Below are 49,185 nucleotides of genomic sequence, written 5' to 3'. Positions count from 1 at the left end.
ACCTAGAACCTAGAACCTAGAACCTAGAACCTTGAACCTAGCTCCATAAAGCTCGCTAACTTTACTCTCGTCCCTCGCTAACTCTTCATTTCTTCAATATCTTATCTTTAAAGTCGAGTACTTTACCAATACCTGAGCCTAGCTTCATTAAGCTTTGTAGCTGTTCAGGGCTTAAGCGCTGTAGTTCTGAAGACCATTTGGTGACGGTTTCGAGTAGGTCATGAATTTCATGCATTTGTTGCTGGGCAAACTTTTCATCGTCGTTGGTTGCAGGCTCTAACAAATTATCTCTGAGTAAACTGAGAGTAGGGTCAATCTCACGCTTTTTACGCTCTTCAAATACGCGGTTTGCCATATCCCAAATACTGCCAGCGGGTGCGTAGTATTCTTTTCTGTCACCTGGAATATGCTGCACTTTAATTAAGCGCCAAGATTGTAATTCTTTGATACCCATACTGACATTACCGCGAGATATACTCAGGGCGTCGGCGATTTCGTTCGCTGTCATTGGCTCTTTGGTTATGATCAATAAACCACACATTTGGCCGATTGTGCGATTAAAACCCCAACGACTGCCCATTTCGCCACAGTGCATTACAAAGGCAAAGTTCTTATCTGATAACGTCATTGCTTCTCAAGTTTCAATAAATAATGAAATTAATGCTAGCACGCTGAATATGTTTAGCAAGATTTACTGAGCAATACGCTTAATTTTCCTTGGCTGAATCAAGCCTATGGGATTATGTGCTGGTACTAATGTCGTTCAGAACAAGTTATATCACTAAAGTTTGATTTAGATTAATTTTTACTCATCTAGAGTCGCGTAAGGTGTACACTAAATTACGACAACTAATTTCTTAACAACAACTACTCAATAACAACTTCGCAACAACAAGGAACGAGCAATGAAAGCAGCCGTTAATAGTACTTACAAAGGCAAATTAGAAATTTCAGACTTACCCATTCCAACCGTTGGAGTCAATGATGTTTTAGTTAAAATAGCCGCATGTGGTGTGTGTCATACTGATTTACATGCCTGTCATGGTGATTGGCCAGTAAAGCCTAAAATGCCGTTAGTTCCAGGACATGAAGGTGTTGGAGTGATCGAACAGCTGGGTAGCAATATTACTCATTTAGAAATTGGTGATCGTGTTGGCATTCCTTGGCTATACAGTGCATGTGGTCATTGTGAATTTTGTTTAGAAGGTAAAGAGACCTTATGTCTTTCACAGCATAATACGGGTTACTCAGTTGATGGTAGTTACGCAGAATATTGCTTAGCCGATGGGAACTATGTTGTAAAGATCCCTGAAGGCTTAGGTTTTTCAGAAGCTGCGCCATTATTTTGTGCCGGTGTTACAACCTATAAAGCGCTAAAAGTGTCAGGTGCTAAGCCAGGACAATGGGTCGCTATTGTTGGTGTAGGTGGGCTTGGGCATCTTGCGGTACAATATGCAAAGGCAATGGGCTTTAATGTAATTGCAGTGGATACTGGTGTTGATAAACTGGCTTTAGCAAAAGAGTTAGGTGCAGATATCACACTGGACTTTAAAGAATGTGTGCCTAGTGAGGCTATATTTGAGCAGGTAGGGGGCGCACATGCTGTGGTATGTACCGCTGTATCCAAGCCGGGGTTTGAGCAAGCTTATAAGAGTGTTCGCCGTGGTGGAAAATGCGTGTTAGTTGGTCTGCCTCCAGAGGATATGCCGTTGCCTATTTTTGATACTGTACTCAATGGCGTTTCTGTTGTTGGCTCAATTGTTGGCACACGTAGAGATTTACAAGAATGTTTAGAGTTTGCTGCACAGGGCAAAGTTAAAGCAATTATTGAAGAAAAACGTCTTGAAGATATCAATGACATATTTGACGATATGCTCAAAGGTGAAATTAATGGCCGTATAGTAGTCACTATGTAAAGGTAAAAAAGCGCACAAGCATTTTGTGCGCTTTTACAGCTTATAACTTAAAGCTTATAGCTCAAAGTTAGCTTCGCATTGCGTTCTTCGCCTGGCATACCACCTAAAAACATTGCTTTTGAGTAATAAACTTTATTAAACAAATTATTTAAATTTAGCTGTAAGCCCCATTTATCAGTGTTATAACTTAACGCAGCATCATAAATAGTATAGCTTGGTACATAACCATCAGGAATGCCGAATGATGACGAATTAGTACTGCGATCATCAACATACTTTACGCCCGCACTTAATTTTAGTGGCTGGGCTAGTTCAAACCACTGAGCACTGTATGTTAACCATGTGCTTGCTGTTACATAAGGCACACCTTTTTGACGCGCAGCAAATGTGCTCACATTAGGGTTTTTCTGTTCACGCGCATCTTGATAAACACCATTGATATTGACCTTCCATTGATCATTTAAATAGGCATTTAGATCAAGCTCGACACCACGGGTTTTTTCTTCACCATTAAAGTAATTTTTTGGGACCGATGGATCTGGCTTTGTATCATCATAGGCAGGGTTTGCATATTCTAAGTTAGTACGTGCAGTGTCAAATACCACGAATGAGGCGAGTACCTGATCATCAAAGGCTTTTACTCTTATACCTAAATCAGTACTAAGAGACTGCGCATCATCACGGTCAGCTTCATTGCCTAAAACAGAGCCTAAAACGCTATACGCAGTGCGACCCTTCGAATGGTTTATAAATATAGACAGGTCATCAGTCGGTTTGTATGTCGCGCCTAAATTATAGGTTAAACCATTATCCGAGGTACTTGCTTCTGGCGTTGCAGCAGCGGCACTGGCGCGGTAACGTGCATCAACACCTAAATGTTCATATTTTTGAGTAATTTCGTTGTATGCAACACCAATACGGGTTGTGAAGCTGTCATTGATATAAGCAACATGTTGCAGTCCTAAGCCCCATGCTTGCACTTTTTTACTATAGTTACTGGTTTTAAGCGGATCATAGTCGCTAAATTGCCCGTCTGACCAAACCGGTGTACGAATATCTAGAATATAGGGTAAAGAGCCTTGATAGGTTATATCGCCATTTTTATCTTTGAGAATATAGTCTTTATCCCAAATAGAATACTGAGTGAAGCGTATATCGCGGTCTTCATAATTAGCATTGACCAAAAATTCGTTTTCTATATCACCGAAACTAAAGTCATAGCGTAAATCTGCAAAGTATTGCCATGACTTTTCATCAGCCTCTACTTGGCGATATTCTTGACGGCGTGCAGCAAATGGATAAAGTACATCATCAACTACCAATGGCGCACGAGGATCAGCATTGATCACGCCATTTCTTTGCCAATAGACATAATTATAGGCGCCTGTTTGACGTGCAAAACTTGACTCATAATTACGGTATTGTAACTGTTGATTTAAAAATAAATTGTCAGTTATGTAGTAATTATGAGTGAGTTTAAAACGCAGTTCTTCACCTTTATTATCTTTTGCCATGGGTGAGATAATACCGCGATGACCAAATTTATACGGTGTTAAACCATCAGACGCTGCAAGTGAATTCGCTAATTGTTGGCGCTGTGCATCAGATAATTGCAGCCCAGCAGTGGTTGGATCATTGACTAAATCATCCGCAGTCACTTGGCCGGCGGTTTTGCCATTTACCGACTGCGCATTATAAATACGGATAGGGTGGCCAATTGAATCAACTGCAATGGCATCTTTAATATAAGCGGCTGAGATCATAATATTTTGGCGGTCATTGAACACATATTTTAATGCGCCGTAGATTTCATCGCGGTCATCTTTTAAATCACGGTAGCCATCACTGCGTGCTGTTTTTGCATTAACTCTGTATGCTAGATTTTCGGTAACTGCGTTGGTGCTATCAATTGATAATGAATAGGTATTCCATTGACCAATTTCCGCTTGTATGTTGTGCTGCTCTGTAAACTGTGGCTTTTTTTCAATCAAGTTAATAACACCACCTGCGCTGCCCATGCCATATAAACCAGTGGCGGGACCTTTTAATACTTCTACGGCCTCCACATTGGTTAGTGATCGAGTTGGATTGAATGTGTTTCCTAGGCCCGCACCGCCATACATACCATCATAAGTATAATTTGCACCAAGGCCACGGATCACTAAATTGTCGCCAATTCCGTAGTTATTACCTGCTTGGGTTACACCACTGATATTACGCGCTAAGTCTTGTAAGTTATCAACGCCTTGCGAGTTTATAAGTTCCTGATCGACGATAACTATAGGCGCAGGTGTTTCCATTAACGACATATCAGATTTTGTTGCTAAACCCGAGTTTAATACAACATGATTTTGCTTTTGATAAACTGTGATGTGCTCAAGATCGGATTGTTCGGCCGCAGTTGCATTATATGCTGATAAACAGGCTAGGGTAATTAGAGAGAATTTATGCGTTGTCATAGTCATTACCATTAAAAAATTTCCGTAATGATAATGTGTGGCATTTGTATTTCAAGTTTTAATTACCTAAAAAAGGCAATTATTTAAACCTACCCCAAGCTGCTTACCTTTTGCTTTCAAAATATTAATATATTAACAACGTATTTAGTTAGCTGTTAGTTTAACCCTTGCTTAATGATGGAGTTAGCTTAACGCTAACTCCACACATTTATTTATAAGCAACACCTGCTTTCATCACAAATGCTACATTTTCTAGCAAGGTTATGTCTTGCAGTGGATTGCCTTTGACTGCGATGATATCTGCGGCAAAGCCCGTTTTGAGTTGCCCTAACTGAGTGTCAACTTTCAACAATTTAGCACTGTTGATTGTTGCAGCTTGTATTGCTTGCAGAGGGGTCATACCAAACTCAACCATTCGCGAGAATTGTTTTGCATTATCACCATGTGGGTAAATTGCGGCATCGGTACCAAATACCATGTTGACACCCGCTTTTACGGCACGGCTAAAGCTGTCGCGTTGCTTTTTAGATACTTGACGTTCTTTTGCTAAGTTTTCTTCTGCTACACCATTTTGCTCACCAAACGTGAGGGTATATTCAGTGTTATAAATATCCATTGAAAACCAAGTGCCGTGTTTTTTAGCCAGTTTAATTGCTTCATCGTCAACAAAACTGACATGTTCAACACTGTCTACACCGGCTTTAATGGCTGCGGTAATACCACTGGTACCATGTGCATGTGCAGCAACCGTTAAACCGCGCATATGTGCTTCATCAACAATGGCAGTCATTTCTTCTAATGAATACTGTTGAATACCTACTTTTGTGCCCTTGGAAAATACTCCGCCAGTGGCGCAAAACTTAATAACATTGGCACCGTACTTGATGTTTTCGCGTACTTTTGCACGAACAGCCCATGGGCCATCAGCCACACCTTCGGCAGTGTATTTCATTTCAGGAGGTAGACGGTTGTTGTCACAGTGACCACCCGTTACACCCAAAGAGGGACCAGCAGCCCAGATGCGTGGGCCAATAATATCGCCTGCATTAATGCCGTCACGTACTGCAATGACACTGTAACCTTCGGCGCCCACGTTACGTAAGGTTGTAAAACCCGCTTTTAAGGTTTTTTCTGCAAAATAGGCCGCTTTAATCGCTTTACGTGGCACTGACTGACCGATACGTTCACTACGAGGGACTGTTGGATCGCTGGTTAAGTGTACGTGCATATCCATCAGGCCAGGCAGAATGGTTAACTCGGGCAACTTAATATGGTCATCACCTTGTTGTAGGGTTGGCATGGTGCCACTACTGATTTTAGTAATAATACCGTCATCGATTTGAATAAGCGGCGCATTAATAAGCTTGCCATTATTTACGTCTAGCATTGCTTTAGCACTAACGTATGTTGTTGCTTGCGCGCTAAAAGCGCTGACACACAGTAAGCCCAAAGGGACAGAAAGTGATAATTTATTCATTTATTTTCTAATTTTTGATTATTTAATATAGCAATGTAGCAAGCAGTTTTTAGGCTGTAAACAAAACGCGATAAGTATCGTATTTTCTTTATTTAGCGATTTGAAAGCTGCATACTTGCGCTAACTACTTATACTCAGGGATCATTATGAAAAAATTTAAGTTAACCTTGCTTGTCGCTGGTGTACTCAGCGCTTTGTCTGCGTGTTCAAATACGGCTAATAATAATTTAAATAAGCCACAAGCAGCATTAACAAGTGAAACTGCCAGCGCAACAACACAACAATTAAATAGCTTGGTTGAGCAGTACTTTGTGGATTCGTTGCAATTTAGCCCTCTTGGCGCCACTTATATTGGTTATAATCAATACAATAACCAATTTACAGCACCGAGTACTGCGCAAAACCGAGCTCAGCAGCTTGCTTTTTATAAAGATTATCAGCAACGTTTAGCGGCGATTGACCAGCAGCAGTTAACCGGTCAAGCCTTGTTAAGTTATGAAATACTGGCACGGGATTTAGCATTAACAATCGAAGGTTTTCAATTCCCGAGTTACTTATTACCAATTAACCAAATGTCTGGCGCTCACAATACGTTTGCAGGCTTTGGATCGGCGCAAAGTGCGCAGCCATTTGCAAATTACCAAGATTATGAAAATTTCGTCGCGCGTGCTGAAGGTTTTGTAACTTGGTTAAGCAGTGTGCAAGATGCTATGCAGCAAGGGGTAAATGAAGGCATTGTTTTACCAAAGCCATTAGCTGAAAAGTTATTACCGCAATTTCAAGCTCATATAGTTACCAGTGCAGAACAATCTTTATTTTATAGTCCGATAAAGCAGCTTCCAGAGCAATTCACAGCAGCGCAAAAGCAACAACTCACTGACCAATATAGTGCACTTATTATGGATAAGTTGGTCCCAGCTTATACAAAAATGAGCGAGTTTTTAGCAACCACTTATATACCAAATAGCCGTGCAACAGTAGGTTATAGCGATTTACCAAATGGTAAAGCATGGTATGAATACCAAATAAAGAAAAACACCACCTTGAGTTTATCTGCAGATGAAATTCATGAAATTGGTTTAAAAGAAGTATCGCGTATCCTTAATGAAATGAAAAAAGTAAAGGAAACCGTTGGTTTTAAAGGCAGTTTAAGTGAGTTTTTTACTCATTTACGAGATTCTGATGAGTTTTATTTTGATACACCTGAGCAATTAATTGCGGCCTATGAAGCCGTAAAGTTAAAAATTGATGCGCGTGTACCTAAATTATTTAACATTGTCCCCAAAGCTGATTACGTTGTAAAAGCGGTTGAAGATTTTCGTGCTGAGTCTGCGGCAGGAGCATCTTATCAATCACCAGCACCGGATGGCTCTCGTCCGGGAATTTTTTATATTAATACCTTTAATTTAAAAGCGCAGCCTAAGTTTCTACTCGAAACATTGTCAATCCATGAAGCAGCCCCAGGACACCATTTTCAAATCGCCTTACAGCAAGAAGTTCAGTCATTACCTGAGTTTCGAAAATTTGGTGGTTACACAGTGTTCGCCGAAGGTTGGGCATTATATGCTGAAAGTCTAGGTAAAGAATTGGGTTTATTTACCGACCCATATATGTGGTATGGCCGTTTATCTGATGAGCAATTACGCGCTATGCGATTAGTGCTCGATACAGGTTTTCATGCTAAAGGCTGGACTCGTCAACAAGGTATTGATTACATGCTGGCTAATTCCTCAATGGCTTTAAGTGATGTAACCGCAGAAGTTGAGCGCTATATAGCTTGGCCAGGACAAGCATTGTCGTATAAATTAGGGCAATTTAAAATTCAAGAACTGCGAGATTATTGTAAACAAGCATTAGGTGATAAATTTGATATTAAAGAGTTTCATACGCAAATTTTAATTGATGGTGCTTTGCCGATGCCAATACTAGAAGCGAAAATTAAACGTTGGGTTGATACGCAGCGCTAACTTTTAAACTTGAAATAGCGCAAAGCTGAATGTAGCTTTGCGCGCGGTGCTCAATTAAGCTAAAATGCGCGCTATTAGGGGCACCGAGTTATACCATGTTTGAAAACCAATTTTGGCTTGAGAAATCACTTGAGCAAATGTCACAAAATGAGTGGGAAGCCATTTGCGATGGCTGTGGAAAATGCTGTTTAAATACCTTTATAGACAGCGAAGATGAAGATGAGTTTACCGCCACAGATCAACTTCGCGATGGTGAAGAACTCATTTTTACTAATATTGTTTGCCAATACTTAGATAATAATACGTGTGGTTGTAGTGAGTATGAAAATCGACAAACATTAGTCCCGTCATGTGTAAAATTAACTAAAGAAAACCTCGACAGCATTTTCTTCATGCCGCAAAGTTGTAGTTACCGCCGTTTACACGAAGGCCGTGGTTTAGCGTCTTGGCATCCACTAAATAACGGTGGCAGCAAAGAACTAATGCATACATTGGGTATTTCTGTAAAAGACAAAACAGTAAAAGATAGTGATGTAGCTCTAGATGACTTTGATCTGTATGAAGCTGATTGGCCAACGAGGGATTGCGATTAATGACTGCGAAGATTGGTTTGATCAATCCTAAAAGCCCCTCTAACGTTGGCGCAGTGTTAAGAGCTGCGGGTTGCTATGGGGCTGAACAAGTATTTTTTACAGGCACGCGTTATTTAAATGCTAAAAAGTTTCATACCGACACAAAAAATGTTGTTGAACGCATCCCACTGACTTGCGTTGACGATTTAGCAACAGCAAAGCCCGCAGGTGCGACTGTTGTGGTGATTGAACTAATAGAAGGTGCAACACCTTTGCCTGAGTTTGTTCATCCTGAAAACGCATTTTATATTTTTGGCCCTGAAGATGGCTCTATTAGCAAAGATGTACTGAACTGGTGCGATGAAGTGGTGTATATCCCCACAATCGGTTGTATGAATTTAGCAGCTACCTGTAATGTGGTTCTTTACGATCGACAAGCGAAACTCGGTGGAGTAGAAAGTTCTGATCAAACGATTATTCAAAGCCGCGACACCAATAATAAAATGATATGGCAGAAATAGTAGAAACTGAATTGAACAATTGAAAAAGGGGCAATTAATGCCCCTTTTTTCGTTTAATTCCAAAAAAGTTATTACTTTTTAGTAATTTTGATCTCTGAATTAATAACAATCCCTTCATCTTTTATATCTGTTGCAAAATACACAGACATTGTTTGATTTTTTAATTGTTCAAGTTCTTCCGGGATCACTTGTCCTGTCATTTTAAATACTTCGATGACAGGAGTCATTAATGAGCTGAGGTCAACTGCGGAAGTTAAAAATCCATTTTTTTCAAGCTCTTGTTCTGATAATGTATTTGCAATAGCCGCTGATTTTTCACCAGTGAATAAAACAATATGCTTTCCTTTTTTAGCTAATCTAATATCAAGGCCAGCAGGTAAAGGATAAGGAATTGCAGCATTGACACTAATTGCATCGCCGTTTTCTGGTATTTCAAGCTCCGCTAATGCAGGTAAAAATCCTTTAGCAGTAAAAAGTAAATTATCAGGATCTGTCGCAGAAAGTGTGATTAGCGCGTCTAAAGCTTTTAGTTGTGGCAGTTGATTTGCATCAGCTTCTAAAGCAAGATCTTGAATACTTACACTGACACCTTGAATACCATTAGCCATAGCGGTCATCATTGATAGTGCAGCTAAATTTGAGTCTTGAGTTTGTTGCTGTAAAGCAACAAGAGGTGCACACTCAAATTCAGCTTTTTTAAATGTACTTGAGAGTATATTTAAAAGCGGTGGAATTTTTGAAATATCCGCACCATAAGCAAAGCTTAGCATTTGCCCGTCAAGTTTAGTTGTATGCTCAGGAACAAAACCTCGCACAGATTTTAATGTTTTAATAATATCTGTAGCAGTGCTTTGGAAAATAGCATCAGCTTTAAAATGAGCATCAGAGTTTGTTACTTGTATGTACGTGCTACCGGTTACTGATGCAGGCCAATAACTAACAAGATTGGTAATGTCATTTTGGCACTGTGGTGTTCTAGCTACCTCTAAAGCATTTGGATCACCCAATTCTTTTAATAGTTCATCAAGCATTTCACCTAGGCGTGATGGTGTTCTAGCGGTAATAGCATTAGCAATCTCAACATGGTCTATATACGCAATAGAGTGGCCATCAAATGAATAATTAGCAATATAGTTTTCAAGTTTAGCGGTTTGCGTTAATGATTTTGTTGGTTTATCAATTGCTAAAGCAAGACGTAAATCTTTAATTGTATTAAGTTTTGTATCAAACGTGATGGTAGCCCAGTTATCTTTAACAGACACAATTAAGTTTAATGTAATGTCATTTTCAAGTACTAAAGGGTACGTGTTGTAGTCAACACTTTCGATGGTTTGTGTTGTGAAGTTAATTCCCGCTTTATCAGCTGAGCTATTAATTGTATTAAATAAAGCCGTTTCATCTTCAAGTTGATAGCGTAATACTGGCATTAGACCAATCGTATAGGCTAGAGCTTTATAATCATCGGCGAATCCCCAGGCTGCTTTTAGTGTTTCATAAGATGCCAATGATGTTTGATATTGATCTAATAGAGACGCTAAAAACTGTGCATTGTTATCGTTACTTGCCGCTAAATTTTCGATCAATGGCGTAAAATCGTCTGCACCTTTCATTTGATCTGGAATCAAATTGAAATATTTACTATAGGGAAATGGTTTTAGCTGACCATAAAATAAAGCAGTATCAGCAGGGACGTAATCAAGTTGAGCAAGTTCTAATGAGGCTGTTGAACTGTCAGTTTGTGTATAGATTATTGCACCGGCCGCTACAGCAACTGCGCAACCAGCAAGTAGTTTGGTGTTCATTTGGAAATTCCTTTTTGTATCAGTACCAAGCGGTACGTTCTGTAGTATTTATGTTTTGTAAAACGATATCATAAAAGTGCGTAGTCTAGCGAGGAAAAGCACTATTAGTGTTGGTTGTAATGAGGGCACGGTATTATATAAAATTATTAATTTTTACTGCGATAAATCGGCAATAGTTGGTTAAGATGCAGATGCGCTAGCAATGGCAGCGAAATAGCAACACTTCGCATAAATATATGTTGGCATTTTGCCCTTGGTAATCATCTACAATAGCAAAGCCACTGTTAATCTCACCTAAATAGGCCATTGCATAGTTAAATATAAAATGTGTACAAGAGGCTAAGTAGCGAGTCTATTTATCAAAAAATCAAAAATGGCGCCATCGTCTTTATGGAAGTGCTAAAAGCCTTCCTGATCTTGTTTGTCAACACAATTTAGGTGATAAAAATTTAAACTGGTTTTGATATGTCCTTGAAAAAAAATCACTGCTTTGGAAATTAGCCAGCATCTATGTCCATTTCTAGTTAATTAAATTCGTTAAATAGCGATACCATTGAATAAAAAGTATGGAACGGTCCAAATATTAGTTTGTGATCTTTTTATTGGAGTGTGTAGAATCAAACACAACTTGTTAATGGAGTGAAAATCACGTGAGTGAAATAAATACAAATAAAACGTTTGTCACTGAGCAGTCGCAGCAAAATAATAATTACCTGTTACCTTTGACTGCAATGACAACTCTATTTTTTTTATGGGGTTTTATCACAGTACTAAATGATGTACTGATCCCGCGTTTAAAAGGGGTGTTTGATCTTAGTTATACTGAAGCGATGTTAGTGCAGTTCTGCTTCTTTGGCGCTTACTTTATTGTTTCTTTACCTGCGGGAATATTGGTTAAGAAATTTGGTTATAAAAATGGTGTGCTTAGCGGTCTTATCGTGGCTTCTATCGGCTGTATGTTATTTTACCCTGCTGTAGTCGTACATGAGTATTGGCTATTTTTAACCGCATTATTTGTTCTAGCTGGTGGTATTACCGTATTGCAAGTATCAGCTAACCCTTACGTTGTGGCGCTTGGGCCTGAAAAAACAGCTTCGTCTCGGTTAAATTTAGCGCAAGCGCTTAATTCATTGGGAACTACTATTGGGCCCTATGTTGGTGGTATATTGTTCTTTGGTGCCGCAGGCACATTGACGGCATCTGCGGCGACTGCTGAATCGGTAAAAGTCCCTTATTTAATGCTTGCTGCAGCACTGCTTACTATTGCGGTCGTATTTGCATTTTTAAAACTGCCTGAAATCAAATCACATAAAGAAGAACTTGATTGCAAAGCAAAAGATCATTCTTTAACGCAAGCCCCGCATTTAGTTATGGGGGTGTTAGGTATCTTTTGTTATGTTGGTGGAGAAGTGGCAATAGGCAGCTTTTTAGTTAACTTTTTTGGTGAAGCTCACATTGCAGGACTTGAAGAGCATGCCGCCGCGTCATTAATTGCCTATTATTGGGGCGGGGCGATGGTAGGACGCTTTATTGGCTCTGCTGCATTACAAAAAATTGCACCATCAAAAGCAATTGCTTTTAATGCATTTGCGGTAATTGCGTTACTTCTAATTACAATCTTCACCGAAGGTGACGTTGCTTTGTATGCTGTACTGTCGATTGGTTTATTTAATTCAATTTTGTTTCCAACAATTTTCTCAGTCGCCATTCAAGGGCTAGGTTCATTAACTAGTAAAGGATCAGGTTGGCTTTGTTTAGCGATTGTTGGTGGTGCATTAATACCCTTAATTCAAGGTATTGTTGCTGATGCAATGAATATTCAAGTTAGTTTTATCATCCCAGCACTTTGCTATTGTTTTATCGCTTGGTACGGATTAAATGTTGTAAAACTTGCGAGCAAGTGGCAACAAAAAATAAACTAAGCTAATCGTAAACCTCTTCAGATAAATGCATTTGCAGCACTGTTAATGCATTTATCTACTTATTATTCTCAATTAATTAGCCGCACTCTAAAGTGAAAACTTCTCAGTTATGTTCATTACAAAATAACGACTTATATGCACTGAATACGTATTCAATCGCTATTGCTTATAATATTAATTGGAAGCTTCCAATTTTGAGTTTGTTATTTTTCTGTGTAATTACGAAATTGGCTAACTTTAACTGACAATGAATTACGTTATTAATTTGTTGTATTAATAAGTGCTACACTTAATTTTTTACCATGCTTTATTATTGTTTTTGACTGGGATATAGCAAGTTTTGCCGATAAGATAAGACAAATAGCGTTATTTTTGTTAAAAAGTAGTTAGCTAACAACGATAAAAGATAAATAGGTGTGTCATGCAAAGCTCGCTAAAATTTACCACCAAGGTAACTATCGCAGCATCTGTAGTATTAGTGTTGGTGCTGGGGTTATTTACCATCAATAACTTTATTTCAATGCGCTCACAAACGCAGCAGCAACTGTCTCTAATATTACAAGAAAGCTCTCAATCGGTTTCACAAAATATTGCTAACTGGCTCAATAATAAATTAGCTATTGTTCAGTCTGTTGCGAAAACGCATCAGCAAAATGACACTAAGGAATTAACTCTTAGTCAACTCAATAGCGCAGAAATGGCAGGTAAGTTTAAAAACACCTATATAGGCAAACCTGATGGTACTTTTGTACTCAATGATCAAACAGTTGTATTACCTGCTGATTATGATGCCACAATCCGTCCTTGGTATAAGCTGGTAGAAAATAAAACCACCACAGCGTTTACGACTCCTTATATCGACGTAACCACCAATGAGCTAACTATTTCAGCGGTTGCGCCCATTTTAAATAATGGCCGTTTTAGTGGTGTCGCAGGTGCCGATATTGATATGCAAACCATTACTCAAATAGTCAACGAAATTGATTTTTTAGGTTTTGGTTATGGTTTTCTATTAGACAGTGACGGTCGCATTCTGAGCCATCCAGATATCAAACTAAACGATCAGAGTATGGCGAAGCTGTTTGGTAAAAAGCTTGCTTTAAAAGCTGAATTTGTCGAGCAGGAAATTGCTGGTATTGATCATCTTGTATCATTTACACATATCAAAGGTATTGAAAATGTAGATTGGTATTTAGGTGTGGTGATTAACAAAGATATTGCTTATTCATCTGTTGCTTCATTTAGAAATATGGCTGCAATATATATGTGTTTGGGTGTTATCGCGACGATATTAATGATGCAATTTTCACTGCGTTATTTGATGCGGCCTATGCAGCGTTTAAACGATGCAATTAAAGATATTGCCCAAGGTGAGGGGGATTTAACTCGTCGTTTAGAGATTGAAAACGATGACGAATTTGGTGAACTTTCAGGTTACTTTAATGCCTTTATAGATAAAATTCATACCTCAATTGAGCAAGTAAAAACGACCACGGTTGAACTTGAACGTTCAGTGGAAAGCTTAGTTGAGCAAACAGAGTCGACGCTAACGATGTACAGTGACCAAACTAAACGTACAGACAGCGTTGCAACAGCGATTAATCAGCTGTCATCAAGTGCGATTGAAATATCAGGTAGTGCAAGCCATGCATCAACCCTTGCTACCGATGCGAATTCACAGTCAGTGCAAAGTCAAAGCACGTTAAATGATAATATCAATGCCATTGGTGTGTTATCGCAAAATATGGAACAAGCACAACAAATTATAAGTAGTGTTGCTGAACACTCTGCAAGCATTGGTCAAGTACTCGAAGTTATTAAAGGAGTCAGCGAGCAAACTAATCTACTTGCGCTTAATGCTGCAATTGAAGCCGCTCGTGCCGGTGAGGCTGGTCGTGGATTTGCAGTTGTTGCAGATGAGGTGCGCCAGTTAGCTCACCGTACTCAGCAATCAACTCAAGAAATAGAAAATACTGTTAGCCAATTACAGCAAGGCTCGGACACTGCTGTTTCAGTTATGAAGGCTAGTTTAGTTGAAAGCGAAAATACTGTAAAACAAGCGCAAGCAGCCGGTGAGCAAATGGCAGGAGTAACCAAAGCTATAAAAGCAATTGATGATGTAAATCATAGTGTTGCAAATGCAACTACTGAACAAAATCAGGTAATACAATCTTTAGATAATGATATTCATACAATTAGTGAGTTATCTCAACAAGGCCAGCTAAACTTAAATAACACCTTAGCTGAGTGTACTCGTTTAAAACTGCAATTTGATGAACTTGAAAAAATGGTGCTACGTTTTAAAGTCTAAATGCAATCAGCGATAACTAAAAAGATATAATAAATGACGCCTGAATCACCTGAAAGCCAACCTAGTTGGCTTAACTTAGTTAATATAGACAGTGTTTACAGCGCTGAAAAACAGCGTCGTGCGTTTACATTTTTTACTATGATATTCATTGCGGTTGTATTGATCACAACTTTAGTCACAGTTAACTACTCGGTTTATGCAAAACTTCTGACTATTATGTTAGTGCTATCCGACTTAACCTTTTTTATATGCGCAGTGTATTTTTTGCGTACTGGGCGTTTAACTGGGGTCGCAATACTCGTACTGAGTGTTATTTGTGTATTATGTTTAGCATTGGTGTACACCGGGGGCAAGGAAAATACAGCGCTTTATTGGCTGATGTTTTATCCAGTTGTCTCGTTTTCTACACTCGGCCTAAGAGTTGGATTTTTAGCCGTGTCATCGCTATTAGCACTTACCTGTTTGTTTCTTTATGGTCCTGACATAGGGCAAGTGATGTATGGTAGTGCTGAAAAAGTTCGTTTTACCGCCTCATTTATTTTGGTGTTTTTATTCGCTTTTATAGGCGAGTATTTCCGTAATAAAAGCCACTTAGAAATTGCACGCATTACTTTGTTACAAAAGCAAGACGCCTATACTGATCAGTTAACAGGCCTTGCCAATCGGCGCTTTATTAGCAGCCATTTTTTGCCGTTTGCAAAATTGAACTCTGAGCAGTATTTACCTTTTACAGTGTTGTTAATCGATCTGGATTTGTTTAAAAATATTAATGATAATTTTGGGCATGATTTTGGCGATCAAGCATTAATCGAATTTAGTAGGATGCTTGAAACACAGTTACGCTCATCAGATATTAAAGTTCGCTACGGTGGTGAAGAGTTTATGGTGATATTACCAAAAACAGTAATTACTGACGCCTATGCCGTAGCCGATAAATTTAGAGAATACGTAGCTGCACAAGTAATAGTGTTTAATGAGCATCAATCTACCTCTGTCACTTGTAGCATAGGGGCTGCACAAGTTAGTCATATCGAAACGTTTAACCAAACAGTTAAACTAGCTGATGAATACTTGTACCAAGCAAAACGCCTAGGGCGAAATAACGTTGTTTCCAGTGAACAGCAACAGGCCAATAATGAACAATAGTCAGCTTATATATGTGTACGACCCAATGTGCAGTTGGTGTTGGGGTTTTCAAAAGTGCTGGCAAAAAATCCAAGACGCCTTAGCGAATGAAGTTGATATTATTTATAAAGTAGGTGGCCTTGCTGCTGATTCCGATCAGCCAATGACAGTAAGTATGCAACAGTTTTTACAACAAACTTGGCAGCGTATTGGCCAGCAAACCGGTGCTAAATTTAACTTTGATTTTTGGCAAAACTGTCAACCACGCCGCAGCACTTATCCTGCGTGTCGGGCGGTTATTGCAGCACGTTATTTCAATAAAGAGCGGGTTATGCTTGGCGCTATCCAGCAGGGGTATTATTTATCGGCACACAATCCTTCGGATCTTAATACACTCGTTAGCTGTGCACAGCAAATAGGTATTGCTGCTGATGAGTTTTTAGCTATATTGCAAAGTGAACAACTTGAACAGGCGTTTCAACAAGAGTTAGCGTATGTTCAGCAGTTACCCGTGCAGGGTTTTCCATCGTTAGTTCTTTGTCATAAACAGCAGTACTTTGCTATCGCCGTAAACTATACCAACGCAAATGCTATGATCAGCACCATTCATTGCATACTTGCTGATTAATTTATTTAATCTCATTTCACTCATCATTCAAGCGTACACGCTTGTTAAATATTAAAAACTATTGCTTTATCTAAGGTAAAAAGCTGTATTTATGGCAGTTGTCATAAAAAGGACTTTTTAGCGCAACACCTCTGTCATTTTTCACCTATAGAATCTCGTTCATTGATATTAAGCAACTAGCAAATCCGCTAATTTAACGAGTAAAGGTGTATGCGATGAAAGGCGTTAAACCATTGATATTAGCTAGTATTGTAGCCATGAGTGCAACAGTGCAAGCAAGTGATTTAAATAAAGTTATCGATAAAAGCAGTGAAATTAACCAGTCAGCTGCGCAATCACAAACAAAAATAGACAAGATTGCAGACTCTATGCAGGGTCGTTTACAACAGTTTAAAACCCTTAATAAAGAAATTGATGGTTTGACAGTTTATAACGCACAACTAAGCAAACAGCTTAGTAACCAAGTGAGTGAAATGGAAGCCATTAACTTATCTATGGATCAAGTGTCTATTATTGAACGTCAAATTACTCCATTAATGCTACGCATGATCACAGGGCTTGAGCAATTTGTTGCTCTTGATGTGCCGTTTCTAACCGATGAACGTGAAAAGCGTTTAGCGTCATTAAAAGACATGATGAACCGTGCTGACATTAATTCAAGTGAAAAATTCCGCCGTGTTTTAGAAGCGTACCAAGTTGAAGTTGATTACGGCCGTACCATCGAAGCCTATACCGCGTTATTAGATGTTGATGGTCAAGAGCGTGAAGTCGATTTCTTACGCATTGGTCGTTTAGAACTTATTTACCTTACTCGCGATGGTAAAAAAGCAGGCTCATGGGATACAACAAGCAAACAGTTTGTTGCCCTGGATGACTCAACAATCAGCCAAATTAGTAAAGGTTTACGTATTGCACGTAAGCAACTTGCCCCAGATATGTTAACACTGCCAGTACACGCTGCGGATTAAGAGGTTAAAATGAAACTTTTTACAAAAATGACCAAAATTGCTTTATTTGGTGCCACCCTTGGTTTTGCGGGCAACAGCGTTGCTGCTGAAGCTATGGATTTAGACTCGTTATTAAAAACACTTGAGCAAGGTAAAACACAGCAATCAGCACAAAATAAACAACGCGAGCAAGAATTTGCTGCACGTCAAAATGAACAAGTGCAAATGCTTAAAAACACTCAAGCAAAACGTAATCAAATGCTGGTTGAGTCTGAGCGTCTTGAAACACAGTTCGAAGAAAATGAAGTAAAACTTGCTAACCTAACCGATACATTATCTAAGCGTATGGGTTCATTGAAAGAACTTTTTGGTGTGCTGCAACAAGTGGCTGGCGATTCAAGTAATAAATTTGCAACGTCAGTAGTGTCTGCACAGCTACCTGGTCGTGGTGCTTTTATGGATGAATTGGCTCAAAAAATGGGCTCGACTTCTAAACTTGCATCAATCGAAGACATTGAAAAAGTATGGTTTGAACTGCAACGCGAAATGACTGAGCAAGGCAAAGTGTCACGTTTTACAACAGATGTAATTGTAGAAGGCGGCAACAAAGCTAAACAAGAAGTTATGCGAGTGGGGGCTTTTAACTTAATTTCAGAAGGTAAGTACCTTGATTATAACACCAGCACTAATGCGTTAAGCGAGCTTACCCGTCAGCCTGTTGGCCGTTACACCTCAACGGCGAATGATTTACAACAAGCTAAATCAGGCACTGTACAATTTGCGCTTGACCCAACCGGTGGCTCTATCCTTGGTTTATTGGTACAAGCACCTGATACTTCAGAGCAAGTACATCAAGGTGGTGCAGTAGGTTACGTTATTTTAGGCGTTGGCTTACTTGCTTTAATTATCGCTATTGAACGATTTGTTTCATTGATGCTAATGGGCAGCAAAATCCGTCGTCAACTTAAAGACTCAGTGCCACGTGATGACAATCCACTTGGTCGTGTAATGAAAGTCAAAGATCAATACCCAGATGTAGCATACGACACCTTAGAGCTTAAATTAAGTGAAGCGATTTTACGTGAAATGCCAAAAATCACCCGCAACTTAACGCTCATTAAGATTATCTCGGTCGTTGCTCCATTGTTAGGTCTTCTTGGTACGGTGACCGGTATGATCAATACCTTCCAAGCAATCACCTTGTTTGGTACAGGTGACCCTAAATTAATGGCTGGTGGTATTTCACAAGCGCTTGTTACTACGGTACTTGGCTTAGTTGTGGCAATCCCAACAGTATTTTTATACACCTTATTGAATACCCGCTCTAAAAACTTGCTGCTTATTTTGCAAGAACAAAGCGCAGGTATTATCGCTGAGCGTAGCGAAAAGGGAGCATAACCCATGGTGCTATTGATTGACTCAATCAATGCTATCCGTGATTTTCTCGACACTGGTGGCCAAGTTCTGTTGGTCATCGGAGTGTTAATCTTCGCGATGTGGTTATTGATACTCGAGCGATTTATTTATTTTTTTAATGGTTTTCGTAGTTACAAACATGCCATTAAAAGTAGTTGGACAGGGCGCGATGAGCGTAATAGCTGGAACGCTGAGCAAATACGCCAAGCAACTATTTCACGCGCTGGGATGAAGTTAAACAACAACTTAGCGCTGATCAATGTGATGGTTGCCTTGTGTCCGCTGCTGGGGTTACTCGGTACGGTAACAGGTATGATAGAAGTGTTTGATGTGATGGCGATTACCGGAACGGGCAGTGCGCGTTCAATGGCATCAGGTGTATCGAAAGCGACTATCCCGACAATGGCAGGCATGGTTGGTGCGTTATCTGGTGTATTTGCTTCTACGTACTTACAACGCAAAGCAAAGCGCGAAGTAGCCCTACTTGAAGACAGCATGGTTTTAGACCATTAAACAACAATTTTTAGTATGTGGCGAAAGCCACATACAATCAGGAGAATAAAATGAGAGCCCCATTAGGAAGCCTTTTTCAAGAAGATGAAGCTGAAGAAATAAACATGACCCCGATGCTTGATGTTGTGTTCATCATGCTTATTTTCTTCATTGTAACCGCCTCTTTTGTTAAAGAGTCAGGTATCGATGTAAATCGCCCAGAAGCGGCAACAGCCGTTAAGAAAGAGCGTGCAAATATTCTAGTTGCGATTTCAGATCAAGGTGAAATTTGGATCAATAAACGTCAAATCGATGTGCGTGCTGTGCAAGCAAACATTGAGCGTTTAAAAGCAGAAAATCCACAAGGTAGTGTGGTTATTCAGGCTGACAAAAAAGCCACTACAGATACCCTTATTAAAGTGATGGATGCCGCACGCGCCGCAGGTGTATTTGATGTGTCTATCGCGGCACAAGAAGCCTAAGGAAGCCATAATGCGTTATTTAGTAGCATTATTAGTTGCCGGTGTTGTGACCTTTATGTTGTTTTTGGGCATGCAAGCGCTTATCACCGGTGGTGAAGGGGCGATGACTGAGCCAGCAAAAGGCAATGTACTTGATTTTGTAAGGCTTAAAAAAGAAGAAACGGTACAAAAGAAAGAACGTAAACCACAAAAGCCGCCAACGCCGAAAGAGCCTCCGCCGCCAATGGATTCACCGCAAATGCAAAATAGTGATCCAAATGCAGCAGCGTCTAACTTTGACTTTGGTGCCAGTGTTGATGCTGACGTGAGTCTCAGTGGTGGTCTAGCTCTTGACTCTAGTGATGGTGAATATCTACCGATTGTAAAAGTAGCACCTGTTTACCCGCGTCGAGCATTGTCACGGGGCATTGAAGGCTATGTGATTGTTGAGTTTACAGTGACTAAGCAAGGTACTGTTCGTGATGCAAAGGTAGTAAAAGCTGAGCCTGAATCATTGTTTGATCAAGCAGCCATGGATGCCGCACTTAAATTTAAATACAAACCTCGCGTAGTAGACGGTGAAGCTGTTGAAGTTGCGGGTGTACAGAATAAAATTTCTTTCCAAATAAATGGTTAGCACTGAATAAATGGATAGAGAAACGAGGCGATTATGAAATTATTAAAAACAGCATTATTTTGCTCGTTAGCACTAAGTGCTAGTGTTGCTTTACCAAGCGTAGTAAGTTTGTTGCCAGGTGTTAATTTAGCAACGGCCTATGCAGAGGAAGTAAAAACAAAGCGCGTGCCGGCACTGCGTGAAAAAGTATATAGCCAATTGGCTCGTGCGCAAAAGTTAGCTGATGATGGTGATGCAAAAGCGGGCCTTGCTGCGCTTGATAATATTAATGAACGTTCATCCAGTATGAACTCGTATGAAAAAGCCATGATGTATAATTTTTATGGTTTTATTTATTACAACGAGAATGATTTACCGAAAGCGATCGCGTCGTTTGAAAAAGTCGTTGCTGAAGAAGAGATCCCTGAGTCTTTACGATTAAGTACCAGCTTTAGTTTAGCGCAGCTTGCAATGGCGAATAGCGATTACAACAAAGTGTTAGACTTTTTAGCGCAATGGGATGCAATCAACACTAAGCCTAAAACGGATGCTTACTATGTGCTTAAGTCGCAAGCTTACTATCAGCTAAAAGATTACCAAAATGGTATTGATAACATTAACTTGGCTATCGCGCAAAGTGACAGTGAAGGCAAACAGCCAAAAGAGAACTGGTTAGTGTTACTGCGTGCTATGTATTATTCACTTAATCAAACTGAGAATGTAGTTGCTGTACTTGAACGTATGGTCAAACTTTACAATAAGCCTGAGTATTGGGTTCAGCTCGGTGGTATGTATGGCGAAACAGGTAAAGAAAAACAGCAGTTAGCAATACTCGAAGCCGCTTACCAGCAAGGTTTTTTGACTTCTAAATCAGACTTGCGTCAACTAGCACAAGTTTATTTATACAATGGTTTAGCTTTTAAAGCTGCCGATGTGATGAGTAAAGCTGTTGCATCTGGTATTGCGGAAAAGTCAGCTAAAAATTACGCATTTATTGCAGAAGCCATGATACAAGCAAAAGAAGATGAAAAATCTGTTAGTTATTTTGCAAAAGCAGCTGATCTTTCAAGCCATGGAAAGTACGAGCAACGTTTAGCCGAAGTGTATGTGAATCTTGAAAAGTATGAAGATGCAGCTGATGCAGCGCGTAAAGCGCTTGATAAAGGTTCACTAGATTTTGAATCAAATGCTTATGTTGCTTTAGGTATAGCGCAATATAGTTTACAAAACTTTGACGCGTCTATTTTAGCATTCGAACAAGCCGAGAAGCATAAAAAATCGCAGCGATTAGCTGAACAATGGATTAAATACGTGAAGCGTGAAAAATTGCATGCTGAAACATTACGCACCGCTTTGTTATAAGTAAATATGCGTTAAGAAACGCCATTTTAACTTCAACGATTTTATTAAAAAACTCGTTTTATAATCGCAACACCAAAACCGCCTCAGGGCGGTTTTTTTCGTTCTAAATATTCCTAACAAATTGTTATTTAAATAAATTAGATTGTCACTTTATGTTTATTAAAGTGTAACTGTATTGTCATACACCTCCCGTATTGTAGTCCTCGTTCTAAAGCTCAAGTGACCTTAAAGCATGTTTTTCGTGTTTTAAAGTGACTTGAGTTTTACTTAATGCGCTAACAAAATAATTAAATACTTTAACGGAGTGAACAATGAAATTATCTGGTTTATTTAAAGTCAGCCTTGTGGCTACTGCAATTACACTCGCTGGTTGTGGCGGTGGTGATATTAATGTTACACCTACAACAGTTGATAACAGTGTAGATAATAGTGTAGACAACTCAGTGACTAACCCAGGTGGTGATAATGGTGGTGATACATTAAGTTGCGCTACATATACATTAGATGGAGCTACATTTACAGGTGAAGCAAAGGGTGTTAACTGTGTTTACAGTCAAGCATTTGCAAGTAATGCGAAAGAAATTACCAGCTCTTTTGTTATCCCTGCATTAAGCAGTGGCGGCGCACATGTATTTGAAGGTGCATTATTTATTGGTGATGATGTAGACACATCAACAGGCGCTACAATTGATGGCAATGGTCCTACATTGTCTATTGAAGCTGGCGCGACGATAGCTTTTACTAAGCCTGAGAGTTTTATTCGTATTGCACGTGGTGCAAATATTGAAGCAATTGGTGAAGTAGATAAGCCAATTATTTTCACAAGCATCAAAGAAGTTGATGGCGATGATGCAACAACCGCACAAATTGGTGATTGGGGTGGCGTTCAGGTAAATGGCAGAGGCCATTCTATCCGTTGCACGGCTGCGGCTGCGGCACAAGATATGTGTAACCACGCTGCCGAAGGTATTGTATCGTATTATGGTGGTAATGATCCGCAAGATAGCAGCGGTATCCTTAAGCATATAGTTATAAAATATGCGGGTTTTGGTGTTGAAGGCGATGAGCTCAATGGTTTAACCCTTAATGCTGTAGGTTCAGGCACAACGATTGATTACGTGCATGTTCATAATGGTTTCGATGATGGTATAGAGCTTTTTGGTGGTAGCGTTAACCTTAAACATATTGTTATTACTGATACAGGTGATGATGGTATTGATTGGGATGAAGGCTGGAAAGGCTATGGACAATTTATTCTTGTACGTTCAAATGAATATGGAAACCATGGCTTTGAAACAGATGGCGCTAAGGTAGATCCATTATCAGCAGATGCACAAGATTTAGTAACAACTGTTTCTAATCCAACAATTGCTAATGCAACGGTTGTAACTACTGGCGACCAAGGTGCTGAAGGGCGTCGTACTGGTGCTGGTATGGAAATGAAAGAATGGGGTAAAGCGCAATTAGCTAATATGCTATTTGTAAACTCTTCATCTGTAGATGGTGCTGGTTGTCTTGATTTATATAATGAAAAAGACCAATCAGGGGATGCTGGTGTGCATGCGAATGCAAATAATGGCGATATCGCATTTATGAGCTCAATATTTGCTTGTGGTAAGAATTTTGAAGACGTAAATACACCTTTAACTGGCGCATTAGCAAGTTTTGATATTGCTTCTTGGTTTACTGGTGGCGAGAATAACCAGTTAATTGGTTTTGCTGATTTTGCAAATGTACTTGGTGCTGATGGTGTTTCAACAGCTGCCACTATTACTGATTCACAAGGCACTGCAGTAGCTACAACAGCTAAAGACATGAGTGAAGTTAACTCTTTCTTTACTAACGCAGGCTATATTGGTGCACTTAAAGAAGGTGAATCAAGTGAGTGGGCTGATTTTGTTGCCGCATCTTTACAACGCGCTAGTAATTAATCTAGACCGGCTCTAATTATAAGGCGCTACGGCGCCTTTTTTAAGGGAATTTTAGGTTTAGAGGATATAAATATGAAACATCAAAAGCAGTTTAAAACCAATCTAATAACTTTATCTCTGCTCTCCCTTTTTTCTTCATTTCATTCTTTCGCTGATCAGGCACAAGAAATAATAAATGAAGACGCGATAGAAGAAGTTGTTGCAACAGGTACGCGCCTTAAAGGCAGTGCTAGTGCCGTAATTGATGAGCGTAAAAATCAGGCGTTTGTCGCTGATATAATGGGTTCAGAGCAAATATCTAGAACGGGTGATAGTGATGCAGCTTCGGCACTTCGCCGTGTTACAGGCTTATCATTAGTTAACGATAAGTTTATCTATGTCCGTGGATTAGGTGAGCGTTACTCTAGCGTACGTTTAAATGGCGCGGTAGTTCCAAGCCCGGATCTAACACGAAATGTAATTCCACTTGATATCTTCCCATCAAGTATTATTGAATCCTTGGCTGTACAAAAAGCCTATTCACCAAATATGCCTGCGGCTTTTGGTGGTGGTGACGTTAATATCAGAACCAAGAGCATTCCAAATGATACTTTATTTAAAGTCGAAATTGGTGCCAGTTATAAAGATACAAACGACGAAGGCTATACATATAATGGTGGCAGTGATGATTGGTTAGGTAAAGATGATGGTACACGCGCATTACCCGGTTCAGTTAAGACTGCGTTAAATACCTATATCAATGGCCTGTCTGATATTTCGTATAGAAATATCAGAGATGTAGAGTCAAAACGTCAGGGGGCTGATATTGGCCAAGCTGCCGCGATAGACTTAAATAAAAGTTTAGCAAAAGCATTGCCAAGAGATTTTGGCTTGGAAAAAGAAAGTTTAAATCCTGATGCCGGTATTAAAGCTGTGTATGGCGACCGTTTTGATAACTTATTTGGCTTAGACGGCTCGTTTGGTTTCTTAGCGTCAGTTGCCTATGAAAATGAATGGTCCAATGCTGAGAAGTTTAGCGCTGTACTTTCTTCTGTTGACGCATCTGAGTCCTCATGTTCACAAGATGACTTTACTTGTTACTCTGCAACAGAGAAAGAAGTGTCAACCAAGCATAATATAAAGTTAAATAGCTCTCTAAATTTAGGTTATAAAATTGGAGGTCATGATTTAACAGCAACTTATATGATGTTACGAGATTCTGAAGATGAAGCCTCTGTTGCGCTTTACCAAGAACCTTCAAAGTCATTAAGTATTGATGCTGGGCAGTTGCAGCGTAGTCACTTAACCTCTTTTGAGGAACGAGAACTTGAAATACTTCAGCTTCGTGGAATGCACAATTTAGATTGGGGTTTTCTTGAAGGTGTTGGTGTAGATTGGCAATATACTGACTCAACAGCGACTACAAGTATACCTGGTGAGCTTAAAGTAACGGTTCGTGATGAGTACTTAGATGGCAAATATCAACGTACTTTTTACAATGGTAGCTTAGGTGGTAATCCTTATTTGTATCGATTTGTAGAGCTAGAAGACGATGTAGAAAACTGGGGCGTTAATGTAAACAAAGTTTTTTACTTTGATAACGCCGAAGTAGAAATTGCGGGTGGTGGTTATTTTGTTGAAAAAACACGTGATTACCGCACTGATTTTTTTAACTATCGTTTTAACCAAACTCAGTCTTTAGATCTAGCACAAAGTGAAGAAGAAGCACTGTCAATCGGTAGTTTTTTTGCTAACGATGCTGTTGTTGATTCAACGGATGTCGAGTTATTGTTCCAAGAACCAACAGCTGATGATTACTTAGCAGCGCAAATGATTGATGCTTACTACGGCTCTTTTGACGTAACGTTTGCTCAAGATTGGCGTTTAAGCGGTGGTGTGCGTTACGAGGACTTCCGCCAAGTTGCGCTTGCTTTTTCTCGCTCAGCATTCGATCCTGCTTTATTGGCTGATAAATTAAGTGCAGATGCGATAGAACAAGCAAGTGTGATGGAAGATGAGTATTTTACTTCGTTATCTATGACATATAGTCAGCAATCGTATCAAGTTCGTTTTGGTTATGGCAACACGGTTGTACGCCCTGATTTGCGAGAGCTAAGCCCTGTTCAATTCCAAGATCCGCTGACCGGTTATCGAACGCTTGGTAATCCATTCTTAGAATCTAGTTACCTAGATAACTTTGATGCACGTATCGAGTTTTATATGGACAATGGCGATAATTACTCAGTTGGCGCATTCTATAAAGATATCGATAAACCAATCGAAGCACTATTAACAGAAAGCGACGGCCGTTTTACTCTGCAGTTTGACAATGCAGAAACAGCCTATGTTTACGGTATTGAAGCTGAATGGTTAACTGAGTTGCACAGTGATTTATTAGGGGGCGCTTTTTTTACTTCTGGAAATATAACGCTCAGTGATTCAGAAGTTGAAATTGCAGAAGAACAGCGCGGCGATCTCACGAACCTAAAGCGACGTATGACGGGCCATTCAAAGTATGTTGCCAACTTGCAACTGAATTACGATTCACATGATGGCATGCATCAAGCATCTGTTATCTACAATGTATTTGGTGATCGTATTTTAGCTGCGGGTGTTAATAACTTTGATGACGCTTACGAACAACCTTTAAACTCGTTAGACATGGTTTATAGTTATTACCCAACGTTTAATACCACATTAACACTTAAAGTGAAAAATATGTTGGGACAAAACTTTGAAGTAGAACAAAATGATGTGCTAATTCGTTCTCAAGAAACGCCTAGAGAATTAAGCGTGAGCTTTAGCTACGAGTTTTAAAGTCATCTAATAAAGGCAAATTACATAAGTCTTTATTATCTCAGCCCTGCCAAATGCAGGGCTTTTTAATATCTGCTATTTGTAAAACTAATGGTTGTGTAATATCTGTGTTATTAAAGAAGTGATCATTTAATGCAAATTGATATAAGGCTATTATTTTAATGATGATATGTGATTAATGATGAGTTGAACTATGTTGATATTAATTGGAGGAACTTTTGCGCCATGGAATAAGAGCTCAGTTGTTACTGAGCTGTTTGTTTACGTTAGTTACCGCACTTTATACTAGCGTACAATGGATAACACTGATTTTTACTACCAGTATTTTTTGAAACCCATGCGCTACCATACCAGTCATATTCCGCATACTCATATTCATCCTCACCACACTTCACTGTGCTGCCAGTGATTTCTCGCTTATGATCTCGCTCTTTACAGAATTGATTTCCCGATATAAAACTGACAAAGAAGTTGCTATAACTACTATCAACTATCAACTATTACGGTAGGGTTGGGTTGATGTAGATAAGCTTTTTGTTGAGCCCGATGTGTGTTCAACACTGGCAAAAGAAGTATTCGATTCTACATTGATTTCGTTAATATTTGCAGATACACCTAAAGATAGAAAAGTATAATGTTTTCATTTTTTTTGATTCCTTTTAATAAATAAAATAATACACAATACATCTGACTATAAAATGCGAAATGATTATAAATCTTGTTTATTGCATTCTTATTAACTTACTTATGTACAGATAGTCAGTTTCATATTGCAAAAAAATAGCAACAGATGAATCAGTTGGATGTCAAAAACACCGGTCTTTTACAATGACGCACAATAATCATAACTATTAGAAATATGATTATTGACTCAAGATGAAAAAATTTTATGTTCTATGAGTAACACTGGTGTTGCCTCGATCACAGTGCTAGATTGTTCGTTCTAAAAATTAAATCTCACGCAATGAATTTTAATTTTTAACGTATTAGGTATTTCTTATGACTCAAACAGTGGAACAAACAATGAAAAAAGTAGGATTGGTCGGATGGCGGGGCATGGTTGGCTCAGTGTTATTAGAGCGTATGCAACAAGAAAATGATTTTGCTCATATCGACACCACTTTTTTTACCACCTCACAAACCGGTCAGCTTGGCCCTGATTTAGCGGGTCCTGCAAAACCATTACTTAATGCAATGGATTTTGAATCGCTGGCAAAAATGGATATTATTATCACCTGTCAAGGTGGCGATTATACCAAAGCTGTGTATCCACAATTACGTGAAGCAGGTTGGGACGGCTATTGGATTGATGCGGCATCAGCACTGCGTATGAGCGATGACAGTATTATTGTACTTGATCCGGTCAATAAAGATGTGATTGAACAAGGTCTTGAGCAAGGCGTAAAAACCTATGTGGGTGGTAACTGCACAGTGTCACTCATGTTATTAGCATTGGGTGGTTTATTTGAGCAAGACTTGATTGAGTGGGTAAGCCCAATGACTTATCAAGCTGCATCGGGTGCCGGTGCTCGCAATATGAAAGAGCTCATTGCGCAAATGGGCTCTATTCATGCAAGTGTGGCTGACAAGCTAGCTGATCCACAAGCCGCTATTTTAGAAATTGATAAACTAGTCACACAGCAAATAGCCTCAAGCGATTTACCGCAAGAGCAATTTGGTGTGCCGTTAGCAGGCAGTCTTATCCCATGGATTGATGTGCCAATGCCATCGGGTCAATCTAAAGAAGAATGGAAAGCGCAAGTAGAAGCGAACAAAATTTTAGGTTCATCTAAACAGCCTGTGCCTATTGACGGTTTATGTGTGCGCATTGGTGCAATGCGCTGTCATAGCCAAGCTATGACCATTAAACTACGTGAAGATATTAGCGTCGAGAAAATAGAACAGATTTTAGCCTCACACAATGAGTGGGTTAAAGTTATCCCTAATGAGCGTGATATCACTGCTACGGATTTAACCCCAGTTAAAGTAACTGGTACATTAAGTATTCCTGTAGGGCGTATTCGTAAGTTAGCAATGGGACCTAAATATATTAGTGCTTTTACCGTTGGCGATCAGTTATTATGGGGTGCTGCAGAGCCACTGCGTCGTATGCTACGCATTATTGTTGATAATAAACATTAGTTTATTAGCTGCCATTTAGTACAGTTAATATAGAGGGCTGGCAATGTGCCAGCCCTTTTACTTTTAAACACACTTAGTTGCGCGTGAATAGTCGGCAAATATAGTACGATGTTTATTAACGATTAATTCGTTCAAGTGAGTCTGCTAATTGGTCAATTCGGGTCCGTGTTGCATCTACTAAATCACTGATCTGATCAGCTGATCCTGACGAACGACTTGCCAGCTCTCTAACTTCTGATGCGACTACGGCAAAACCTCGGCCAGCATCACCAGCACGAGCAGCTTCAATAGCGGCATTCAAAGCTAGTAGGTTTGTTTGTCCTGCAATACCAGAAATACTGCCAACAATGTCACCGATTTGATTACCCACTTTTAAGAGTTCTTGCATTGCCTGATGTGTTTCTTTTAGTGCAATTTGACGATCAGTAATATCTACACCAAACACTACGTAACGTGTTACTTGATCAGAAAAATCCTTCAATTCACAAACCTGTGCATCGAACGAACGTTGAACTTGTTGTTTATCTGTAAATTCAACGACCAAACTTAGTTGCTCGTCTTGATTGATAGTTGTGCTCTGCTGCTTTTGAAGTTGTTGCCATATGGTATTCGCTGCTACTTTTGCTGCCTCGTTACTGCCCACTTTTTCAAGGAACAGTTTATTCATATTCACGAGCTCACCTGTAGGCTGAAATTCAACAACCATTAACGACTCATTAATGAGGGCTAATCGATCAAGAGAGTCTTTGGCTGATTGTTTGGTTACAGTAATGTCAGCTTGCACAGAGACATAACGATGTACTTTTCCTTGTTCGTTAAATACAGGATTAATTGACATAGCAATCCAATATGGTTTGCCTTGTTTATTATAATTTAATATCTCTTCATAAAAGGGCTGCTTTTGGCTAAGCTTATTGCGAATATTTGCAATGGTTTGGGGATCGGTGTCATTGCCCTGCAAGAATTTACCAGGTATTTTCCCTTTCACTTCATCGAGTTGGTAACCTGTCATTGTTTGAAAACCATTATTTACATAAAGAATTTCACCTTGTTCATTAGTAATAACAACGGCGTTACTGGTCTCATTAGCCACTAGCGATAACATTTCAACTTCTTCGCGTTTCGATACTTCATCGGTGACATCTTTTACAAACGCAGTATATAAAATCTCATCGCCGACAACGACTTTAGCTAAAGTAATTAAGCCCCAGCGAATAGTCTTTTCGCGAGTATGAATTGGTAATTCTATTGGCTTACCAATTAGCCGATTAACCCCGGTATCACGGTTACGATTGACGTAACTGTCGTGTTTGCTGCGGTGCTCTGGTGCTACCAACATTTTAATATTTTGACCGATCATTTCCTCACGGCTATAGCCCCATATTTTCTCAGCCGCGGGATTAGCAAAAATGATCAAGTTTTGACTGTCGATAGTTATTACACCATCGTGAGCTTGCTCTAGAACTTGTTCAGTCATTGAGCGCTCATCACGCTCTTTACTGCAATCGCGGGCAAACGCTGTGTAGTAAAGCTTTTTGCCCATTTTTACTTGAGATAAAGTTATATTGATCCAGGTTGTTGAACCATCTTTACGCTCTATTTGCAGTTCAACGGCAGAGCCAACAATCCGATCTTCGTTAGTTGCACGGTGGCGATTTACATAACTATCATGGTTTTTTTGATGAACTTTTGGTACTAACATACGAACATTTTTACCAAGTACTTCTTCAGCTTTATATCCCCAGAGTGTCTCGGCAGCATGGTTGATGTATACAACGTCATTATTATCATTAATGGTTATAACTGCGATTACAGTTTGGTCCATTGAACGTTTAGACAAATCATTATTTTTGAAAAACATGAAAAACCTTTTCATTTTAGTGTATTAACACACCAGTTTGCAGATGCTATTAGGCGTATTCAGGCTGTTTATTAGCAGTGTGTATTCGCTTTCTAAGAGCGATGAAATATTAGATAAGAGAAAGAGAAGTTAAGTAGCAGGGTTAGCCATATAACGAGCGTAATTCATTTGAAAATAAAATTAGTTATAAAATACATTACTCAGATAGTAGATACATCCTAAACAAGCTTTACAAACATTAGTCTGAGTTATTTAGCGTAACTCCTACCCGTCGAACGTTCTGAATGAACTATTGGATCAGTCGCAGCTATAATTATTTTCAGCAATAGGGTGACATCAAGAGGACAAGAGGATGAAATTCTAAACACTCATTGAATTATAGACCCTTGATTGATATATAGCTAACTTTCTCGAAAACGCAGTAATTAAACTCGCCATTAGCATTGTTTTTATTGTTGTCTTACCTCGCTTTAGTTTTGTTACGGTTTAATTAGCTTGATAGTTTCTTGCTGAATACTCAACAGCTTACTATATTTATGAGAGTATTTATTTGGCCTTCTGTTATGAATATATCAAAAAAGTTAAAACTATCTTTTGCCTCAGCTATCGCCTTACCTCTTTTTATTATTGCGGCGCTAGTGATCACGCAAACAAGAGACCAAGCGCTTGATAACTTTGCGCAAATGAGCGAAAGAGAAGCACGGCAAATAGATAATGGTATTGCTATGTTTTTTTCTGAAATAGAAAAAAATGTTGATTATCTAGCTTCACATCAAATGGTCTTAGCTGCTAAACAAGATGTCAAAGCTCATGTTGACACAAATAATCCAGTGATGCTGAAACATCTCCAAGGCAGCAGTGTTGAGCGTGCCGCATTTCAACAGTTTGATCACTTCGGCCAAACTCACCCAGGGCTTGCTTATATTTATATGGGTAATGAACAAGGTGGTTATATTCAGTGGCCAGCGGGAGAAGTTAATGCTAATTATGACCCACGATCTCGACCTTGGTATTTAACAGGTAAATCTGCAAGTGGTAAAACGGTTCGCACTAGTGCTTATTATTGGGCAGCTGACGATATGGTTATTGTCTCTACCGTAAAAGCAATAAAAGATAATGGACAAATTATCGGTGTACAGGGAATGGATGTTTCTTTGCAAGGACTGACAGAAATTATTGCTAATATTAAGCTGGGTGAAACCGGTTACTTAATGTTGATTGAAGATACGGGAAATGTACTTGTTGATGTTAAAAATGAAGATTTTCGTTTTAAACGTTTGGCAGATATTGCGGATGGTAAATACAAACAGTTAGCTGCAAATACTCAAGGTCAGTTTGAAATTGTCATCAATAACAAAGATTTTATTGCCAATATATATACTTCAGCTAAGTTGGGCTGGAAATTTATTGGTTTAGTTGAAAAGTCAGAGGTGATGAGCGCTGCAAACACCATGACATTGACAATTATAATTATTAGTACGGTGCTAATTATTGTATTCATTTTAATCGCAAGTTACATTTCAAAAGTAATTTCTTCGCCTATAGTTGAAGTCAGTGATGGTCTGACTGAAATTGCACAAGGTGGTGGTGATCTAACTCGACGACTCACAATTAAGACAAAAGATGAAACGGCTAAGCTGGCCAATAGTTTTAACCTATTCTTAAACTTGATTGCTGATTTAGTAAGACAGATCAACGAATGTGCACTAAATGTGAGCGGTACGTCAGAGCAAACGTCTACACAAGCATCGCAATTAACTTGTTCTACCTCACAACAACAGCAAGCACTGGAAATGGCGGCAACCGCAATTAATCAAATGGCTGCGACAGCCAACGAAGTAGCTTCAAGTTGTGCTAATGCGGCAGATCTGGCTATGCAAACGCAACAGGCATCAGAGATAGGTCAAACAGTAATCACAGAGACCGTTCAAAGCGTGGTTGTTTTGAGCGAAGTTATAAGTAAAGCAACGGATGATATATCGCAACTTGACACTGAAAGTGAAAATATCATGTCGATTTTAGGCGTTATAAGAGGCATTGCTGAGCAAACTAATTTGCTTGCTTTAAATGCTGCAATAGAAGCTGCTCGAGCGGGTGATCATGGTCGTGGTTTTGCTGTCGTTGCAGATGAAGTGCGTGCACTGTCGCAACGTACGTCTGAATCCACAGAAGAGATTGCTACGCAATTAGATAAACTACGTAGCATGTCTGGTCAAGTCACTACTGAAATGAAACGCAGTTTAGACAGCACTAATAAAACGGTTGAACTATCCCATGCTGCACAGCAACAATTTACGGAAATAACAGCGTCTATTGTTAATATTAGTGACTTAAATACGCAGATAGCAACCGCTGCAGAAGAGCAGCAGCATGTCGCTGAAGATATAAATCGCAATGTTATAGAAATTAAAAATGCGGCTGATGATGTTAGCGATATTGCCGCTAATACCAGTAATAATGGAGATAAATTAAAAGCCTTATCGCACGTTCTTACTGATTTAGTTGGTAAATTTAAAGTGTAATAATAACAGCGTCTAAAATAAAGAATAATCAACATATAGCCATTCTTTGACAATTGAACTCATTATTTTGCAATGCTAATGAGTGTTGTCTGCTTTATAATAGTGATTTTATTCTATGTGCTGCATTAATTTTCTGGTATTTTTTTGGGGTTGAAATTCAAACCTTGTTGTTTTATGTGCTCGTTATAGTGGGAGGAAGATAATGGTTTTGAGAAATAAAAGCCTTGAAATTCTTTACACCCCATATTTGCCATAATTTCGACTTGTTGTTGTGTTTCAACTCCCTCAGATACGCATTTTATTCCAAGTTCATCACACATGACGTGAATTGCTTTTACTAAGCTCTTCTGCCTTGTTGAGCTTGTAACTTGGCTTATTAGCGAGCGATCAAGTTTTAGCTTATTTATAGGATATTCGGCTAAGCGCGCAATATTTGAATAGCCTACGCCAAAGTCATCTACGGAAATTGTGAATCCCCATGATTGTAGGTTTTGCATCAACGCCAATGAATATTCTTGGTTCGCTTCTAATGATGTTTCGGTCAGTTCTAATTCAATTTGACTTGGTTTGACATTAAAGTCCGCTAAGTATTTTACTAATTTTGACATGAAATCGCTTTGGCCAAAATCAAGCAATGATATATTTATTGCAACAGGCACTAGTGGGATTTCATCTTTGCTCCAAGTTGCAATTTGAGCACATACCTTTTGAATTATTAAATCTGTTAGCCGACTGATCATACGGTATTCCTCTGCGATCGGAATAAACACCGCGGGTGATACAACACCAAGAGTTTGACTGTTCCAGCGTGCCAATGCTTCAAGTCCAATGCACTTGCCGTCATGTGTTACTTTAGGTTGATAGTGTAACTCTAACTCGCCGTTATGAAGTGCTTCGTCCAATAACATTGATATTTCGTGTTTTTCTAAAAATTCTTGTGAGCGTTTTTCATCATAACCATTAATAGGGCGATGATTATCAGCAAGTTTTAATGCCTCAATTGCATTGTTTAATACATTAGCACTGCTTTTTCCTTGTCTTGGAAAGTTGGAAAAACCAAATAAAAATGACTGCTGGTATTTTTCGCCCCGGATTATATAAGGTTCATCAACCACATGTTTAATCTCGTTTAAGAGCTTATGTTCTATTTCGTTAGTAGTGCTTGTAGTTATTATAAATGCTAATTTATTATTACCTACATGAGCGCACAGAACGAGGGCTTCATTAGAGTCTTTTAAGCGCTTATAAGCAGATACTAAGTGTGCTTTTGCATCTGCTTTACTGTATTTGAGATTTAAATATTCATTATTCGCACTCTGGGTGACCACAATATAGAAATCGCCTTGGTACTTTGCTACAAATCTTTCACACTGAAGCTCAAACCATTCTCTATTGGGGAGGTGTGTTTGACCATCGCTGTAACGTAAACGTTTGTTTTCTTGCTCCATTGCTAATAAGTTTTGTTTTATTTGATGTTGTTCAGTGCAGTCATCAAAGCGCAGCACACAGTAATTAGAGTTAGTAACTTGCTGGCAATGTACAGTTTTATAGGTGTTTTTATATTTAAATACTTGGTCCTTATGTTGGTTAGCTACAATTACTAGATTAGGTAATAATTTATCGAGTTTAACGGTGCTGTTTTTAACTGTTGCTTTGAAACCAAATAACGTTTTCGCTTGGCTGTTAAAATCTATAACGGTGTTATCACTATCGATAATTATTTTTGCAATACTTGATTCAGTAAAAAACGTTCTATAAAGCTCTTTTTTTGCTGCTAGATGACTATTTGATTCTGCCATGGTTTGATTTAAGCGTTTTGCAGCAACAATGGTTCGCGCAACTGCGAGCGGAATACAGATATTAAAGAATAAAAATAATAGCCCTGATATATACCAGTCTGAATTTGGTAGTTGTGTATTTATAGAAGTCAGAGATGAAATATCAACGTTGTTTATTATAAAGTAAAAAGGCACGATATTTAAAATTGCATAACCTAGCGCGGTCCTCACACCTAACAGCATCAATGCAATAATAGGGCATGCATACATATACATAGAGCCTACCTTTGCAAGGTTGATGTCTGTTAAAAATACATTCATTGAGATTGTTGCGGCAACAATACTTAGTAGCAGGGCATGTGCACATAAAGTAAAGTATTTACGGCTAGCAATTAGTAAGGTGGCCATTGTCACAGAAAAGCTTGCAGCAAGCACAATAATATATATTAAGTTGAACTCAATTGCGGCGTTTAAAGTATGGCAAAATACTGAGAAACATAAAATTACACCAGCGGTTAAAATAATGCGTAGTGCACTGATACGCCAGTTAGGTACTAGAACGTTTGAATTAACGTGATCTGATAGTAAAAAGTAGCGACTTAAGTAATGCATTATAGTTGGTGTAGATTTATCATTTTTTTATTAGACCATTGATAAATAGCTAAAAGCAATAATTTATTAGTTTTTAAATCCTTTACTAAGAATAAATGCTTGGTTTAGGGGGAAGGAAACTACAGAGCAGCTTAATTATAATGGCGGTAGCACCTAAGCCTTTATATCCTTAGGTGCTAGTTTATCAATACTTAGCTTTTGGGTTTTAATAGTGTTTTTAGTTCTGCTATTTGCGCTTTTAACTCATTTATTTGCCCTTGGGTTGCGGGCAATGAATCTACATCGGCTTGCTCTTCGCGGGCATTGCGATGCTCCTCTGACATAACTTCTAAAATAGCGCCTACCATCATGTTTAAAAATACGAAAGCGGTTAAGAATATAAAGGTAAGGTAGTAAATCCAACTCAACTTATAGACAGCCATGGTTTCGTACATGACGTCGGTCCAATCTTCAAAGGTTGCTATTCTGAACAGAGTTAACATTGAAATTGATACGTCTCCCCATAGGACTGGGTTTATATCAGAAAATAACATGCTACCAGTTGCGGCATAAATATAGAAAATAACAAACATTAGTAGTGCAATGTAGCCCATTTGCGGTATGGCTTTTAATAATGAATTAACCAACAAACGCAGTTCTGGCACCATAGAGACTAAACGTAGTACACGGAATATTCGTAATAAACGGGCTATAAAAATGGTCGAACCTGCAGCTGGGTATAAACTGCCAATGACGATTATAAAGTCAAAAATATTCCAGCCTTTGCTAAAAAAGGCTTTTAAGCCTTTACTTGCAACATAGCGGATAATTAGTTCTATTAAGAAAAACACCGTGATGCCAACGTCCATCCAATGTAAAGCAAATTCAACAGTGGGGTGTAACGAATAAGTGTGTGCACCAACAGTGAGCGCTGATACGACAATAACGGCGATAACAAATGATTGAAATAGTTTACTTTTATCGATACGCTGGAACAGCTCTTGTAACTGCGACAACATCATAATTAGCCCTTAACGGTTATAGATATAAAACGTTTGCAATATACAGCAAAATCGTCACGGATGAATTACTTTTCCAGTTTAAAATGTAAGGAATTTTTAATGCTTTTCAATAGGCTAAAATGGGTTGTAAGTGCCTTCGCGGTTCTGTTTTTAACCGCTTGTAGTACTGATGCCCGATATCACGAAGTTCAAGCTGCTCGCTTAGGCGAATGTAGTCATATGGCAGATAAAGAATACCATCAATGTATAAAGCGCCAAGAAGACGGTTACAAAGAATTTAAACAGCAGCAAGATATAGTCCCAGAGAACGACTTAAGCCAAGAGCACACCACTAAAAATGACTAAAACGCAAAAGCAGCTCGATAAATTATTGCGCGCTATTTTAACTGGCGCATGCGAGCAGATCAAAGATCATCTAACAGACTTTAGTTGGTTAACTCATCATATAGATTTAAAAAAACCAGCTACATCACTTAAAGTCAGATGTTATTTTATTGATGCGCTTGCACTTGAGCAGGCAAAACAAAAGCAACAGCTAGCGTTAGTCGAAAGTATTATAGTAACAGAGCTGGCTGTTATTAACTTAACCCCTCAAGAGGTTCTGTTTTTAGCTGATTAAATTTAAGGAAAATCGATGTGTCTAATGTAATTAATAATCAAAATCCAGACTGATTGTTTATTGCACAAGCAAAGCTCAGGTTAACTATCAGAGCGTGAAAACACAACGATTACGGTGCTTTAGTTTGGTATCAAGATGACATACAGCTATAATCCAACAAAATAGTAAAAGAGATCCATTATGGCAGTTCCTACTCGTTCACAAATCACCCCAGGCACCGAAGTTAATATCGTTTTAAAACAAGATCAGCGTAGCGGCACATTAACGCAAGGTGTTGTTGAGCGCCTTTTGACTAAATCACCCAATCATCCGCATGGTATTAAAGTGCGCTTAGAGGATGGTCAAGTAGGGCGAGTGAAAGAGATTTTGTCATGAGTGCACTTACTTTAAGCGAATTCTGGCAATTAGTTACCGTTGCAGATAGAACCGCAGAGCCAGAATCAGTCAGTGAACGTTTAAAAGGTTTACTTACAGATTTAAGCGATGCACAGCTCATTGAATTTGATAAGCAATTTAGCATTTGTATGCGCCAAAGTTATACTTGGGAGCTATTCGGTGCTGCGTTTGTAATGGCCGGTTGCAATGATGAATACGGTTTCTCAGAATTTCGTTGTTGGTTAATTTCTCGTGGTGAAGCAGCTTTTAATGCTGCGCTTGAAAATGCTGATTCTTTGGCTGATTGCACTCCTGTTTATCATTTAAACGAGCAGCCTTATCCTTACTTAGATGAGTATGACTTGATCGCTGGTTTATTATATGAACAGCGTAATGAAGACGAATTACCCTTTGCTCCTTCAGGCCTTGATCAACCCAAAGGTAAACGCTTTAAAGATAAGCCTAAATTTTTAAAGTTGGCATATCCGCAACTATTTGCTAAATATTGGCAGTAACATAATATTAAAAACCAACCATGACTCAGTATACTGGCTGGTTTTTATTTTAATCACCGTAGCTATGCTATGCTGAGTATATAAATCAATAAATGTCAGGTATTTAATGCGCTATCGTAAAGTATTACTGTGTTTAGTGTCGGTTTTTTTAAGTACAGTTGTCAGTGCTAAAACTGAGCTGCCAAGTAATAAGAGTCAGTTTATTAGTTTATTCAATACTAAGGTTGGTAGTTATCAATTGGTATCAGGTGAGGCTAAAATGTGTGCTGGTGGACAGTTAACATGGCTTGATGCAAATGAGCCTGATCTTGGCTTTAAGCTCGGTGATGAAATTATTTTTAATAACTTACACCATGGCACACAAACGAATAAAGTTGCTAACTTTTGTTTGGTCACTACTAAGTATAAATACACCACGCAAAGCATTACCATGTCACTACGCCATACTCGCTGTGAAAACGAGACAGATAATTTAGACACTAGCCAAACGCTGCGTTTTATTTCGCCTACAACGCTTGCGTACAGTGTAGAGAGAAGTAATGTTCGTTGTCAGTTTGAACTACAACTTTAAATTTAACGATAATGTGAGTTTTTTATAAATCACAACTTATTTTCGGTAAATGCTGCCAACGCGTTGTGTACTGAGGCGATAAAAATGCACGCTTCATATGCCATGCTTGGCTTTGTTGCTGACTTGCCAGAGTTAGCGTGTCGTAGCCGTATCGCTTATTAATTGAATCTAAACACTCCATTAGTTTTATGTTGTCTTGGCTAGGAGCAAATAGGTCGGGTTGTTGAAACTGTTGTGAACTAAGCTCGAGTGCACCCACACCACATTTATAAAAACGGACGTTGTGTTGATATAGCTGCGTAAATATTTCGCTAATTGCTTTAGCAAATACACGGCTATCTGCGCTAGATACGGGTAACTCATACACTAATGATTTTTTATAGTAATGTGACTCATGGGGCGAGCTTGCCACAAATAGTAACAGGCGTTTAGTTAAGGAGCGTTGCTGACGTAGTTTGCGAGCGACAATAATACTGTGATTGATCAACGCTGTTTTTAATGCAACCGGATCAGTTAAACGTTCACCAAAACTACGGGTCGAAAAAATTTCACGCTTATCTTGGCGTACATCATCCCAATTTAAACACACAATGCCATTTAGCTCATTAACTGTACGCTCAAGCACTACGCTAAATAAACGTTTCATACGTTTTGGTGTTTGTTTGGCTAAATCAAGCGCGCTGTTAATGTTAAGTAGTTTGAGTTTTTTAGCTAAACGTTTGCCAACGCCCCATACATCAGCTACATCCATCGCGGCTAAAATATGTTGTCGTGCTTGTTCGCTATCAATCACTGCAATCCCATTAAAACCGTTGAGCTTTTTAGCAGCATGATTAGCTGCTTTAGCAAGGGTTGGTGTAGGGCCAAAGCCAACTCCAACAGGGAGTTTTGTTTCGCGCCAAACTGTGCGACGAATTAACTGGCCATACTGATGCCAGTCATTAATGAGTGGGGTAAAGCCGTTAAACTGCAAAAATGCTTCATCAATCGAATATACATGTTGGGTGTCGCAAAAACGGCTGATCACATTCATCATTTTATCGCTTAGATCCGCGTACAACTCATAATTAGATGAGCGAATAACCACCTTATGTTTGGCCAGTAAATGTTTAACTTTAAAGTAGGGCTGAAACTTAGGGATATTTAAGCGCCGCGCGATAGGACATATCGCACAAATGCAGCCATCGTTATTGGTTAATACTACAACAGGTTTTGAGCGGATCGCTGGATCAAATACTTTTTCAGCGCTGGCGTAAAACGCCACTGCATCCACTAAGCAATACATTGGCGCAGCTCAGCACTAGAGCGATGTAATCGAATCGAACGAGTAACCACACCTTCTAATTGAAATTCATCACTATCAGTCAGTTGCACTGGGGGATATAAGTCCGATGCAGAAAGTAGCCGTGCATTAGTTTTATCTAATAATTTACAAACAAATAAACCATTTAAGTTAGCTACAATGACATCACCATTTTTAGCTTCTTCGGCGCGATCAACCAATAATAAATCGCCGTCAAAAATACCGACCTCTTGCATTGAGCAGCCGGATGCCACACCAATAAACGTCGCATCGGGGTGTTTGATCAATAGCTGATCCAGTGATAAACCAAGTTCTTTATACTGAGCGGCAGGTGATTCAAACCCGCATACGCCCGCTTCGATATAAATAGGAATAACAAACATAAATAATTAACCAAACACATATACTGTATAAGTGTACAGTATATGTGTTTTAGTTAACTTATGCCAAGTAATGGATCTGCGATCACTGCATATTTTTAATCATTTTTTGAGCAGTATCTAAAAAGTCATTGATTTGTTGAGAGTTTAAGTTTTTGCACATTTGCTCATTAACATGCTGTTCGGCGTTTAATAGTTTGTCATAAAGAGCATGACCTTCAGAGGTAAACGATAAGATAAAGCAACGCTTATCGTGCTCACTGGCATCTTTGTCAATCAGCTTTAATGTAATTAGTTCTTTAACTAAGCGTGCAATTTGCGCTTTATCGCGCTGGGTTTGATTCACAATATCGTTAGCAGTGCAGTGAGTTGTCGCTGCAATAATATGTAGGCAACGCACATGCATTGCGTTTAACCCAAGCTCACCTGCATTAATAGCTTCTCGTATGGTAACGCGATAATTTTGCATTAAAGCAAATAATGTATTGGCCAATGAAGAGTTCATAATAAATCCATAATGGTTGACAAAGTCAATTAAATTGCTATAGTTGATTTTATCAACCAATGGGGCGTTGTGCAATTAAACACGTAAATAAACCTTCTGAGGAGATCAAAATGAGTAGAAAAGTACGTCGTGCAACCGTAATAAGCACAACAGCGATAGCCCCGCATTTAAAGCGTCTGGTTGTTGGCTCAGATGAGTTTCATGATTTTCCTGCGGATCAACAAGGTGCGTACGTAAAAGTACTATTACCACATGCTGGACAAGATGAGGTTGAAATTGACCTCAAAGCAGGTGAACCTGCACCTAAGCGCTCATATACAATCAGAGCTATAGATACTATTAACCATACAATTACGCTTGATTTTGTCGTCAATCAGCATCGTGGTATCGCAACTGATTGGGCTAAACAAGCAAAGCCTGGTGATAAACTCGCAATTGCAGGCCCTGGCCCTAAAAAGCTTGATGATTTTAGTCAGTCGCAGTATTTGATGATTGCTGATTTAACCTCAGTTAATGCTATTAACGGGTATTTACAGCAACTACCTGCAACAGCTGATGTTGATGTGATCATTCATGTTGCTGACGCGCAGGATGTTATCGAGCTCGATACAATCAAAGCACACAGCAAACACACTATAAATTGGTTAATTACAATGCAGCCGCAAATAGATGTGGTTGATCAGGCTTCAGTGCTATTGAATCAATATACGCAAAAACCATTGATTTTCATGGCGCTAGAAGCTGCTATTGTGCGCACCATTAAAGATTTAGCGATTGATAAATATGCAATACCGCGTGAGAAGATTGTCTGCTCAGCGTATTGGAAGCAAGGTGTTGATGCAGATGGCAAGCTAACGGTTTAATCACATTATTAGCAGCAAGTAAGGGAATTAGAGTGCATACCCATGAGAGGAAGTTTACTTAAACAAAATAAGCGTCTCACAGCACTTACTTTAGAATAAGTAAACTTAGGTATGCACTCAGGTTCGGTGTCGAGACGTTAAAGAGTCTTAACTAATCGATTTAAGTATTTAACCATTCTAGCGGGCTAAATAAAGCGCTCACTGTATTAGTAGTTTTTGATGTAGAGCAAGAAAAAATAGCTAAGCCTTTATTGTGTGTTTGATTGTAGCAATGTCTATCTCGACAATTGCTCCACGCTTTTGGATCACTTGGGCGGCCAGTAAATTACCCGCTTGTGCACATTGTTTTATAGGTTGCTCTGTTAACCACTGGGCTAAAAAGCCGGCGTTAAATGAGTCACCTGCGGCGGTAGTGTCGATCACTTTTTCTACAGCGACAGTATTAAACAGCTCGACTGAAATTGAATTATCAAGGTGTTTTTTACTGTATTGGCAGCCATCTGCGCCGAGTTTTACAACGACCTCGTGAGCGCCTTGTTGGTGCAAACGCTCGGTACATTGCGCAACATTACTATCTCCCCATAATTGTGCTTCATCGTCAAAGGTCACTAATGCTAAATCGGCTAGTGCGTATGCTTTATTATTGGCAAGGTGGCAGTGCATTTTGCTTGACCATAATGCAGGGCGATAGTTGCTATCATAAATAATTTTTATCCCTTGCTGTTTTAGTAACGCTAAATGGCTGAGTAAAGTATGGCAATCTTGCTCTGCTAAAATTGCCAGCGAGATCCCCGATAAATAAATAGCATCAACTTCGGCAAGGCTGGTTAGTACTTTTTTAAAATCAGTATGTTGCAATAAATATTTAGCGGCTGAGTCGCTACGCCAATACTGAAAAGTACGCTCCCCTGACACATCGTTTTGAATCATATACAAACCCGGTTGTTTGTTATGACTGAGCAGCACATTGTCAGTATTAAGATGGTGAGCTTGCCATTTTTCAATCAGTGCACGACTTAGTGGATCAGTGCCCATGGCACTGACGTAATTGACGTTTACTTCATTGCCTGCGAGTTTTTTTAAGTAAATGGCGGTATTCATGCTGTCGCCGCCATAATTTTGTTGCATAGCAGTAAATGGTTGGCCGCTAAGCTCAACCATACATTCGCCAATAATTGCGATGGACTTAGGTGTCATTTATAACGTCACTCCTTTTTTCCAAATAGCGACTTCACGAATGTCGTTTATTTCATTGCAAGTTGGTTGGCCGTTTACGATGTTGACTAGCAGTTCAACAAACTCCCCGTGGACTTGCTCCATTGAGACATCGTTAATTAAAACGCCAGCGTCAAAATCTATCCAGCGTTTTTTCTTATTGGCAAGTTCTGAATTAGTAGCAATTTTTAACGTTGGCACAAATCCACCATAAGGCGTACCGCGGCCAGTGGTAAATAACACCATATGACAACCTGCAGCACCAAGTGCGCTGGTGGCAATAGGGTCGTTACCTGGTGCATCTAATAGATTTAATCCAGGTATTTGCAGGCGTTCACCATAGTGTAAAACCGCTTGTACTTTACTGGTGCCGGCTTTTTGCGTACACCCTAATGATTTATCTTCTAAGGTAGTGATCCCGCCTTTTTTATTACCTGGCGACGGATTTTCATAAATAGGTTGATTATGAGCTTTGTAATAACCTTTAAAGTTATTAACCATGTTAACGAGCTTGTTAAAGGTTTCCTCGTCTTTACAGCGCGACATTAATAAAGTTTCAGCGCCAAACATTTCAGGTACTTCGGTTAATACCGTTGTGCCACCTTGAGCAATTAAATAATCTGAAAAATAACCCAGCATCGGATTCGCCGTGATACCAGACAAACCATCGCTGCCACCACATTCAAGGCCAAACTTTACTTCAGATAAAGTACCCGGTTGACGTTTATCTTGTTTTACTTGGGCATAAATTTGTTCAAGTAGCGCAACGCCTTCTTCAATTTCGTCATCCGCTTGTTGGGTGATCAAAAACTTAATTCGGCCTTCATCGTAATCCCCTAAGCCATCACGAAATGCCGGTAATTGATTATTTTCACAGCCTAAGCCAACGACTAAAGCGCCACCAGCATTTGGATGCAGTGCCATGTTTTGTAGCAGTATCCGTGTTGTGTCTAAATCATCGCCCAGCTGAGAGCAGCCAAACTGGTGAGGAAACGCATAAATGCCATCAATTTCTAATTGTGGATGACGCAGTTTAAACTCTTTGATCATTTGGTTGATCATGCCATTAACACAGCCTACCGTAGGGATCAGCCAGATTTCATTACGAATGCCAATTTCACCGTTTTGTCTACGATAAATATTTACTTCAGGCGAAGGGGTCGCTTCACTTTGCTCAATAAACTCAGGAATATACTGATAATCCAGTTCATCATTGAGGGTGGTTTTAACGCAATGGGTATGCACCCAACCGCCTTTTTGAATATTCTCTAGGGCAAAGCCAATGGGGGCACCGTATTTAATAACATTCTCTTGTTTATTAATATCACGCAGCGCCACTTTATGGCCTTTATCAATGTTCTCATTGACTAAGATCTCTTCGCCATCAACGGGCAATATTTCACCAGCGGTGATATTACGCATTGCAATGGCAACATCATCAGTTGGGTGTAGTTTAATTAATGGTTTCATATTATTGGCCTAACTGGTTAGTAAGCGTAGTAGCTACACCTTCAGTGAGCATATTACGTAGGTGAGCTGTAACGGTGGCAGTTAATTCAGGAAGTTCATTTAAATCACTTTCCCAATGCCATTGTGCCCCTAGTACTTGTTCAACAAGCGTGTTTAAGGATAGGGTGTTGTTATCAAAGTCATGCCACAGGGTATTAAATAGTTCTAGCCATTGTGGTGCATCGCTCAATTCAATTTGCTGCTCATTACGTAGGCCTTTATACATCAAAATTTGCCCTGCAATAGCCAATGCCATCATATTCGGTACGGCGTTATTTGTTTTCACATAGGTGTGCAACTGCGGCAAAATACGGGTCTTAAATTTAGTCATACTGTTGAGTGAAATAGCCAGTAATAAATGGCAAATATACGGATTTCTAAAGCGGTTCAGTACATCATTGGCAAAGCGCTTTAATTCATCTTCAGGTAAATCAAGAGTGGGAATAATTTCAGCAAAGATTAATTGTGTTAGGTATTTTTCAAACAAAGGATCGGCCAGCGCATCGCCCACAGAATCAATGTTCGCCATGTAAGCTAGTGGCACTAAAGCCGTATGAGCACCATTTAAAATACCGACTTTTTGTTGTTTGTAAGGTGAAATATCATCAACAATTTTTATATTTAGGTCGCTGTTTTGTAAGCATAGTAATTCTGCTAGATGCTGCGGTCCTTGAATAACAAACAAGTGAAAGTACTCAGCGGTTACCATAAAGTTATCTAAATAACCTAACGATTCTTGTAGTTGTTGATGCTCATCACGGGGGAAGCCTGTAACAATACGGTCAACTAAGCTTGAGCAAAAGTGGTTAGCTTCATTCAACCAGGTTGAAAACGCCTCAGGTAATTGCCAAAGTTGGCAGTATTGAAATACTATTTCTTTGAGTTTTTCGCCGTTGTAGTCAATTAACTCACAAGGGATGATCACCATGCCGCTGTCAGCTGAGCCATTAAAGTGATTAAAGCGATGGAACAGCCACTGCGTTAATTTAGCTGGGAATGCTTTAGCGGGTGCGTTATCGAGTTTATCAGTATCAATATATTCAATACCAGCTTCAGTGGTATTTGAAAAAATAATTTTCAGATCCGGATTCTCAGCTAATGCCATATAACGCGGAAAATCTTTATAGACAGGAATTTCTTCATTGATTGAACTAATAATACGGTGATCGGCAACTGTTTCACCTTGCTCGTTTAAGCCACGAATAATAGTGGTATACAAACCGTCTTGAACATTAAGTAAAGGAATTGCGTCATAATCAATAGGGCGGATCACCGCAACGCCGGCGTTTAGATCACTCGTTTCGTTGAGTTTATCAATTTGCCAATCGATAAAGGCACGCAAGAAATTCCCCTCACCGTATTGCATTATTTTTGTTGGGTATTTGTTTTTATTAAAGTTTTTTCTATTCAGTGCTTGCATAATATGAACCTATAAACGTTATATGGGCTGATTGATTTTTACATCTTAGCCACATTTGCCACCGGTGGCAAATAATATTTGACAAACTGCCACCGGTAGCGAAGAATGGGTGTTAACAAGTTTAGTTAATTCAATTTACATTGAGTTAGTAATTACGTAATAAATACTTTATACAGGAATTTTAAATGACAGCCACCTTGTTTGATCTAACTTCAAAAACAGCACTCGTCACCGGTGCAAGCCGCGGACTGGGTCAACAAATTGCACTGGGTTTAGCAGCTGCTGGTGCAAAGGTTATTTGCAGTAGTAGTAAAGAGCATGGCTGCCAAGCAACGTGTAAGATGATCAAAGACCGTAGCGGTGTAGCTTTTGATTATGCTGCTGATTTAAGTAATGCAGACTCAGTTAACGCATTAGCAAACAAAGCGTTAACTGAACATGGCGGGATTGATATTTTGGTCAATGTTGGCGGCACTATATTTCGCAGCCCTGCGGTGGATTACCCGTATGAGCAATGGCAGAATGTTATGAAAGTAAACCTTGATGCCAGTTTTTTATTGGCCCAAGCGGTTGCGCCAAACATGATCAAACAAGGGTTTGGCAAAATAATTAATATTGCCTCAATGCTGTCATACAGCGGCGGTATGACAGTCCCAGCATATACCGCGAGCAAACATGCGGTAGCGGGTCTTACCAAAGCGCTGGCAAACGAATGGGCGCAACACAATATTCAGGTTAATGCTATTGCGCCAGGTTATTTTAGAACCGATAACACCCAAGCATTACAAGATGATGCCGCCCGTAATAGTGAAATTGAAAAGCGTATCCCTGCGGGGCGTTGGGGTGAAGCAGAAGACTTAATTGGTTCAGCCATATTTTTATCATCAACAGCCAGTGACTATGTCAATGGCCATATTCTTGCGGTTGATGGTGGCTGGTTAGCACGATAATTTTTAATTTTAGGTAGCATGTTATGAGCACACAAATAGAGTCACGTTATGCCGTTGGTCCAAATGAAGTTAAAGGCTATGACACCCAACAGTTAAGAGATGAGTTTTTGGTCGACAAACTCATGCAAGAGAACACCATTTATTGGTTATACACTCACTACGAGCGTTTTATGGTGGGCAGTGCGGTGCCAACCAGCGCACCGCTTAGGTTAGAAACGGTAGACAACTTAAAAGCAGCAAACTTTTTAACGGGTAGAGAGCTTGGTGTGATCAATGTTGGCGGCAGCGGCACGGTGACTGCTGATGGAGAAGATTTTCAGCTTGGCTATAAAGATGCCTTGTATTTAGGTAAAGATACCAATGAGGTGCTGTTTACTAGTCATGACAGTGGCAATCCGGCAAAATTTTATCTTAATTCTGCACCAGCTCACCACAAATATCCAAATAAGTTAGTGACACGTAATGATGCCAATGTATTGCATTTAGGTGCGCTTGAAACCTCCAATGAGCGCGATATTAATCAGATGCTGATCAATACCGTAGTACAAACATGCCAACTACAAATGGGGCTAACGGAATTAAAACCAGGCAGCGTCTGGAATACCATGCCAGCTCATCAGCATGATCGTCGCAACGAAGTGTATTTTTATTTTGAAGTGCCAGAGCAGCAAGCGGTGTGTCACTTTATGGGCGAGCCGACTGAAACTCGCCATATTTGGGTACATAACGAGCAAGCAGTGGTATCGCCACCATGGTCAATTCACTCAGGTGCTGGCACACAAAACTACAGTTTTATTTGGGGCATGGCTGGTGAAAACCTCGATTATGATGATATGGATAAATATCAACCAAGCGAGCTGAGATAATCAGCTCTTTAATGATCATATAGCGATAAGAAGAAATAATAATGAATAGAAATCTTCTCATAAAGATAATGCTAGTTTTGTCGTTATTTTTGCTAACTAGTTGCACTGATGACAAAAAAACAGTGCGATTAACTTTGGCACATACATTAGACACGCGCCATGTGGTGCATCAAGCAATGGAATATATGGCTGAACGTTTGGCATTTTATTCAAATGGCACAATGGAAATTGTTATCTATCCAGGTGGTCAGTTGGGGTCTGAACGTGAACTCATTGAACTATTGCAAATAGGTAGCTTATCAATCACTAAAGTATCGGCAAGCCCGCTGGAAGGCTTTGTACCTGAGATGAAAGTGTTTGGCATTCCGTATTTGTTTCGCGATAGTGAACATTTTTGGCGTGTACTTAAAAGTGACTTAGGCACCGAGCTACTTAATAAAGTAAGCACTGCAAGGCTTAAAGGTTTGGGATATTACGATGCAGGCAGCCGCAGCTTTTACACCACTAATGGCGCGATTAATACCCCAGATGATTTAATAGGTAAAAAAATTCGCGTGTTAAATAGCCCTACAGCAGTTGCAACAGTGCAAGCTTTAGGCGGCGCAGCAGCACCGATTGCATGGGGCGAATTATATGCCGCACTGCAACAAGGTGTAGTTGATGGCGCAGAGAATAATCCGCCAAGTTATTACTTATCTCGTCATTACGAAATCGCTAAATATTATTCGCTGGACGAACACACCTTTGTTCCAGATGTAATTTTAGCAAGCTTAGATGTTTGGAACTCACTTAACAACGAACAACAACAGTGGTTAACCCAAGCGATGGCCGACTCTGTTGAGTACCAACGTTCACTGTGGCAAAACGCATCTGATGAGGCGCTTAAAGCAGTTATCGCAGAAGGCGTACAAGTGACTTACCCAGACAAACAAGCGTTTCAAGATAAAGTGGCTGATTTTCATGCTTCGTTCGCTAATACAGCGGTTGCAGATCACATTAAAAAAATAAAAAGCATGTAGGAGCACACAATGCGACATCTAAACACACACTTAAATCGCATCATAGAGCGATTACTTATTTTGGCCATGATAGCGATAGTAACCGTTGTTTGTTGGCAAGTTTTTTCACGGTTTATTTTACGTGCACCGAGCTCATACACCGAAGAGTTAGCGCGTTTTATACTGATTTGGATTGGGGTATTGGGCGCATCTTACGCGTATCGCACTAAAGCACATTTAGGACTTGATCTGTTTTATCAAAAAATGATCCCGTCACTTAGGTATAAGTGTTCATTTTTAATCGAAATCTGCGTGCTGATCACAGCATTAAGTATTTTAGTTTATGGTGGCAGCCAATTGATGATGTTGAGCTTTGAATTAAAGCAAACCTCAGCGGCGCTTGAGATCAACATGGGTTATGTGTATGTCGTTTTACCGCTAAGCGGGGTGTTGATTGTG

The 49,185-nt window shown here is 39.4% G+C and carries 41 protein-coding genes (1 of these 41 only partly in view); 28 read left to right on the top strand and 13 right to left on the bottom strand.

The annotated features are described in order from the left end of the window. Positions 1 to 85: 85 nt before the first annotated feature. Positions 86 to 628: a GbsR/MarR family transcriptional regulator gene (locus tag H5163_RS11775; RefSeq protein WP_145235628.1), complete on the bottom strand. Its 543-nt coding sequence runs from the start codon at positions 626 to 628 to the stop codon at positions 86 to 88. Between the two features lie 277 nt (positions 629 to 905). On the opposite strand from H5163_RS11775, the gene adhP reads away from it, so the two are divergent. Continuing rightward, positions 906 to 1,916, top strand: coding sequence for an alcohol dehydrogenase AdhP (adhP, locus tag H5163_RS11770; RefSeq protein ID WP_145235625.1), 1,011 nt, complete (start codon positions 906 to 908; stop codon positions 1,914 to 1,916). A gap of 47 nt (positions 1,917 to 1,963) precedes the next feature. Here the strand turns inward: adhP and H5163_RS11765 are convergent, their stop codons facing one another. Together H5163_RS11765 and H5163_RS11760 are read right to left on the bottom strand one after the other, a co-directional pair. Beyond that, on the bottom strand, positions 1,964 to 4,375 hold the full coding sequence (locus H5163_RS11765) for a TonB-dependent siderophore receptor (RefSeq protein ID WP_182735194.1): 2,412 nt from the start codon (positions 4,373 to 4,375) through the stop codon (positions 1,964 to 1,966). Positions 4,376 to 4,583: 208 nt separating this feature from the next. Beyond that, a complete protein-coding gene (locus H5163_RS11760; RefSeq protein WP_145235618.1) occupies positions 4,584 to 5,852 on the bottom strand; it encodes an amidohydrolase family protein in 1,269 nt (422 codons plus the stop codon). Positions 5,853 to 5,998: 146 nt separating this feature from the next. Here H5163_RS11760 and H5163_RS11755 point away from each other — a divergent pair, with 146 nt between their 5' ends. The 3 genes from H5163_RS11755 (at position 5,999) to H5163_RS11745 (ending at position 8,912) form a co-directional block, all read left to right on the top strand. Further along, positions 5,999 to 7,819 carry a DUF885 family protein gene (locus H5163_RS11755; RefSeq protein WP_145235614.1) on the top strand — a complete coding sequence of 607 codons (1,821 nt, stop codon included), beginning with the start codon at positions 5,999 to 6,001 and terminating at the stop codon, positions 7,817 to 7,819. Positions 7,820 to 7,914: 95 nt separating this feature from the next. Continuing rightward, entirely contained in the window at positions 7,915 to 8,412 is a 498-nt protein-coding gene (locus tag H5163_RS11750) for a YcgN family cysteine cluster protein (RefSeq protein WP_182735193.1), read from the top strand. Further along, on the top strand, positions 8,412 to 8,912 hold the full coding sequence (locus H5163_RS11745; RefSeq protein ID WP_145235608.1) for an RNA methyltransferase: 501 nt from the start codon (positions 8,412 to 8,414) through the stop codon (positions 8,910 to 8,912). The genes H5163_RS11750 and H5163_RS11745 overlap by 1 nt, the downstream gene beginning before the upstream one ends. Positions 8,913 to 8,983: 71 nt before the next feature. Here H5163_RS11745 and H5163_RS11740 read toward each other — a convergent pair whose 3' ends face one another. Beyond that, on the bottom strand, positions 8,984 to 10,714 hold the full coding sequence (locus H5163_RS11740; RefSeq protein ID WP_182735192.1) for a hypothetical protein: 1,731 nt from the start codon (positions 10,712 to 10,714) through the stop codon (positions 8,984 to 8,986). A 650-nt stretch (positions 10,715 to 11,364) separates the two neighbouring features. Here H5163_RS11740 and H5163_RS11735 point away from each other — a divergent pair. The 13 genes from H5163_RS11735 (at position 11,365) to asd (ending at position 28,863) form a co-directional block, all read left to right on the top strand. Beyond that, a complete protein-coding gene (locus H5163_RS11735) occupies positions 11,365 to 12,636 on the top strand; it encodes a sugar MFS transporter (RefSeq protein ID WP_145235602.1) in 1,272 nt (423 codons plus the stop codon). 421 nt (positions 12,637 to 13,057) lie between these two features. Then, positions 13,058 to 14,947, top strand: a complete 1,890-nt coding sequence (locus H5163_RS11730; protein ID WP_182735191.1) for a methyl-accepting chemotaxis protein — start codon at positions 13,058 to 13,060, stop codon at positions 14,945 to 14,947. A gap of 33 nt (positions 14,948 to 14,980) precedes the next feature. After that, positions 14,981 to 16,093: a diguanylate cyclase gene (locus tag H5163_RS11725; protein WP_182735190.1), complete on the top strand. Its 1,113-nt coding sequence runs from the start codon at positions 14,981 to 14,983 to the stop codon at positions 16,091 to 16,093. After that, positions 16,083 to 16,700 (top strand): DsbA family protein, encoded by a 618-nt coding sequence (locus H5163_RS11720; protein WP_182735189.1) that lies wholly within the window; start codon positions 16,083 to 16,085, stop codon positions 16,698 to 16,700. The genes H5163_RS11725 and H5163_RS11720 overlap by 11 nt, the downstream gene beginning before the upstream one ends. 215 nt (positions 16,701 to 16,915) lie before the next feature. Continuing rightward, on the top strand, positions 16,916 to 17,668 hold the full coding sequence (locus tag H5163_RS11715; protein WP_024605229.1) for a DUF3450 domain-containing protein: 753 nt from the start codon (positions 16,916 to 16,918) through the stop codon (positions 17,666 to 17,668). Positions 17,669 to 17,677: 9 nt separating this feature from the next. Then, positions 17,678 to 19,045 (top strand): MotA/TolQ/ExbB proton channel family protein, encoded by a 1,368-nt coding sequence (locus tag H5163_RS11710; protein ID WP_182735188.1) that lies wholly within the window; start codon positions 17,678 to 17,680, stop codon positions 19,043 to 19,045. A 3-nt stretch (positions 19,046 to 19,048) separates the two neighbouring features. Beyond that, positions 19,049 to 19,576, top strand: coding sequence for a MotA/TolQ/ExbB proton channel family protein (locus tag H5163_RS11705; protein WP_145235579.1), 528 nt, complete (start codon positions 19,049 to 19,051; stop codon positions 19,574 to 19,576). A gap of 50 nt (positions 19,577 to 19,626) precedes the next feature. After that, positions 19,627 to 20,037, top strand: a complete 411-nt coding sequence (locus H5163_RS11700; RefSeq protein WP_145235576.1) for a biopolymer transporter ExbD — start codon at positions 19,627 to 19,629, stop codon at positions 20,035 to 20,037. 10 nt (positions 20,038 to 20,047) lie between these two features. After that, positions 20,048 to 20,653: an energy transducer TonB gene (locus tag H5163_RS11695; RefSeq protein WP_149980248.1), complete on the top strand. Its 606-nt coding sequence runs from the start codon at positions 20,048 to 20,050 to the stop codon at positions 20,651 to 20,653. Positions 20,654 to 20,686: 33 nt separating this feature from the next. Then, on the top strand, positions 20,687 to 21,994 hold the full coding sequence (locus H5163_RS11690; RefSeq protein WP_182735187.1) for a tetratricopeptide repeat protein: 1,308 nt from the start codon (positions 20,687 to 20,689) through the stop codon (positions 21,992 to 21,994). 311 nt (positions 21,995 to 22,305) lie between these two features. Beyond that, positions 22,306 to 23,925, top strand: coding sequence for a hypothetical protein (locus H5163_RS11685; protein WP_145235567.1), 1,620 nt, complete (start codon positions 22,306 to 22,308; stop codon positions 23,923 to 23,925). 72 nt (positions 23,926 to 23,997) lie between these two features. Next, the gene (locus H5163_RS11680) at positions 23,998 to 26,721 is read left to right on the top strand and encodes a TonB-dependent receptor plug domain-containing protein (protein ID WP_145235564.1); all 2,724 of its coding nucleotides are present in this window, start codon (positions 23,998 to 24,000) and stop codon (positions 26,719 to 26,721) included. 999 nt (positions 26,722 to 27,720) lie between these two features. Further along, positions 27,721 to 28,863, top strand: a complete 1,143-nt coding sequence (gene asd / locus H5163_RS11675) for an aspartate-semialdehyde dehydrogenase (RefSeq protein ID WP_182731235.1) — start codon at positions 27,721 to 27,723, stop codon at positions 28,861 to 28,863. Between the two features lie 115 nt (positions 28,864 to 28,978). Here asd and H5163_RS11670 read toward each other — a convergent pair whose 3' ends face one another. Then, entirely contained in the window at positions 28,979 to 30,724 is a 1,746-nt protein-coding gene (locus H5163_RS11670; protein ID WP_182735186.1) for a PAS domain S-box protein, read from the bottom strand. A gap of 563 nt (positions 30,725 to 31,287) precedes the next feature. On the opposite strand from H5163_RS11670, the gene H5163_RS11665 reads away from it, so the two are divergent. Beyond that, positions 31,288 to 33,246 (top strand): methyl-accepting chemotaxis protein, encoded by a 1,959-nt coding sequence (locus H5163_RS11665; protein WP_182735185.1) that lies wholly within the window; start codon positions 31,288 to 31,290, stop codon positions 33,244 to 33,246. 125 nt (positions 33,247 to 33,371) lie between these two features. Here H5163_RS11665 and H5163_RS11660 read toward each other — a convergent pair whose 3' ends face one another. Together H5163_RS11660 and H5163_RS11655 are read right to left on the bottom strand one after the other, a co-directional pair. Then, positions 33,372 to 35,636, bottom strand: coding sequence for a GGDEF domain-containing phosphodiesterase (locus H5163_RS11660; protein ID WP_182735184.1), 2,265 nt, complete (start codon positions 35,634 to 35,636; stop codon positions 33,372 to 33,374). Between the two features lie 191 nt (positions 35,637 to 35,827). Continuing rightward, a complete protein-coding gene (locus tag H5163_RS11655) occupies positions 35,828 to 36,634 on the bottom strand; it encodes an ion transporter (protein ID WP_182731243.1) in 807 nt (268 codons plus the stop codon). A gap of 102 nt (positions 36,635 to 36,736) precedes the next feature. Here H5163_RS11655 and H5163_RS11650 point away from each other — a divergent pair, with 102 nt between their 5' ends. The 5 genes from H5163_RS11650 (at position 36,737) to H5163_RS11630 (ending at position 38,717) form a co-directional block, all read left to right on the top strand. Then, the gene (locus H5163_RS11650) at positions 36,737 to 36,982 is read left to right on the top strand and encodes a hypothetical protein (RefSeq protein ID WP_145239155.1); all 246 of its coding nucleotides are present in this window, start codon (positions 36,737 to 36,739) and stop codon (positions 36,980 to 36,982) included. Then, positions 36,975 to 37,256 carry a hypothetical protein gene (locus tag H5163_RS11645; protein ID WP_182735183.1) on the top strand — a complete coding sequence of 94 codons (282 nt, stop codon included), beginning with the start codon at positions 36,975 to 36,977 and terminating at the stop codon, positions 37,254 to 37,256. Before H5163_RS11650 ends, H5163_RS11645 begins: the two co-directional genes overlap by 8 nt. Before the next feature lie 180 nt (positions 37,257 to 37,436). Beyond that, a complete protein-coding gene (locus H5163_RS11640; RefSeq protein WP_145239148.1) occupies positions 37,437 to 37,631 on the top strand; it encodes a YwbE family protein in 195 nt (64 codons plus the stop codon). Beyond that, the gene (locus H5163_RS11635; RefSeq protein ID WP_145239146.1) at positions 37,628 to 38,146 is read left to right on the top strand and encodes a DUF4240 domain-containing protein; all 519 of its coding nucleotides are present in this window, start codon (positions 37,628 to 37,630) and stop codon (positions 38,144 to 38,146) included. Before H5163_RS11640 ends, H5163_RS11635 begins: the two co-directional genes overlap by 4 nt. Positions 38,147 to 38,252: 106 nt before the next feature. Beyond that, positions 38,253 to 38,717, top strand: coding sequence for a hypothetical protein (locus H5163_RS11630; RefSeq protein WP_182735182.1), 465 nt, complete (start codon positions 38,253 to 38,255; stop codon positions 38,715 to 38,717). A gap of 22 nt (positions 38,718 to 38,739) precedes the next feature. On the opposite strand, the gene H5163_RS11625 is transcribed toward H5163_RS11630, so the two are convergent. The 3 genes from H5163_RS11625 to H5163_RS11615 all read right to left on the bottom strand — a co-directional run bounded on the left by H5163_RS11625 (position 38,740) and on the right by H5163_RS11615 (position 40,905). Beyond that, the gene (locus tag H5163_RS11625; protein WP_145239141.1) at positions 38,740 to 40,002 is read right to left on the bottom strand and encodes a Y-family DNA polymerase; all 1,263 of its coding nucleotides are present in this window, start codon (positions 40,000 to 40,002) and stop codon (positions 38,740 to 38,742) included. Beyond that, positions 39,990 to 40,403 (bottom strand): LexA family transcriptional regulator, encoded by a 414-nt coding sequence (locus H5163_RS11620; protein WP_145239137.1) that lies wholly within the window; start codon positions 40,401 to 40,403, stop codon positions 39,990 to 39,992. Before H5163_RS11620 ends, H5163_RS11625 begins: the two co-directional genes overlap by 13 nt. An 82-nt stretch (positions 40,404 to 40,485) precedes the next feature. Continuing rightward, a complete protein-coding gene (locus H5163_RS11615) occupies positions 40,486 to 40,905 on the bottom strand; it encodes a MarR family winged helix-turn-helix transcriptional regulator (RefSeq protein ID WP_145239134.1) in 420 nt (139 codons plus the stop codon). 110 nt (positions 40,906 to 41,015) lie between these two features. On the opposite strand from H5163_RS11615, the gene H5163_RS11610 reads away from it, so the two are divergent. Further along, on the top strand, positions 41,016 to 41,768 hold the full coding sequence (locus H5163_RS11610) for a siderophore-interacting protein (protein ID WP_182735181.1): 753 nt from the start codon (positions 41,016 to 41,018) through the stop codon (positions 41,766 to 41,768). Positions 41,769 to 42,008: 240 nt separating this feature from the next. Here the strand turns inward: H5163_RS11610 and H5163_RS11605 are convergent, their stop codons facing one another. Genes H5163_RS11605 through H5163_RS11595 form a run of 3 tightly spaced genes read right to left on the bottom strand, consistent with a single transcriptional unit; the run spans position 42,009 to position 45,912 of the window. Continuing rightward, positions 42,009 to 42,965 carry a sugar kinase gene (locus H5163_RS11605; protein WP_182735180.1) on the bottom strand — a complete coding sequence of 319 codons (957 nt, stop codon included), beginning with the start codon at positions 42,963 to 42,965 and terminating at the stop codon, positions 42,009 to 42,011. After that, positions 42,966 to 44,453: a UxaA family hydrolase gene (locus H5163_RS11600; protein ID WP_145239125.1), complete on the bottom strand. Its 1,488-nt coding sequence runs from the start codon at positions 44,451 to 44,453 to the stop codon at positions 42,966 to 42,968. It lies immediately after the preceding gene. A gap of 1 nt (position 44,454) precedes the next feature. After that, entirely contained in the window at positions 44,455 to 45,912 is a 1,458-nt protein-coding gene (locus tag H5163_RS11595; protein WP_182735179.1) for a tagaturonate reductase, read from the bottom strand. Positions 45,913 to 46,097: 185 nt separating this feature from the next. Between H5163_RS11595 and H5163_RS11590 the strand changes: the two genes are divergently transcribed. The 4 genes in view from H5163_RS11590 to H5163_RS11575 are tightly spaced (at most 41 nt apart) and all read left to right on the top strand, a layout consistent with a single transcriptional unit that may run on beyond the window. Continuing rightward, positions 46,098 to 46,862 (top strand): SDR family oxidoreductase, encoded by a 765-nt coding sequence (locus tag H5163_RS11590; RefSeq protein WP_182735178.1) that lies wholly within the window; start codon positions 46,098 to 46,100, stop codon positions 46,860 to 46,862. Positions 46,863 to 46,885: 23 nt separating this feature from the next. Further along, the gene (kduI, locus tag H5163_RS11585) at positions 46,886 to 47,728 is read left to right on the top strand and encodes a 5-dehydro-4-deoxy-D-glucuronate isomerase (RefSeq protein ID WP_145239116.1); all 843 of its coding nucleotides are present in this window, start codon (positions 46,886 to 46,888) and stop codon (positions 47,726 to 47,728) included. 41 nt (positions 47,729 to 47,769) lie between these two features. After that, a complete protein-coding gene (locus tag H5163_RS11580; RefSeq protein ID WP_259399807.1) occupies positions 47,770 to 48,747 on the top strand; it encodes a TRAP transporter substrate-binding protein in 978 nt (325 codons plus the stop codon). A 9-nt stretch (positions 48,748 to 48,756) separates the two neighbouring features. Further along, positions 48,757 to 49,185, top strand: partial view of a TRAP transporter small permease gene (locus H5163_RS11575; protein ID WP_182735177.1) — the 5' portion only. Its footprint extends 60 nt past the window's final position; only the first 429 of its 489 coding nucleotides appear in the window; the start codon lies at positions 48,757 to 48,759; the stop codon falls past the right edge of the window.

The organism is Pseudoalteromonas sp. SG44-8 (assembly GCF_014164125.1).
In the GTDB taxonomy this organism is placed as follows: domain Bacteria; phylum Pseudomonadota; class Gammaproteobacteria; order Enterobacterales; family Alteromonadaceae; genus Pseudoalteromonas; species Pseudoalteromonas rhizosphaerae.
The sequence above is the reverse complement of the archived record's forward strand: the minus strand, read 5'-3'. Positions and strand labels throughout refer to the sequence as shown.

Bases quoted from the DNA above. Each gene is read 5' to 3' on its own strand.
- H5163_RS11690 (WP_182735187.1), top strand. From the start codon at position 20,687: ATGAAATTATTAAAAACAGCATTATTTTGCTCGTTAGCACTAAGTGCT.
- H5163_RS11705 (WP_145235579.1), top strand. From the start codon at position 19,049: ATGGTGCTATTGATTGACTCAATCAATGCTATCCGTGATTTTCTCGAC.
- H5163_RS11775 (WP_145235628.1), bottom strand. From the start codon at position 628: ATGACGTTATCAGATAAGAACTTTGCCTTTGTAATGCACTGTGGCGAA.
- H5163_RS11725 (WP_182735190.1), top strand. From the start codon at position 14,981: ATGACGCCTGAATCACCTGAAAGCCAACCTAGTTGGCTTAACTTAGTT.
- H5163_RS11650 (WP_145239155.1), top strand. From the start codon at position 36,737: ATGCTTTTCAATAGGCTAAAATGGGTTGTAAGTGCCTTCGCGGTTCTG.
- H5163_RS11695 (WP_149980248.1), top strand. From the start codon at position 20,048: ATGCGTTATTTAGTAGCATTATTAGTTGCCGGTGTTGTGACCTTTATG.
- H5163_RS11635 (WP_145239146.1), top strand. From the start codon at position 37,628: ATGAGTGCACTTACTTTAAGCGAATTCTGGCAATTAGTTACCGTTGCA.
- H5163_RS11655 (WP_182731243.1), bottom strand. From the start codon at position 36,634: ATGTTGTCGCAGTTACAAGAGCTGTTCCAGCGTATCGATAAAAGTAAA.
- H5163_RS11590 (WP_182735178.1), top strand. From the start codon at position 46,098: ATGACAGCCACCTTGTTTGATCTAACTTCAAAAACAGCACTCGTCACC.
- H5163_RS11660 (WP_182735184.1), bottom strand. From the start codon at position 35,636: ATGCATTACTTAAGTCGCTACTTTTTACTATCAGATCACGTTAATTCA.
- H5163_RS11760 (WP_145235618.1), bottom strand. From the start codon at position 5,852: ATGAATAAATTATCACTTTCTGTCCCTTTGGGCTTACTGTGTGTCAGC.
- H5163_RS11595 (WP_182735179.1), bottom strand. From the start codon at position 45,912: ATGCAAGCACTGAATAGAAAAAACTTTAATAAAAACAAATACCCAACA.
- H5163_RS11665 (WP_182735185.1), top strand. From the start codon at position 31,288: ATGAATATATCAAAAAAGTTAAAACTATCTTTTGCCTCAGCTATCGCC.
- H5163_RS11715 (WP_024605229.1), top strand. From the start codon at position 16,916: ATGAAAGGCGTTAAACCATTGATATTAGCTAGTATTGTAGCCATGAGT.
- H5163_RS11640 (WP_145239148.1), top strand. From the start codon at position 37,437: ATGGCAGTTCCTACTCGTTCACAAATCACCCCAGGCACCGAAGTTAAT.
- H5163_RS11750 (WP_182735193.1), top strand. From the start codon at position 7,915: ATGTTTGAAAACCAATTTTGGCTTGAGAAATCACTTGAGCAAATGTCA.
- H5163_RS11700 (WP_145235576.1), top strand. From the start codon at position 19,627: ATGAGAGCCCCATTAGGAAGCCTTTTTCAAGAAGATGAAGCTGAAGAA.
- H5163_RS11610 (WP_182735181.1), top strand. From the start codon at position 41,016: ATGAGTAGAAAAGTACGTCGTGCAACCGTAATAAGCACAACAGCGATA.
- H5163_RS11615 (WP_145239134.1), bottom strand. From the start codon at position 40,905: ATGAACTCTTCATTGGCCAATACATTATTTGCTTTAATGCAAAATTAT.
- asd (WP_182731235.1), top strand. From the start codon at position 27,721: ATGACTCAAACAGTGGAACAAACAATGAAAAAAGTAGGATTGGTCGGA.
- H5163_RS11630 (WP_182735182.1), top strand. From the start codon at position 38,253: ATGCGCTATCGTAAAGTATTACTGTGTTTAGTGTCGGTTTTTTTAAGT.
- H5163_RS11740 (WP_182735192.1), bottom strand. From the start codon at position 10,714: ATGAACACCAAACTACTTGCTGGTTGCGCAGTTGCTGTAGCGGCCGGT.
- H5163_RS11670 (WP_182735186.1), bottom strand. From the start codon at position 30,724: ATGTTTTTCAAAAATAATGATTTGTCTAAACGTTCAATGGACCAAACT.
- H5163_RS11625 (WP_145239141.1), bottom strand. From the start codon at position 40,002: ATGTATTGCTTAGTGGATGCAGTGGCGTTTTACGCCAGCGCTGAAAAA.
- H5163_RS11645 (WP_182735183.1), top strand. From the start codon at position 36,975: ATGACTAAAACGCAAAAGCAGCTCGATAAATTATTGCGCGCTATTTTA.
- H5163_RS11580 (WP_259399807.1), top strand. From the start codon at position 47,770: ATGAATAGAAATCTTCTCATAAAGATAATGCTAGTTTTGTCGTTATTT.
- H5163_RS11600 (WP_145239125.1), bottom strand. From the start codon at position 44,453: ATGAAACCATTAATTAAACTACACCCAACTGATGATGTTGCCATTGCA.
- H5163_RS11680 (WP_145235564.1), top strand. From the start codon at position 23,998: ATGAAACATCAAAAGCAGTTTAAAACCAATCTAATAACTTTATCTCTG.
- kduI (WP_145239116.1), top strand. From the start codon at position 46,886: ATGAGCACACAAATAGAGTCACGTTATGCCGTTGGTCCAAATGAAGTT.
- H5163_RS11685 (WP_145235567.1), top strand. From the start codon at position 22,306: ATGAAATTATCTGGTTTATTTAAAGTCAGCCTTGTGGCTACTGCAATT.
- H5163_RS11605 (WP_182735180.1), bottom strand. From the start codon at position 42,965: ATGACACCTAAGTCCATCGCAATTATTGGCGAATGTATGGTTGAGCTT.
- H5163_RS11745 (WP_145235608.1), top strand. From the start codon at position 8,412: ATGACTGCGAAGATTGGTTTGATCAATCCTAAAAGCCCCTCTAACGTT.
- H5163_RS11730 (WP_182735191.1), top strand. From the start codon at position 13,058: ATGCAAAGCTCGCTAAAATTTACCACCAAGGTAACTATCGCAGCATCT.
- H5163_RS11755 (WP_145235614.1), top strand. From the start codon at position 5,999: ATGAAAAAATTTAAGTTAACCTTGCTTGTCGCTGGTGTACTCAGCGCT.
- H5163_RS11620 (WP_145239137.1), bottom strand. From the start codon at position 40,403: ATGTTTGTTATTCCTATTTATATCGAAGCGGGCGTATGCGGGTTTGAA.
- H5163_RS11765 (WP_182735194.1), bottom strand. From the start codon at position 4,375: ATGACAACGCATAAATTCTCTCTAATTACCCTAGCCTGTTTATCAGCA.
- H5163_RS11720 (WP_182735189.1), top strand. From the start codon at position 16,083: ATGAACAATAGTCAGCTTATATATGTGTACGACCCAATGTGCAGTTGG.
- adhP (WP_145235625.1), top strand. From the start codon at position 906: ATGAAAGCAGCCGTTAATAGTACTTACAAAGGCAAATTAGAAATTTCA.
- H5163_RS11710 (WP_182735188.1), top strand. From the start codon at position 17,678: ATGAAACTTTTTACAAAAATGACCAAAATTGCTTTATTTGGTGCCACC.